We start from the raw sequence: 57,671 nt of genomic DNA, 5'->3' as shown, positions 1-57,671 counted from the left end.
GTTTATCTAAACAAAAGACCCGTTATGTCAGATCGTTAGTAGAGCACAATATAGACTTTGCAATACTAGAAACCATGTCAAATGAGACAGTAATAAAAACCTTAACCGCTGTTACTGGCATCGGACGTTGGACAGCCGAGATGTATTTATTGTTTTCTTTAAAACGCGCTGATGTCCTTGCTGTCGATGATTTGGCGATTAAAGTTGCCGCGATGACACTACTGGATTTACCTGAGCGCCCCACACCAAAACTATTAAACAATCTGACGCAGGACTGGTCACCGCATCGTAGCGCTGCCAGTCTCCTGCTTTGGTCGTACTATGGCTCGCTGCGTAACAAAACCGCTATCCCTTTATAAAAATGACGCCTTGTCTTCATAGCATTAATAGTATCAAATGTTTATAGCACTATAAGTAGTAGCATAAACCTCTACTTTAGGGCTGATTCCATATAGAAAGACTAAAGTTCTTTTTAGCACGCTTGAATTTACGCTTTGCTAAAGCATAGTTCCTGCTTTTATGGGCTTTTTTGGCCTCAGCCTTTTTAGCTTTTCTTTTTTGTTTTGCCGCTGCTTCGGCACTTTTAGTACGGTTGACACTTTTGTCTAAATCAATGCCCTCTTCTTGCTTGTCATTATCAGCACTGGTATCAACTTCACTGGTGTTATCCTTTGTCGTATCTTCTTCAGAGTTATCTGCACGACGCTCACTATCATTTTCTTGACCATCGGTGTCATGGTTGTTTTCTCGATGATGTTCAAGCTCAGCTTGATTGACAATCAGCTGCTGCGTTGGTAGTGCATGCTCGACTTTGTATTTTGCGACTTGGTTAAGCACATCGACGAACACAACGTTTTGTTTGTCGTAAAATTCCATCACATCGTTAGCATTGATATAGGCTTGTAATTGAATAACGTAACAATCTTGGCGCAGCTCTAAAATATTGACCTGATTCCATTCTTGGTTGGTCAAATAATGCTCATTTAAAAACTCGTCTAAGTCTTTGACCATTTTAAAGACCACTTCGATATCAGCAGTACGCTTAAGATACAATTGATGGTAAAAGCGGAACATATCACGAGAGGTAAAGTTCTCAATTTGCATAGACGAAAAATCGCCATTAGGCACGGTCACAATGGTTCGTGATAGTGTACGTACGCGTGATGAGCGAATACCGATATCAACCACTGTGCCTTCATAGGTGCCAAACTTACAATAGTCACCTATCCGCACTGGCGAATCTGCCACGACAACCACACTACCAACCAGATTTTCGATGGTCTTTTGCGCACCAAGTGCTAATGCTAAACCACCAACCCCCAATGCGGCAATACCAGTCGTTAAGTCAAAACCTAAATTACCAAATATGACAATGACTGCAAAGATAAGCAGCAAAGCTTTGACGACTTTTCGCAACAATCCTAAGATAGAGACGCGTTCAGTATAGTTTTTCTTATAGCTTAGGTTAACCGCACGAGTAAAGATCGCATCGATCACTCGTAGCAGCAGCCATGTTATCGCAAGCCAAGAAGCGATTTCAGTAAAACGGTTAACGGGTTCCCGTAGCGTCACCGACACGCCTGCATAGACCATCACCTCTGACAAGATCAATGCCATGATAACAACAGCCAGTGGCAAGATAACTTTGTCCGGTAGAGGTAACGGGGTGTTGCGTACTCGCGGGTAAACAATTTTTAGTAAATGATACAGTAGCCAGACCATGATATAAGTCAGTACAAAGCTACTAACAACCATAGCAAGCGCAGCGACCAGATCCGCCAATTGATAGCCAAAGAGCTTTTTATCTTCTAGTGACTCAAATGTATAACGAGACACCAAAGTGGGCTTGGTGTTTTCTAATACTTCTGGTATAGAGCTTAGCGTCTCAGTAGAAAACTGCCAGTACTGCTCGCCTTGCTTAGACACGACTCTTTCAAGTAATAACGGCACACTTTTTTCGCCAATACTGATATTACCCACGTTTTCTTGGCTTGGTGGTAGCTGATCGGTTAGGTTACCTTCAGGGGTATTATTGATTTGCAAGTCAGGCTGAAAGCGTCCACCAGCATCAAGCGCTTGCTTAAACTCGCGTACCGCCGTCGTCGGATTGTCAGATTTGGTCAGATTCAGGTAATTACTCGCCAGTAGGTAATCATTTTCGCCCAACGCACTGATAAACCCTTGTACTGTATGGCGCGGAGTATCGCGTCCAAACGAGTCAGGCAATGTCTGGCGTACGCTCTCTTCACTACCAGTACTTACACCAAGCGCACCAGGTTCAGCAGCCATGACGCTATGAGGCATTATCGCGCTCAATATCATCAAGGCCAAAAGTACAATCATTGCCAATGGCATTTTAATTGATGACATCAATAGGGGTAATATAGTGTTAAAACTCAGATCACGCTTAATGAACAAAACCAACCTCTTAACTTTAGTAGTAGCACAACTGATGATAATGGATAATATCTGCCGCTATCATAACAATTATTCATAAAATTAGTGGCTTTGATTGCACGTTTTTATAGTAATTTATATTTTTAATTCTTATTTATACTATGTCATTCTCATCTATTAAAGAGTTATACAAATAATGCCGAAGTATTTGCATGAACTTCTTGCAGTGTATGGTGAAAAACATTCAACTTACCGTGAGGAAACATTAGGTTAAAGTAGTTTATAAGTGACGGGTTTTTATAGATAATGACTGCTGTTTTACTCATTTGATACTTTTGGTAATTTTGGCTTGATAACTTTTGGATTATTTATGACTTTTTCGCGTTCATCTTCGACTACCTATCTTCGCTTAAGCGTTTTAAGCGCGCTTGGTTTATTTGCAGTGAATACTACCATGGCGGCCACCTCTGAAAACACTTCCATCAACGAGAGCAATCTACCACAAGTTGAGCTGGATGAGATCGTCGTAACGGCGACGCGTACACCGACCAAAATCAGCAATGTCATTGCGCAAACCCGTGTTGTTGATAGCCAAGAACTTAGACGTTATCAAGGACAAACAGTACTAGAGGTTCTCAAGCGTCAGCCCGGTTTTAGTATTAAGCAAGATGGAGGCATGGGTAGTAGCAGTAATTTCTATTTACGCGGTTATGATAGCAAACGTGTCTTGATATTAATTGATGGCGTACGCTACGGGTCAATGTCAGCGGGACAACCTGCCCTAGCTCTGTTACCAACCGACCAGATCGATCGTATCGAAATATTATATGGCGCATCTGGATCTAGTATCTACGGCTCTGATGCGATGGGCGGTGTCATTCAAGTCTTTACTAAAGGTAGCAATGTCGAACAGACTAACTTTTCCGTCACTGCAGGTGTCGGCTCAAACGACCACTATTTATATGGGGCTGACGCACAATTTGCAAATGCTCAAGGTGCAAAACTTAGCTTATCTGCTAGCCGTAACCAAACTGACGGTATCAGCGCTCTTGCATATCAAATAGGTAACAATAAAGACGACGATGGTTTTAAAAGTAACAATTTTTCTTTAAATGCAAGTATGCCTTTAACTGAAAACATCAGTATCGGAGCAACTGGCCTATTTGCCCAATCGACTACTGAATTCGATAACTACACTAATGAGCCTAACGCAGAAATTGACCAAGAAAATGGAGCAATATCCGCTTTTTCACAATACGAAAAAGATAATTTAACGTTACGCTTATCAGCAGGTGAAAGTTTAGACAATCTTGATAACAAAGTCGGGGATGAGTTCGAGACTAAACAAAGACAAGCAAACTTACTAAGTATTTATCGTCTGCCTGCAGGACAGCTGCAAGCAGGGGCAGAATGGCTCAAACAAAAGGTAGATATTACTGATAACACACCTGATAATGGTAATGACACTTATAAAATAAATGACCGCACGATAAAAAGTGGCTTTGTTGGTTATCAACTCAATGAAGATGCTTATGACTTTCAAGCCAATGTCCGTTACGATGATAATTCGCAGTTTGATAACGAAACCACTTATAGTCTTGGTTATGCTGTAAAGCTAGCCCCTAGCCTACGTCTGGGTACCAGTTTTGCCACTGGTTATAGAGCACCTTCGCTTAACGATCTATATGTTGAAAGCTTTTACTATGCGCCAAATGAAGATTTAGAGGTTGAAGAGAGTAAAAACTTAGAAGTATTCATCGAGTCAAATGATACTTTGCAGACTACGCGCCTGACTGGTTTTCATAGCCGTGTCGACAATCTTATTAATAACACTTATGATCCGTTAATTGGAAAATACCAAGCTGTCAACATTGATGCGGCAGAGTTATCAGGTTATAGCTTTACATCAGACTGGCAGTTGAACAATTTTTTATTTGGTGGGCAATATACTCGTACGAGCGCAGAAGAGCGTTCAGGTGTCAATAAAGGCAAACAATTGGTTTACCGTCCTGAGCATACAGGATTAATATATGTAGGTTACCAAGCTTTAGACTTTGATGTGCGTGCTGAAGCGGAGTATGTTGGCAAGACTTATAATGTTGCAGATAACAGCACATTTATTGATGACTATACCTTATTTAATATCAGTGGTAATTACTATATAAATCCAAACTTAACTCTAACCAGCCGTATTGAAAACCTGACTAATCAAGACTACACAACCAATGAAAGTTTCGGTGATTTTGGTGAGCGATATAATCAGGATGGTACTAACTTTTTTACTTCGCTTACCTATAACTGGTACTAAGTTTGGTTAAGTAATATCAAAAGAACTCAAAATAAAATAGGTCATCTAAAGGTGGCCTTTTTTATGGCTATGGATTGCTGTTTAAAATCTTATCTATCTAAGCCGTCAGCTATTTATATCAGTCAATAGGTGACAAGCGAAGTCTCATCTATTACAATAACGACCTCCGAGAGGTGTTGCGCCATAATCTTCGATTACTGCATTTAGGCTATATAGTCAGGCAAATCAGACATTATGTTAGGCTCGGTGAACTGTGAATGACCATTATTTGGTTATTGACAGCATAAACAACGGCACCTGCGTTTTTATTCTTTTTATCTATTAACTGATAGGAGCATATTATGGACGCAGTGTCTAACATACCCTCTGCCCATACGATCGATCCCTCTTTCACTGACTATAAAGTCGCTGACATCAGCCTTGCTGATTATGGTCGCCGTGAAATCACGCTAGCCGAAGCCGAAATGCCTGCCCTTATGGGTCTGCGTCGTCGCTACCAAGATGAGCAGCCACTCAAAGGCGCTAAAATCGCTGGCTGTATCCACATGACCATTCAGACTGCGGTACTTATCGAGACCCTCGTCGCGCTAGGTGCTGACGTACGCTGGACTTCATGTAATATCTTTTCAACTCAAGACCATGCTGCGGCTGCGATTGCTGCTGCAGGTGTGCCTGTATTTGCTTGGAAAGGCGAAACAGAAAAAGAGTACGAATGGTGCTTGCGTCAACAAATCCACGTTGGCGGCGAAGAATCAGGTCAACTATGGGATGCTAACTTAATCTTGGATGATGGCGGCGATTTAACCGCGTTAATTCATAACGATTATGCCCAAATGCTTGATAACATCCACGGTATCTCAGAAGAGACCACCACTGGCGTGCATCGCTTGGTTGAGATGCTGGGTAAAGGCACGCTAAAAGTCCCTGCAATCAACGTCAACGATGCGGTGACCAAGTCTAAAAATGACAACAAATATGGCTGCCGTCATAGCTTAAATGACGCTATCAAACGTGCTACTGACATGTTCCTTGCTGGTCGCCGCGCATTAGTTATCGGTTATGGCGATGTGGGTAAAGGCTCAACCCAAAGCTTACGCCAAGAAGGCATGATCGTACGAGTATCAGAAGTCGATCCTATCTGTGCTATGCAAGCCTGTATGGATGGCTACGAAGTATTGTCTCCGTATATCAATGGCGACAACACTGGCGGCGCGGATAACATCAACACTCGCCTGTTAGAAGATACTGATCTGATTGTTACCACGACTGGTAATTATCATGTTTGCGATAAACATATGCTAGCGGCGCTAAAGCCTGGTGCCGTCGTCTGTAACATCGGTCACTTTGACACCGAAATCGATACCCAGTTTATGCGTGACAACTGGCGCTGGGTTGAGATCAAACCACAAGTGCATCAAATTTTCCGCTCAGATGATGAAAACGATTATCTGATTTTGCTTGCCGAAGGTCGCCTAGTCAACTTAGGTAACGCTACAGGTCACCCATCACGCGTGATGGACGGCTCATTTGCCAACCAAGTATTGGCCCAAATGTATCTGTTCGAAGAAAAGTTCGCTGAGCTTCCTGTTGATGAGCGCTTCGATAATTTATATGTCAAAGTATTGCCGAAAAAGCTTGACGAAGAAGTCGCTGCTGCGATGGTTGCAGGCTTTAACGGTACATTGACTAAGCTGACTGAGAAACAGGCTGAGTACTTAGGTGTTCCAGCTGAAGGTCCGTTTAAGCCTGACGCTTATAAATACTAAGGAGCGCGATTGTGAGTAAGCCTGCTTTTTCTTTTGAGTTTTTCCCAGCCAAAACTGAGCTGGGACACGAAAAGCTACTTAGTACTTATGATGAGCTCAATAAACTGTCGCCGAGCTACTTTTCGGTGACTTATGGTGCTGGCGGCTCGACTCGTAGCCGCACCTTAAATATTGTCCAAGCATTGTGCGCGCGCGGTGAGACTGATATTGCGCCGCACATGTCTTGTATCGGTGACGACAAGGCCGAGATTGCTGAGCTTCTAACGCATTATAAAAGTCTAGGTATCAAGCGCCTGGTTGCCCTACGCGGCGACTTACCCTCAGGGCAAGTCGGTATGGGTGAGCTACCGTTTGCGCTAGATTTGGTTAAGTTTATTCGTGAGCACTCAGGCGAGCATTTTCACATCGAAGTGGCTGCGTATCCTGAGATGCATCCGCAAGCGCGAAGCTTTGAGTTCGATGTTGATAATTTGGTCAATAAGTACCAAGCTGGTGCAAATGCTTCTATTACGCAGTTTTTTTATAATGCTGATAGCTACTTGTACTTGCGTGATACGTTAGAAAAACGTGGTATCGATACTGCTGTTCAGCCGCTGGTTGCAGGTATTATGCCGATCACTAACTCAAGTAACCTCGTTCGCTTTGCCGATAGTTGTGGCGCTGATATTCCGCGTTATGTGCGTAAACGGTTGGCTGACTTTGGCGATGATCGCAGCGCCATTCGTGAGTTTGGTTTTGAGGTGGTTTATCGTCTGTGCGAGCGTCTTATCAGTGAGGGCGTGCCAGCCATGCATTTTTATAGCATGAATAAAGTTGAGCCAAACAAGCGCTTAGTAGAAGCCTTAGGCCTTGCCTCTTAGTTCTTATAACAGATTATTTATCATAACTGGCGTTCTTCGGAGTGCCAGTTTTTTTATGCTAAATATAAAACATTCAAACCGTTATAACTTTATAAAAAGATTACTTTTATATTAAGCTCTATTTACTATAGAGATACTTTTATCTAAACAATATTTTGCTAAAATATATAAAAAATATTGTCGTTTAAATATAGGATTCAGCCATTTTGAGACGTTTTTTTTATGCTACTAACAATGAATATGTTACCAACAGCGATACTGAGGCTAATTATCCTAAGTTAAATACTCTCTCTATTGGTGCCGATATTGCCTTAACAGAAAGCATCGTACATCATTGGGGCCGCGTACTGCGTGCAAATGTCGGAGATGAAGGTATTTTATTCGATGGCTTTGGCGGCGAGTATCATGTAAAGCTGCAAAACATCGGCAAAAAAAACGCCACGGTGACGTTGTTATCTCATACAGACGAAGATCGTAACGCCCCTATCCATACTAAAATAGGTTTGGTTATGAGTCGTGGAGATCGGATGGATTATGCGATTCAAAAGGCTACTGAGCTGGGTGTGACTGGTATTCAATTGTTAAGCAGTCATCATGGTGAGGTGAATCTAAAGCCTGCACAAGTAGACAAGAAGCTTCTACACTGGCAGCAAGTAGCTATTGCTGCCAGTGAACAGTGCGGACTAAATCGGCCACCCCTTGTTTTCCCCCCTATCTCTATTGACGACTGGTTGCAAGATTTGGACACCAACGATATAGATTTACACATGATTGTTAGCCCTATTGTCTCCACGCTTAGCCAAGACCCTTACTATCAGATATTGCGACAACCAGCCGATCTACGTATGCAGCTTAGCGTACCGGCGCCAGATCAACCTGTCATGCCTGAGTCGTTGCCAACAGTACTGACACAAGCGTCACCTTATATTGAACTGTTGATTGGCCCTGAGGGTGGTCTTAGCGATAATGAACGCCAGCAAGCCGCCGATGTTGGATTTGCACCTTGGCAAATTGGGACCAGAGTCTTACGTACCGAAACCGCCCCTGTTGTCGCTTTAGCCACATTACATGCGCTTCATTATTTGCACCAACAAAAAACCTGAGTCCTCATTAAAAATAACTTTAGTAGACAATTGTTTATATTTTATATACCATCGCTATCTTATGACTTTAATATAATATTAATCTCCTTGCTTGACTATTGAGTCTCAATTATGACTACCTTTGCGCCCCTTTCACCATCAGTTAAGCAGCAACTAATGTCGGAGCTGTGCGAGCGTCTTGAAGACGCTGTATTTATTTTAGACGCCAATTTACGCTACCTGTCCATTAATCCTGCTTATGAGATAATGATTGGTTTTGAAGAGCCCTACATGATTGGACGACCTCTTGGTATCTACGCTGCTGAATTCTTATCAAAAAAAGAGCAGTCTATTTTAAAAGATATCTCCAATCGACTAGATAGTGAGGGTTTTTATGAAAATAATTTTGCTCTACTAAACCGTTATGGACGCACACTCAATTGCCATATATCTTATCGCAGGATTTATGTAGACAAAACTGTCTATTATATTGGAATGGTACGCGACATCTCCTCAGTCGTCGAAGACCAACAACAAGTTGCGCATCTACTCAATCATAATCAGTTAACAGGACTACCAAATCGTAAAGTATTTTTGAGTCAGACCAATGATGTCTTAATGGATAGCTTCCAAGAAGTAGTGATTATTCGAGCAAATATTGATCGTTATCGTATTTTGGTCAATAACCTTGGACAAGACAATGTTGATGAGCTTATAAAAGAGTTCGTTGCTAGAGTAAACGCCCTTGAGCTCAACCAGCTACTATGTTTTTCACACTTAGGCGGTGATGACTTTGGGCTATTGTTCGAATTTAGTGATGCTCATCTAGTACGCCATGAACTCGATAGCTTGATGCATATGTGCGAGCGACCATTTGTATTAAACAATACCAGTATTTATTTACAGATATCGGTTGGGGTCAGTTATTATCCTAAAGACGGTAACCAGTTGAGCAGTTTGCTAAATAAAGCTGAAAAAGCGTTACATTATGCCAAAGAGCATGGCGGAGATGATGTCTGCTGGTATAACGACGAGATAAACCACGAATCAATCGACAGTTTGCAGCTAGAGACTGAGCTACGTGAAGCCATATCGGCCAAGCAGTTCGTGCCCTATTATCAGCCTAAAGTTACTTTAGAATCGGGCGCTATCGCTGGTTTTGAAGCACTCGTACGTTGGCAGCATCCTACGCGTGGATTGCTACAACCAAAAGATTTTATTGAAGCTATTATTAAGCACAAACTGTCATTTGATTTATTTTGTCAGATGGCTGTTCAAATCGCTGAGCAGCTTCGTATTTGGGAGTCGATGAATTTTACGCAACATGTCTGCATCAATGCCGATGCTGCAGAATTTAGCCATATTGAATTTTTTGACTTTGTAACCAATCTATTCACGCACCATTCTATTCAACCTCATCAGTTACATATTGAAGTTACTGAGTCATCTTTAATGCTGCGGCATGCAAGTGTCAAGCAACAGCTTATCGCGCTAAAAGAGCTGGGAGTCTGCTTGTCATTAGATGATTTTGGTACGGGTTACGCCTCTCTTAGTTACTTACAAGAATACCCTTTTGACTTCATTAAAATTGACAAAAGCTTTATCGATAAAATAGTGAATAATCGTACTCAGTCTGCCATTGTTAAAGCTATTTTAGACTTGGCTACTGCTTTGGATATGAGCGCCGTCGCCGAAGGAATCGAGACTGAGCAGCAACGTGATTTGTTATTACAAATGGGCTGCGAGTATGGACAAGGTTACTGGTTTGGTCGCCCTGTCTCAGCTGACATAGCAACTAAAATGTTGAGTCATGCGTCTCTTCCAGACGCACGTTTCAATTAATTTAATCTATCACCACTACTATAGTGATTGGCTTATATAGCTTTTCTGTGTACCGTATTTAGCACTATTTTTTGTCCTTCAACGCTGATTATATAAAGGATGCAAGTTGGGTTGATGACTTATCAGTATTATAACCAAACTTGTATAATTTCTAGTGAACGCCTATCTTTTGAGGTGAATTTACTAATACAGTCATAATTCTTTTAGCATTTTTCAACGTTATATTATATGACCGATATCGCAGCCCTAAGTCTTTTGTGTAGGCAAATCTGATATCAGTAACATACTAACAGTCAAAATAACCACAAGCTAAGTTGTTTGTTCGCTGTCGGTCATACCAAAAAAAGGACAGGAAGTTATGCAGTACAAAGCCCCATTACGTGATATTCAATTCGTCATGCATGAGCTACTTGATAGCGAAAGCCACTATAAACGCTTACCAAAATTTCAAGAAGCTGATCGCGAGTTAATGGACAGTCTGTTTGAGATGGCTGCAAGCTTTGCTGAAAATGAGTTGTCACCACTGAATCAAAGCGGCGATGCTGAAGGCTGTCATTTTGATAATGGCAAGGTCACCACCCCTAAAGGCTTCAAAGAAGCTTATCAACAGTACTGTGAGCTTGGCTTTCCTGCGCTTTCTGCTGAAGAAGAGTTTGGTGGTCAAAATATGCCATTTTCATTATCTACGGTCATCAATGAGATGGTAGGTACGGCTAACTGGTCATTCTCCATGTATCCTGGCTTATCTCATGGCGCTATCCAAACTATCGAACATCATGGTACTGATAGCCAAAAAGACACGTATTTAGAAAAGATGGTCACTGGCGAATGGTCAGGCACCATGTGTTTGACTGAAGCACATGCAGGTTCTGACTTGGGTATTATTCGTACCAAAGCGCAGCCGAATGACGACGGCAGTTATAGCATCACTGGTCAAAAGATTTTTATCTCAGCCGGCGAGCATGATTTGGCTGAAAACATCATTCATATCGTCTTAGCGCGTCTACCAGGTGCCCCTGCTGGTACTAAAGGCATCTCTTTATTTATCGTTCCCAAAGTAATGGTCAATGACGATAATAGCCTGGGCGAAAACAATAACGTTGTCTGCGGCTCTATCGAGCACAAAATGGGTATCAAAGCTTCTGCTACTTGCGTGATGAATTTTGATGGCGCAACAGGTTATTTGATTGGTCCTGAAAACCGCGGCCTACAATGCATGTTTACTTTTATGAATGTGGCGCGTATCGGTACGGCTGTGCAAGGCTTAACTGCAGCAGAATATGCTTTCCAAGGTTCATTGACTTATGCCAAAGACCGCTTAGCGATGCGCGCTCTATCAGGTGCCAAAGCGCCAGATAAAGTCGCTGACCCTATCATTGTACACCCAGCTGTTCGCAACATGCTATTGACTGAAAAAGCCTTTGCTGAAGGTGGCCGTGCGCTAGTATATTATCTCTCTCATTTTGCCGATACGGTGGCAAAAGGCGAAGGTGATGAGCTTAAGTTTGCCGATCAAATGCTGTCGTTATTGACACCGATTGCTAAAGCCTTCTTGACTGAAACGGGTCTAGAAGCTGCGAATCATGGGGTACAAGTTTATGGTGGTCATGGCTTTATCAGCGAATGGGGTATGGAGCAAAACGTCCGTGACACCCGTATTGCTTGCCTGTATGAAGGTACCACTGAAATTCAAGCGCTCGATCTACTTGGTCGTAAAGTCTTAGGCTCACAAGGTAAATTGCTGGCAAACTTTGTCGATATTATTCAACAGTTCTGTGAAGAAAATAAAGACAATGATGAGATGGGACAATTCATCCGTCCACTTGCCAAACATTTAAAAGAATGGGGCGACTTAACCGCACGTATTGGTATGCAAGCCACTGAAAACCCAGACGCCGTTGGCGGTGCTGCCGTTGATTACATGTATTTTAGTGGTTATGTCACTCTTGCCTACTTATGGGCACGTATGGCATTGATTGCTCAAACCGAGATCAAAAACGGTAACAGTGAACATGCCTTCTATGATGCCAAGATTAAAACCGCTCAGTTCTATTTTGCTAAGTTGTTACCGCGTACTACAACGCACGTACAGCGCATCAGCACAGGTATTGAGCCATACATGAGCATGAACGTTGATCAATTTGCTTTTTAGAATCGAACTGTACTAGATTCTATTATGATTAAATGCTAATACTTTTGATTGATTAAGAATTTAGACGCGGTACCACTATCGGCAACATACTTCGGTGTGTTGCCGATTTTTTTGGTATTGGCTTGTTAATTTTTATTAAAATATCTAATATATACTCCCTATGGATTCCATTTGGAGTATAATAATGAAATTAAGAGAGTTCATTGTAAGGATCATATGATGGCAAGCAAAAATACAACGCCTATTCGCGCTCGTGCAGGCGAGACAGAAAAGGTCACAATTAATCTCGGCTACGTAGATCTTGGGCAAGTAGATTTGATGGTACAGGAAGGTTTTTATTCTAATCGCACTGATTTTATTCGCACGGCAATACGTAATCAGCTAACCATACATGCTGATGTGGTACAGCAAACCGTTGCTCGTAAAACCTTAGAGTTAGGACTACGGCATTACACACGCGCCGATCTTGAAGCCGTTCAAGAGCGTAATGAAAAATTACATATTCAAGTATTGGGTCTGGCGACTATTGCCGCCGATGTAACTCCAGAACTGGTGGAAGCCACTATTGAAAGCATTACCGTATTGGGCGTACTTCAGGCAAGCCCAGAGATAAAAGCCATATTGGCTAATAAAATGGTTTAACCACTTACTCTTAAGACGCTCTTTTAAATTTATACCACTATATAACGGAAAGCATCGAATGAATTTTTCAAAATTTAACATGATACCGCCGCATCTCGAAGAGGCAATGCAACTAATGAAATCAGGCCAACTAAAAGAGGCCACCAACGTGATCCAAAAAAACTTGAGCGGCACAGCACCAGCCAGCCATACCGACAAAAACCCTATTAAAGATGTAACACCTGATATGTCAACGCTAGAAGATAGCTCGAGCTCAAAAGACAAAAATACAGGTACAGATGATGTGTCTAGTAAGCTGCAAGATTTTACAGATAAAATGAAGCATTTTAAGCTGGACTTGCCATCAGTTATGGATATAAGTACCTTACGTACTGGGGTCAATACACATAGTGAGCCGTTCATTCCTGACAATGCGCAGTTTCTCAAAGGCAACCTGAAGTCATCTCAAGGCAGTCACGACTACCGGCTATATATTCCCTCAAACTACGCGCAAGCGGTGGAAGACGGCCTACGCTTACCTTTAATAGTCATGCTCCACGGCTGTACGCAATCACCAGAAGATTTTGCAGTAGGTACACGTATGAATGAATTGGCAGAAAAGCATCATTGCCTGATCGTCTACCCTTCTCAGCCAGCTTCTGCTAACCCCAATCGCTGTTGGAACTGGTTCAAACCTACTGATCAACAGCAAGGTAAAGGTGAGCCTGCATGGCTTGCAGCCTTGACTACATCCATTATTGAGGATTATGCCGTGGACTCATCACGGGTGTATATTGCAGGGCTATCTGCAGGCGCTGCGATGGCTGTGATTATGGCAGAAAACTATCCTAAGATGTATGCTGGAGTTGGCGTGCATTCAGGGTTGGCTTATCGTAGTGCCACTGATTTGCCGTCTGCAATGATGACGATGCGACAAGGCGGTTCTGCTCCTTTAAAACCTGCAAGTAATAATAAATTCGTCCCAATGATTGTGTTTCATGGTGATCAGGATCACACCGTAAGTATTCGTAATGGCGAGCAGGTCTTTGAGCAAGCAAAGCAGCGCTTACAAGCGCAAGAAACTGGTTTAACCACTCACCAACATAAGCAATGTTCTGAGCAAAACTGTCGTAGTACTCAGCTAGAGATTCGTGATAGTAAAGGAGTTAGCCAGTTAGAATATTGGAAAATCCACGGTGCTGGGCATAGCTGGGCGGGCGGCAATAGCGCCGGGTCTTACACTGACCCTAAAGGACCAGATGCATCAAAAGAGATGCTGCGGTTTTTCTTCAATCAATAATTATAATTGGTTTAATATACAAACATTGCACCAGACTGGTATGAACTTTTTGTAGCCTTTGTCAGTGTAGACACAGCAAGCAAGAAAATTAATACCAGTCGAGAAGCCTCACACAACGTAGCAACTTCTTAGTTGAGCACTACAATAGCAGTAGCCAACTTTTGGTGTACGCACTATTCACTAAGAGATACACAAGCTTAGCCACTAATTTGCTAAACTTTACTGACTATCTCAGACTCTAACTTAATAATAATTATTGCATCATTTGCTATGACGGTTAAAGAACATCATGACAAATATAAGCAAATATGTATATAACTTTATTAATCTTAAATCAAAGGAATGTTTATGGCTGTTTATAACGCCCCTCTAACTGACATGCGTTTCATCTTAACCGATGTCTTTAAGGCGCCTGAATTTTGGCAAAATAATGACAATTTATCTCATGTCGACATGGAAACAGTCGATATGATTTTAGAAGAAATGGCCAAATTAAGTAAAAACGTTCTGTTGCCTATCAATCGTACTGGCGACGAAGAAGGCGCGACTTATCATGGCGACGGTGTCGTCACTACTCCTAAAGGCTTTAAAGAAGCTTATCAGCAATATGCCGAATCAGGTTGGGTCGGACTTGGCGGTAATCCTGAGTACGGTGGCCAAGGTTTTCCAAAAATGGTCACTATGCTCACCGAAGAGATGCTTTTCACCACCAACCAATCATTTACCCTCTACCCCAACTTAACAGTTGGCGCAACCTTGTGTCTTAACGCGGCAGGCTCAGAAGAGCAAAAGCAGACATATTTAGAAAAAATGTACTCAGGTGAATGGTCAGGTACTATGTGCTTAACCGAACCGCACGCCGGTACTGATTTAGGTATTATCAAAACCAAAGCCATACCAAATGACGACGGTAGCTATAATATCTCTGGTACCAAAATCTTTATCACTGGCGGTGAACACGACTTAACTGAGAATATTGTTCATCTGGTATTGGCTAAAACCCCAAATGCGCCAGAAGGCTCAAAAGGTATCTCTTTATTCGTTGTACCAAAATTTTTGGTCAATGATGATGGCAGCTTAGGCGAACGTAATACCTTATCAGCTGGCTCAATCGAGCATAAAATGGGTATCAAAGCTTCAGCCACTTGTGTCATGAACTTTGACGATGCCAAGGGCTGGATGGTTGGTGCTGAAAATACAGGCTTGTCGTCAATGTTTATTATGATGAACTATGAGCGCGTAACGATGGGTCTGCAAGGGCTTGGCGGTACTGAGCTTGCTTATCAAAATGCAGCGCTTTATGCGTTTGAACGTGGTCAAGGTCGTAGTGATACTCAACTACAAAGTCCAGAAAAACCAGCCGATGCTATCGTGCATCATGCTGATGTGCGCCGTATGCTATTGAATGCTAAAGCCAATAGTGAGGCATCACGCTGTTTTGCGATGTATGTTGCAAAACAACTCGATACTGAAAAGTTCAGCACGGATCCTGAAGCTGCTCAAGCCGCTGCTGCACGTGTGGCCTTACTAACGCCGATCGCAAAAGCCTTCTTGACGGATAAAGCATTAGAAGCCACTATCGATTGCCAGCAAGTCTTTGGTGGTCATGGTTATGTCCGCGAATGGGGTATGGAGCAAATCGTACGTGATACGCGTATCGCCCAGATTTATGAGGGTGCAAACGGTATTCAAGCACTTGACTTATTGGGCCGTAAGGTTGCCCGTAATGATGGTAAATATATTACTCACTTCTTAGGCGAAATTCGTGATTTCGTTAGCACAATGCAAGCTGATCATGGTATTAAACAAGCGACATTAGATGCCGCTGATACTGTCGAAGAGCTGACTAAGACAGTTTTGACCAATATCGGCTCTCGTAAAAATGAGATTAATGGCTGCGCAGTTGATTATATGCATGCGGTAGGATATCTGTGCTACTCATATATGTTTGCGCTAATGGTTGAAGCGGCAAATGGTAAAGATGACGAGTTTTATATCAATAAAGCCAAGCTTGCCGATTATTTTGTTGGTCGCGTTTTACCGCGTATTGATGCGCACGCCCAAATGGTCAAATCTGGTAGTGATCCGATGATGAACTTTGATTTAGACTATTTTAACGTACCTGCCAGCTAAACAAAGTTTATAGGATTGATAGTTATTTAATTATCGATATATTCATTAATGAAAAAGGACAGTATAATTACTGTCCTTTTTTTTGCCAAAACTATATTCAAAACAACTGCTAACAAAATAACTAAACATGACCTTACACTTCCGATTAAAATAACCTGCATTAGCTATCAACTTAACACCGATATTTGTATCTAACACTCAACAAATATATCAATACAAACTCTCTGTATAACCACTAAAAATAGTACCTCATAATCCCTATCACAACTGTCAAAACAGTAGCACATCAACCAACAGAACAATAACGATAAAGAGTACGCTGTGTCAGAGATAAAACGCATTTTACAACAAATTACCGCCTTAAGTGACGTGCCAGAGCCATCTGTACTTCGGCGTTTAATTGATGAGCTACGGGTCACTGAAAACGAGCCTGCACTTGCCAATCAAAACATCCAAACCCTTATCGATGTCTTGCGTCAGCATCCAGAATATAGTGATGGTCTTGCAAGCTTTGTACTAAAACTCATTATCCAGTATCGTCAAATCTCCTTATATACTGATACTGGTATCATGTCAGATGAGGGGTTTTTTAGTAGCTTACGTCGCTTGCTTGGTCATCGGTTCTTACCGCTCCTGCCTCAAGATGATTCTGTCGTTGAGTTGGTCGGTTATCTGTTCTATAAACGTCAAGATGAACGCTGGCTTGCTAACATTGAAAAAGACAAATGGGAAGCGTTGGTTGATCTACTTAATGTTAAAGAAGAGCATTTATACTTAGTAGCGACCGCCAAAAACAGTATTTTAAATGCGATAGTCATTCTGTCTTATCGCATTAGCGGCATTGGTCTGCATCCTGACTTAATGGAAGCTTATCCGCAGATTTTGAACTATTCTGCATCTTTTGTTGCTCAAAACCAAGAAGCCGTATTGTTTGTCAATCAGTATCGACAAGCGCATGAGCTTGACACTTTAACGGACATTACGCCTGAACATGCGGTTAATCCTGCCCCACTACTGGTCATGCTTGAGCAGTGTGAAGATATCGTTGCAACAGTACGTAAACGCATCTACAAAACGGGTATCTCTATTCGCTTAACCAATATGATGTTACGACTTGATCAAAGCTTACAACGCATGCGTATTTTGACCGAGCTGGTCGCTGATAGCGGTCAAAATCGCGACAAAGCGGTGATTAATCTGATCCAAACCCTTATTATTACTGCCAATCGTCGTTATAGCATCGGCTATCTAATTGATAACAATACCAAGCTATTGTCACGTAAAGTCACTGAAAACGCTAGCCGTGTCGGCGAGCATTATATTAGCACAGATAGAGCTGGCTATCGAAAAATGTTCAAAAAAGCATCTATCGGTGGCTTTATCATTGCCTTTATGGCTACTACCAAAATCTTGGCCTATCATTTGGCCCTTGCACCAATGGGCCGAGCCTTTATAAACAGCATGATTTATGGTTTGGGTTTTGTCTTTATTCATATTGTTCATGGTACTGTTGCCACTAAGCAGCCAGCGATGACTGCTGCTGCTATTGCTTCAACCATATCAGAGGGTTCAGGAAAAAAGTCACACCAATTGACTAAACTATCAGAGCTAGTAGTCGATATCTTGCGCACCCAGTTTATCGCTATCATGGGTAATATCATGCTAGCTATCCCTGTTGCACTGATTATCTCTTTTGCATGGTTGCAATATACAGGTGCACCAATGATTGATACTGAAAAAGCTGGGCACCTACTTCATGACCTAGATCCTTTTCGATCATTAGCACTACCTCACGCGGCTATCGCTGGGGTATATCTGTTTTTGTCTGGTCTTATTGCAGGTTACTACGACAATTTAGCGGTTTACAATAAAATTGGCGCTCGTATTAATAGACACTGGTTACTTCAGCGTTTATTACCCAAAAGATGGCTTCGACGCTTGAGTGGCTTTATAGAGGCCAATCTTGGCGCTATCATGGGCAATTTTCTATTTGGCGTATTCTTGGGTAGCACGGCGACTATTGGTTATTTATTTGGTTTACCGATTGATATTCGTCATATTGCATTTGCGTCTGCCAATTTGGCTCATGGACTGTTCAATATGTCAGCGGCTCAGATAAGTTGGGATGTGGTTTTGATCTCTATTCTTGGCGTCGCACTTATCGGTATCGTCAACTTAATGGTCAGTTTTTCCTTGGCACTTCTGGTCGCCTTACGCTCAAAAGAAGTCCGATTTTTTGAGTGGCGTAGACTATCCAAGCTTGTTTTTGGTCATATCGTCAGTCATCCATCTGACTTTTTTTGGCCACGTGACAAACCGATGAAATATGCCCGTATCGATAGCCAAGGTCATATGATATTTGATGATACTGCTGGACAAAAAGGCGGTAAGCCATTACCCAGTAATTATGTGATACGGCGCTTATCTGATGTCAAAATCATACCTAACTCAGTCTCTGTTGACGCAAAAGGTGAACGAACAACCATAGACATATATTATGAAAATCAGTCTCAAGATCATGGACAGGAGGGTGCTGTAGATAAGAACGTGACTAAAAAGGTTGTCGACCTTGATGATGGATTAGTAGACGAAGAGCTAAATAGCGTGCCTTACTATAGTGATATTCAATATGATAAGACCACTAAAACACTAGGAGACGTTAATAGTAACAAAACCAGCAATCATGATAAAAACGCTGATAACAAGGCTACAGGGGATGCAAAAACGCCCTTGCCGAAACCTAAAAAACCGCCCAAACTGCCTAATTAATAGGGCAGTTTTGGGAGCTTTATACTTGGTCATCTGCTGATATTACCGCTGATAGGAGGTCTAACAATGTTTTCTTGATACTTCATCGATATTTGCCACCTAAACCTTCAAAGTCACGCTGGCTCATTCTACTTTCTGCCTGTCTGAATGAGCAGTACACCGCTAAGTATCAATAGTAAGGCGATAATTTCTACATAAGTGATAGCCTCTCCTATAATCGCGCCGATGATCACAGCAACGATAGGCGCAATATACGTCGCACCAGCGGCACGTACAGAGCCTAGCGTCTCGATAATAAAGTAGTAAATTAAGAAAGCAGCACCCGTACCTAATACCCCCAATCCTAGTACCGTTCCCCACAGTGCTTGGGCATCTGTCACTATATGAGTGATACCATCAAAATCAATGAGCACGGCAAGCGTCATCACTGCAAGTCCAATCTGCCATGTGGCTAATGCCAATGGTGATAGTTTTAGATGCGATAAAAAGCGGCGCGCATAAACGAATGACGCCCCAACGCTTAAAGAACCAGCGAGCATCCATAAAACACCTATAAGAGATATATTCATGCCGCCTTGCCATGGACGTGCACTCAAGGCAATACCTGCAAACCCTAACGCAACCCCTAGCGCCATCTGTTTAGTAGGTCTCTCCTCTGGTAAGAAAAGCGCCGCCCCTAAAAAAGTAAATATCGGTATCGAACCACTCAATAACCCTGCAATACTACTGGGTAACAACGCCGTACCAGCAATAAACCCATAATAATAAAAGGAGGTTGCAAGCACAGACATGACGATAAAATGCGGTAAATAGGCAGATTGCTCCCGAGTAATGACTTTATGACGCCATGCTATTAACGCTAAGGGTATAAACCCAAACAGCACTCGTAGAAATACAGTTTGAGAAGGCGTTATCACAGCGGTGGCCCACTTCATAAAAATAAAGTTAGACCCCCAAATAACACCAAGTAATACTAGCGCTGTATAGGCTCTAAACATAGTATTGGCCTTTATCAGACAGAGTGCGTCACACCGCCATCAACGCGTATGCTCTGACCCGTAATATATCCAGCTGCCTCTGATAATAAAAAGGCAATCGTTGCAGCAACTTCCTCAGCTTTACCATAACGTTCCATCGGAACATTTTCACGGCGCTCATCAACCTCCGGTAAGCTATCGATCCAACCAGGTAAGACATTATTAATGCGAACACCTTGTGACGCATAATCATCAGAGAAAATCTTAGTAAACGCACCAAGACTGGCTCGAAACGCTGTCGATGTTGGGAAGGTTGCTGTCGGCTCTGATACCCAAGTCGTGGAAATATTGACAATAGCGCCGCCGCCTTGTGCCACCATAATTGGGGTCACTAGGCGAATCGGACGCACCGCACTAAGAAAATAAACCTCCATCCCTTGATGCCAGTCTTCATCGGTAATCTCTAAAATAGGCGCACGTGGACCGTGACCAGCAGAGTTTACCAGCGCATCAATACGGCCCCATTTTTCCATTGCTAAGTCAACTAAGCGCTGTACATCGGCATCTATCAAGTTAGAGCCCGTGACACCAACGCCGCCCAGCTCTTTTGCTAAGGCTTCCCCTTTACCTGAGGACGATAAGATAGCCACTTGATAACCGTCCTGAGAAAGCTTACGCGCTGCCGCTGCACCCATACCTGAGCCACCTGCCATAATAAGCGCTACTTTTTCTATAGTCATGATTTTCTCCATTAGTGATTGATTTATCTATCATAACTAATGGCTGCAAATATCTCGCATGATATTAAAAGGTGCTAGACTGTAGAAAATCTATCGTCAAATATATTGTCTAAGGAATGACTATGACAAACGCTTACCGTGCTCTACCCTCTTTGAATGCCCTACGTGCATTTGAAGCAGCAGGGCGTCATTCGAATTTTCGTGCAGCAGCCGATGAGCTTTTTGTGACCCAAGGAGCCGTCGCTCAGCAGGTACGTGCATTAGAAGAACACATGGGGTTTGCTCTGTTTCAAAGGCTGCCAAAGGGTGTAGCTCTGACTGCTCAAGGCGCAATCTACTTTGCAGAAGTCACACGGGCGTTTGAGATTTTAAAAAAGGCCACCACTCAAATACTCAAAGAGCCTAAGACGGTCACCATTAGTGTGACACCGACATTTGCCACTAAGCTGTTACTGCCCAATCTTTCGACACTAGCAACTGCGGTTCCTGATGTTGACTTACGTACTGTGGCTACTGAATCTATTGCAGATTTTGATCGTGATCAGGTAGATATCGCGGTACGGCTCACCCGTCCACCATTTTCTTCCTCTTTTGATACGCAGTTATTGTTCAAACAAAAACTGGTAGCTGTTGCTAACCCTTATTTTGTCGCTGACATCACGCTTCCTATGTCACTCAAGCAACTAAAAGAGATGCCACTGCTGCATGACTCACACAACCATTGGCCACGTTTTCTTAATACGGCAGATAAGCTGGCAGGAGCAATATTTAACCAAACCGCGCTGGCTTTAGATGCGGCTTTAGCAGGGCAAGGGATTGCGATTGCTTGTCAGGCGTTTGTAAAAGCGGATTTATCTGCGGGGCGTTTGCTACAAGTCAGTGAATTAGATTTAACCGTTGAGCCTGATTACTACCTTATTCGTAAACGCACATCAGTATCACGACCTGCTGTAGACGCGGTATGGGAATGGTTTGTTGAAAACTTAGTTGTTGGTTGATTAGCTTGTAATAGCTATAATATAAAAAAACCAGCTATACCTCCCTTTAAATCTATTAATAATAGTCCACCTAAAGTAAACTGCCATCCTAAAACGACTTAAAACAGACCCCCTACTTAGCTTTGCATTTAAAAATTAGCTATAGTCCTCGTTACGGGCTCGGACAGTGGGCGCTTGAGGTAATGACCTTACCATCGCTCAAGCGATAAGCTAGTAGATAATTTCCCCACACACAGCCGCCATCGAGCGCGCGAGCATGCGGTAAATCAACCTCCCCCTTTAGCGCAGCCCAATGCCCAAATAGTATCTTACGCGTCCGCGGTACTTGCCATTCAAACCAAGGCATAAAATCATCGGGCATGTGCTGATCTAAGCTGGACGTAAAGCTAAACTCTAGTGTTCCGTCTTGTTTGCACAGCCGCATCCGGGTAAAGTAATTGGCTATCGCACGCATCTTAGTAAAGCCATTAATACCATCATGCCACTCATCGGCGCTCTTACTATACAAATGCGGTAGCAAACGATCAAGTTGATCTAAGCTACCCTTTAATTGCGCTTCTAATTGCTGCGCATATTGTGCAGCAGACTCGATGCTCCAATGCGGTGGTATCCCAGCATGTACCAATACGGTATGCTTATCAGGATACGCCAAAATTGGCTGGCACCGTAACCATTGCAATAATTCCTCACCATCCTCTGCAGCAAAAATAGGCGCCGTTTTATCTTTCTTCTTCATTTTGGCTGCCCCGCGCCATACTGCCAGCAAGTTTAAATCATGATTTCCTAGGACGGTTGCAGCCGCTCCTTGCTCGCATAGCATCTTTACGTGACGCAAAGTACTTAGCGAATCCTCTCCGCGTGCAACCAAGTCACCTGCAAACCATAATTTGTCTTGTGCAGGGTCAAAATTAAGTGTCTGCAGTAGTTTTTGATACGCAGCATAGCAACCTTGCAAGTCACCGATAACATATTGATGGCGAAAACTCATAATTCCTCGATGGTTGTCTTATTCTTCTGTACTTTTGCCTGATTACTCAAAGCTACAAAGTCACTGACACTCAGTGTTTCTGGACGGGATTGTGGGTCGATACCACAAGCAGCAAAGTCGTCTTCACTCAATGTTGGCAGTAGGGTGGATTTTTTGAAAATAGCACGCAGCGTTTTACGGCGATGGTTAAAGGTCTCACGTACTACGATAGCGAAGTATTGCTCATCTTCTGCAACAATGGGCTTTTCGATATGAGGCGTCAAACGAAAGACAGCACTGGTCACTTTTGGCGGCGGATTAAATGCGCCTTTAGGAACGGTCAGTAAATAGTCCGTCTCACAATGATACTGCATGATAACGGACAGACGACCATAAGTTTTGCTACCCACATCGGCGGTAATGCGCTCGACCACTTCTTTTTGCAGCATAAAATGCATGTCCTGAATGACATCAGAGTAACTGAGCAGATGAAACAGTATTGGCGTTGAGATATTATAAGGCAGGTTCCCCACCACACGTAACTTGCCACGCTCGGTGCTATAAAATTCACGATAATCCACGTGCATCGCGTTTTCTTTTACAATAGTAAAATTGGGATGACTGTTTGCGCCAATACGGATACGTAAACTATCGGCCAAATCACGGTCAAGCTCGACCACAGTCATCGCATCCACTTCTGCCAATAACGGCTCAGTTAACGCGCCCATACCAGGGCCAATTTCTATTAGGTTGTCATCGCGGTCTAAACGAATACTATCGACAATTTGACGAATAATACTGCTGTCATGCAAAAAGTTCTGACCAAAGCGTTTTCGCGGTTGGTGTTTGGCAGTTCGCAAGCTAGCTGCTAGTGTCTTGGCATCAAACGAGTTTGTAGACATAAAAGATTCTTAATTAGTAAAATAAAAATGAGAATGTAGAGCAATACAATAGCTTGGTCTTGGACATCGACAATATAATACGATGAACAAGGTGACTTTTATAGCTTTGTTATTGGTGCAAAATTATACCATAGCTTATAATCTGGCTGCATTTTAGCCCTGAGCTAAATTACGCATTTATGATGTAGTTAATGATTTATCAGCCATTTCATTCGCCATGATTAATGCTTGATACAAGCTTGTGGCACTTGCCTCGCCGCGACCTGCCAAGTCCAGCGCTGTACCATGATCGACTGAGGTGCGAATATAAGGCAATCCTAGTGTTAAGTTAACCGTATCGCCAAAACCATGCGACTTTAACACAGGCAGTCCTTGGTCATGATACATAGCAATCACCGCATCACAATTACTTAGATGCCTAGTGGTAAACAACGTGTCGGCGGGCATGGCCTCAGAGATATCTACGCCAGCGGCAATAAATTCTTGTAATACTGGATTAATAATTTCAATCTCTTCCATGCCTAGATGTCCACCTTCACCCGCATGTGGATTGAGTCCGCAAACTAATATACGTGGACTCGCCATACCAAATTTCGATTGCATATCATCAAGTACAATTTGCACTGTTTGGCGGACATTGTCTGCGGTGATAGCGGCAGGGACATCTCTTAGCGCTAAGTGAGTGGTCACCAGCGCAACTTTCATTGCCTGATTGGCCAGCATCATGACTACTTTTTTGCAACCACTTTGCTGCATAAAAAACTCGGTATGCCCACTAAACATCGTGCCATCTAAAAGTTTAATGTCGGCGTCAATTAACGCAGATTTTTGTAACGGTCCAGTGACGATGGCGGCTACCGTTTCATTTGTTGCAAGTTGATGAGCGATTTCTAATTGCTTGGCAACCATTGCTGCATTCTTAGTGTCAATATAACCTGCCTGCACGGGCGCAGGGCAAGGTACATCCAACAATAAGAATGCATTATTCGCTATATCAAAATCCGCATTATTTACATCAGTCATTGACGATGGAGTCACTGTAATACTCTGCCAAGTTGGACAGCTTTTAAGTGCGCCAGTGGCTAGCAGTTGCTCTGCACGTGCCTGCATAGCATTGGCATCGGCTATGACCCAGATTGGTCGATTAAGATTTTGTAGCTTACCCTCCTGCGCAAGTAACAAAACCACGTCCATCCCGATACCAGCAGGCTCACCTGTGGTGATTAATAAGGGTTGTTTTTGACTCATACATTCACCTCTTATTTTTATTTAACTATTTGATTTTACCGTATTTTATATAGCTCTGTTAGTCATTTGGATAATGGTAATACCTACCAAATATACCCGTTATATGCCTGACAAAGATAGAGAAAAGTATCTATAAACAGCCTTATGGTAATCATAATGTGCTAGAATTTCGCTTTTGATTGTAGCATTATTTGAAGCGTATTTTATGGTACTTACTCTTACTCTCGCTCTTGGTGCTGGATGCGCCATTTTATAATATAGCGTCTAATGCGACGTCCATAGCAAGCACAATATCTGTGTCTTTTTTAGCGGCATAAACTTATCAATACATCAACTCATACATATACTTAGGTACACATGGCAGACACCAGTAAAACCGATGACTTACTCAATCAACAGCCTCCGCACAATATAGATATTGAAAAAGCATTGCTGGCTTCTTTGATGAGTATTGAAGAGGCCTATGACAAGATTGCTGATATCGTCACCAAAGATGACTTTTATGCAGGGCGTCATCAACACATATTCGATGCCATTGCTCACTTAGCAGCGGTAAATGAGCCTTATGATACGGTCATGGTGCATGACTGGCTAGAGGCTCAAAAGCTGCTCAAAACTGCTGGTGGTGACAGTTATTTGGCTGACATTTTAAGCCAAAGTCCAGCGACCTTATTTAATCTGACCGCCTACGCTCAGCGTGTACGAGAGTTATCAACCCTACGCCAACTTATTACCACTGGCAACGACATGTTGACTCTAGCATATAACCCAAAAGATCAAAGCGTTAGTGATATTTTAGATAGTGTTGAAGGTAAAATTTTTAGTATCAACGAGCAGCATAACAAACGTGCTGAGCAGCGCGGACCTGTCGGTATCACCTCAGTATTGACCAATGTAATCGATAAAATCCAAGAGCTCAAATCCAATCCCGACGGTATGATTGGACTGCAAACCCCATTCGCTGAGCTAAATAACAAAACTCAAGGCCTGCAAGCGGGCGATTTGGTCATTGTCGCCGCACGCCCGTCTATGGGTAAGACCACTTTTGCGATGAACTTGGCAGAAGGCGTGTTGTTTAACGAGAACCTGCCTGTTGTGGTATTTTCTATGGAGATGCCCGCAGAGTCTATCGTCATGCGTCTGTTGTCTTCGTGGGGCGCGATTAATCAAACCAATCTACGCTCAGGACAAATGAACGAAGATGAATGGGCAAAGATGATGAATGCCATTCAGCATCTGCAATCCAAACATTTATATATCGATGACAGTACTGCCCTGCCACCCTCAGAGCTACGCTCACGTTGCCGCCGTATTGCAAAAAACCATGATGGTAAGATTGGCGCTATCATTGTCGATTATCTACAATTGATGAAAGTCCCCAGTCTTGATGGTAACCGTGTTGGAGAAATATCGGAAATCTCTCGTAGCCTAAAAGCGCTAGCACGTGAGCTTGAATGCCCAGTCATTGCCTTATCGCAGCTGAACCGAAGCCTAGAGAATCGGCCCAATAAGCGTCCAATCATGTCTGATCTGCGTGAGTCTGGCGCGATTGAGCAGGATGCCGATTTGATTATGTTCATTTATCGTGATGAAGTTTACAATGAAAACTCAGACCATAAAGGTGTGGCTGAAGTCATCATCGGTAAGCAGCGTAACGGCCCTATCGGTACCATACGACTAGGTTTTGAAGGACAATTTACCCGCTTTATCAACCTGACCCCTGAGTACTATCAAGGGGTGACTTTTGACGATGAATAATACCCAATTAATAACTATCAATTTATTATAAAATCATTACGTTGTAACGTGATACGCAACTGGTATAAATTTTTCTTGCTTACTGTGTCTACGTTGACAGAGGCTGCGAAACACTTATACCAGTCTCGCTATATCGTTTTTATAGCGAATTGACTACAACTGCTATTTATAACTACTATCTAACGTCCAAACACTAATAAAGAAACGAACTATGCGCACCGCTAACATTACTATTGACCCTGCTGCTCTTACTCACAATTTAACTCAAGTCAAAAAACGTGCGCCTGGTGCTAAAGTACTGGCGATGGTAAAAGCCAACGCTTATGGTCACGGCGTGGCCGCTGTATTGCCAGCACTAAAGCAAGCAGATGGTATCGGTGTGGCAACGTTTGCTGAGGCGATGGAGGCACGGCAATTGGGCTGGGATAAAGCAATTGGCCTAGTCGAAGGGGTATTTAGCGCTGATGAATGGCAGCAAGCCATCGATAATGCTTGCAGCTGCGTGATTCACCACACACCGCAGTTAAACTGGGCACTAGAGAACATCCCAGCCGAGGATAGCCCAGCGCGGCAGGTCTGGCTAAAATATAATACTGGTATGAATCGCTTAGGTTTTGATGAAAAAACAGTCATAGAAGCGGCACAGCGTTTACACGATGCAGGTTATCAACTTATTCTTACAACACATTTTGCCAATGCTGATGATCGTGACCATCCGCTAAACGCCACTCAAATACAGCGCTTTTCTGACATGTTGGAGTATTTGCAACAGCACATAACCCCAAGTATCGAAGGCTCGTTATGTAACTCAGCAGGCATAGTAAACTTCTCTGAACACCATCATGATTGGGTACGTCCAGGTATCATGCTCTATGGCAGCTCCCCTGTCATTGATCAGTCGGCTATCGACCTAAACCTAAAGCCTGCAATGGAATTTAGTGCTCGTATTATGGCGATGCATATAGTCAATACTGGTGAGGCCATTGGCTATGGCAGCCGCTGGACTGCAGAGCAAGATACTAGGACTGCTCTCGTCAGTATCGGCTATGGGGACGGCTATCCACGCGTCATTAGCGACGATGCTTATGTTTGTATTGTCGATGCCAATAGTAATATAAGCTACCGCTGCCCTATCCGTGGACGAGTTGCTATGGATATGATTGTGGTTGATTTGAGTGCAGCTCCTGTAGATATCGCGCTTGATAGTAAAGTTGTATTATGGGGCGCCATGCCACATGTTGATGAAGTGGCCAGTCATGCAGGCACGATCGGCTACGAGCTACTATGTAGATTGAGTGCTCGTCCTAAGCGAGCATAGGGCAGCTGTATTCTTGCTCAACCTACTACTACAGGCTCACTACCTGACTGCCAACGGTTATATAAATTTGGCGTTTACATTGAAAGTAATTACGCTATACTAAAAGTTTGTTGTCACTACAGCTTAAAGCTGACTGTCGCCATTGACGGCTGATAACGTTTCATTGACTGTGATCGACTGCTAGGATTGCTATGAGTTTGCGCCATTTTTTGACCTTATCTGATTTAACCAAACAAGAGCTAGAAAACCTAATCAAACGTGCAAGCGAGCTGCGTAAAATGCAGCATGCAGGCGAGATATATCAGCCCTTTGTTGGACGTACGCTTGGTATGATATTTGAGAAGTCATCAACTCGCACGCGTATCTCCTTTGAGACGGGTATGGGGCAGTTTGGCGGTAGCGCCATTTTTTTGTCGCCAAACGATACGCAGCTTGGTCGCGGCGAACCGTTAGAAGACTCAGCTCGCGTGATCTCAAGTATGGTCGATATTATAATGATTCGCACCTTTGGTCATGAAAAGGTTGAAACCTTTGCCAAGTACTCAGGCGTCCCCATTATCAACGCTCTAACCGATGAGTTTCATCCCTGTCAACTGCTCGCTGATATGCAAACTTACTATGAGCATCGCGGCAGTATTGAAAATAAAATCGTCACCTGGGTCGGTGACGGTAACAACATGTGCTCATCATTTATGCAAGCCGCTAATCAATTTGGTTTTGAGCTACGTGTCGCAGCGCCGTACGGTTTTGAGCCAGATCCCAAGTTAATGAAGCGCTTTTCACACTGCGTCAGCTTGGTTGAAAACGTACAAGATGCCGCAAAAGATTCGAACCTGATCGTCACTGATGTTTGGGCAAGTATGGGACAAGAGTCCGAGCAAAATACTCGCGCGCGTCGTTTTGCCCCTTATCAAGTGACACCGTCGCTATTGGATAAGGCTGACCCTGAAGTGGTGTTTATGCATTGCTTGCCTGCACATCGCGGTGAGGAGATTTCTCATGATATGCTCGATGATCCACGCTCAGTAGTATGGGATGAAGCAGAAAATCGCCTACATGCACAAAAAGCTTTGATGGAATTTTTATTAAAAGATAAAATCAAGTTGCCTTCATAGACGACTAACATAGATAACTAAGCAAACTATTAATAGAATATTATCCATAAAAAAAGGCAGAACACATTTATAGTGTTCTGCCTTTTTAATTTTTGATCTACCATTAGCAACTCGTTGAGTATTCAACGAGCCTTTTTTAGCGAGTCAATGTCGTCACGCCATCACTACCCGCTTTTAGCAATACATCTGCTTGGTTGGCCGCAAAAATACCATTACACACCACGCCTACGATATTATTCAACTCTTTTTCAAGAGCGATTGGATTGCTGACATCCAAATCATAAGTATCCAAAATCACATTACCATAATCTGTGACAAAGTCCTCACGATAAACAGGCTCACCGCCCAAAGCTGCTAGTTGACGCGCAACATACGAACGTGCTTGCGGCAGCACTTCGATCGGCACTGGAAAATCTCGGCCCAATATATCTACACGTTTGCTTTCATCGACCATACAGATAAACTTATTAGACGCTGCGGCGACGATTTTTTCACGTGTGAGCGCTCCACCACCACCCTTGATCAACTGTAGATGTTCATTAACTTCATCAGCACCATCGATATAGACATCAAGCGTTCCGGCAAAGTTTAGATCGACAATCTCGATACCCAAAGCGCGAAGTTTATCTTCGGTCATTTGTGAGCTAGCAACAGCACCAGCAAGTTTTAAGGCGGGCAACAATTCAATCAAACAGTTGACCGTACTGCCCGTTCCTACCCCAAGTATCATATCATCTTCAATATAACCTAGAGCAGCTTTGGCTGCGGCTTGCTTTTGTGCTTGCTGATCACTCATCATAAATCCTTGGCAAAATAAACTTAACACTATAAAAAGGTAAAATGCGCGGCTATTATAACCGATGATTTTAATCGATGTTAGCGTAATACCAATTCTCATTGAGTCCTTGCTTCATTACACTATTTGGAATGATTCAATATTTAACATGAATATAGCGTCAAATTCTAAGTAAAACTTGCAATTGAGTCTTGCAAGATAGTCAAAATCAGCATAGGCTAATCTATTTCGTTTTTATCTTCATTCATCACTTGTTTAGGGAATATTATGCTATCTCATTGGGTACGAGCCATCTTGCAAGCCACGGTTTATGACGTTGCTATTCAAACACCACTTGAGGCTGCACCCAAGCTGACCCAGCGTTTTACCAATGATATTCGACTTAAACGTGAAGACTTACAACCAGTCAAATCCTTTAAATTGCGCGGGGCTTATAACCGCATTAGTCAATTAAGCGATGAGCAAAAAGCGCGCGGCGTCATTTGCGCTTCAGCAGGCAACCATGCGCAAGGCGTTGCTTACTCTGCACGCAAATTAGCGTTGAACAACATCATTGTTATGCCAACGACCACACCGGATATCAAAGTCGATGCGGTAAAAGCACTTGGCGGTAATGTCGACTTGCACGGCGACAGCTTCGATCAAGCCAACCGTTATGCAATTGATCGTGCTGAGCGTGAAGGCTTAACTTTTATCCCACCTTACGACGATGAATTGGTCATTGCCGGCCAAGGTACTATCGGACTTGAGCTGACGCAGCAGTGGCGCAACATGGATTATGTTTTCGTTGCGGTAGGCGGTGGTGGTTTGATTTCTGGCGTTGCAGCATTTTTGGGTGAAGTGGCTCCCCATGTCAAAGTCATCGCCGTAGAAGCGGAACAATCAGCATCGCTCAAAGCGGCGCTTGCAGCAGACGAGCGAGTCAGACTTGAGCAAGTCGGTTTGTTCGTCGATGGGGTGGCAGTTGCTCAAATTGGTGAGTTGCCTTTTGACGTCGTACGTACGCAAAAAATCGATCGTTCAGGACCGATTGTCGAGCCTGAAGTTGTGACCTGTACCAACGATGAAGTCTGCGCTGCCATTAAGGATATTTTTGAAGAAAACCGTAGTATCGTTGAGCCTGCTGGCGCATTATCAGTCGCTGGTATGAAAAAGTATATTGAAGCCAATGATTTACAAGGTAAAAACTGCGTTGGTATCATTTGCGGTGCCAATATGAATTTTGATCGCCTACGTTATATCGCTGAACGTACTGAGATCGGGGAGAAAAAAGAAGCCATCTTTGGCGTGACTATTCCTGAGCAAACTGGCGCATTTTTAAATTTCTGCCGCAGCTTACATGGCCGTAATATTACTGAGTTTAACTACCGCGCTGATAGCAAAAAATCACCAGACTCAATGGAGCCTGCGTCAATCTTTGTCGGTATTGCCTTAAAAGATGGTGAGAGAGAACGTCAAACGATCAATAATCAATTGACGGCTGACGGCTATACAGCACATGATTTGACTGATGACGATATCGCCAAATCGCACATTCGTCATCTGATTGGCGGTCATGCTCATGTTGAAAACGAGCAGTTGCTAAAAATCACCTTTCCTGAACGTCCGGGGGCTTTATTGACATTTTTAGAAAAGCTGGGCGACGACTTTAATATCACGCTTTTCCATTACCGCAATCATGGCGCCGCCGAAGGTCGCGTGTTGGTCGGCTTACAAGCTTCTGAGAGCAACTCTCGTCAATTACAAGACGCCCTACTCGATATCGGTTATGACTGTACGATGCTAAATGACAATATCGGCTATCAGTTGTTTTTAAAGTAGTAAAATAGACATAAGTTATCAGTATCAATGGCGGTTTTATAATCGATTAAAAAACCACCATTGATAAACTCATAGCGTTCATTTATGGTAAATATTATTAATAGGTATTGAGCAGTGATAAAGAACATATTGATGATCGCTATATTGCTGACATTAGCAATGGTAGGCTACAGAGTCCTTCAACCCAAAAATGTCACGAGTGATCCTATATCTAATGCGGCGACTCATACATCAACTGGCGTGGCTTTCACATCTGATGACCTTGATAATATACCACCAACGTACGTTGATTCAGATTCAACTTCATCGTCAATCTTGGCAGCAAGTCCAGTATTAACGTCACAAACAGTAGCGCCAAGTTTTTCATGCGATGGTAGAAGACACTGCTCTCAGATGACCTCATGCGCAGAAGCTACATACTTTATAAATAACTGCCCAAATACAAAAATGGACGGTAACCACGATGGTATACCATGTGAAAAACAATGGTGTAACTGATGTTAACTTAGGCTATTACTCTTTTAATTTGTAAAAAAAACACCATTATTATCTTACTTAGTTGATATCTATGAGGTTTTGATGAGTAAACATAATAAAAACCATAATCAGCCCAGTCACAGCAAACCTGATACTGTGCGTATGCGGCTCGATAAATGGTTGTGGGCAGCGCGGTTTTATCGCACTCGTACGCTTGCCAAAGAAGCGATCGAAAGTGGGCGTGTGCATTATGCAGGTAGCCGTGTCAAAACGAGCAAAGAGATTGCGGTTGGAGATGAGCTGAGTATCAGGCAAGGCTCGGCCACTGCTATGACTGAAAAGACCGTCATCGTCGAGGCATTAACCGCGCAACGTGGCAACGCAACTGCCGCCCAAGTGTTGTATTCAGAGACTGAAGAGAGCGAAGAGCGCCGTGCCTACTACGCTGAACAGCGCAAACTTGCCAACCTTGCACGTCCTGACAATAAACCCAACAAAAAGCAGCGCCGTGATTTACAACGTTTTAAACATCAACAAGATTAACAAAGCTTATTGTTGAGCCTGTGTGCTTGTTATTTGTGACGTTAATCGTTACGCTTATCAAGCCACGCTAAATAATAATAGTCTTCAAGTAAAATCGTTAAAATGTGCAAGAGTAACCGCCGGTTATTGTTATAAATTAGCCCTCACTTATTTATTGACATGCTAATAAGCCATACATCTCATATGGGTCTTATAGAGCATTTTTGTCATAAAAGGTCATGTTATGCTGGTAAAAGCTTCCGCTCCATCTTCTGTTCTATTGGTTTGCCTAGGTAATATTTGTCGTTCACCAACTGCTGAGGAAATTTTTCGTCAACAGATTGCCATTGCAGGACTCTCTATCAAGGTAGACTCAGCAGGTACAGGTGATTGGAACATTGGTAATGCTCCTGATGTCCGATCTCAGCGTCACGCTAAAGGTCACGGTTATAATATTAGTAAACTGGTTGCACGGCAGATAAATGCTGATGATTTTCGCGAATTTGATTTGATTCTAGCAATGGATGCTCAGAACTTGGCTGACCTGCAAGCATTAAAAGATAGTATTAATAATACATCGCAAGCGCCTCTAGCTAAATTGGCATTATTTAGCGAAGAAGACCCTACTTATGGCGGCGACGACGTTCCAGATCCTTATAAGGGTGATGGAGATGATTTTGAAGACGTCATTGAACGTGTTGAATCGAGCGCCAAAGCATGGATTGAAAGCTGGAAAGCCATGTAAGGGAGATTTAGATTGCTCAGCATCACGATACCAAGCACCAAAACCTAAGCATTTTATCTGCTTTTATACCGTATATCCCTTATAATAGCCAGCGTATTAAAGTCTAGCTTATACTTGGCTGCTGCTTTGATGGTTTTTATTTATTTGTCTAATAGGTCGTGTTATGACTACAGATTTGCACCATGCTCCTAATGCTCAGTACGATTGCTTGCATGATCTGTCTTACGCCAACACAATGGCGCTCGCTTGCATCGCTGACACTGTAGTGACTTTGACAAGCGAGGCACAGCTAGACCATTTTATGGCAAGTTATACAGACGATAGTGAACTTAATTCCTCATTGTTTGTGCTATCTGGTGGTAGCAACGTCTTACTGCCCACGCAACTGCAAGCGACCGTATTACGACCAGACATGCGTGGTATCACCCTTATCAATCAGACCCAAGATCATGTCGATATTGAAGTGATGGCAGGTGAAAACTGGCATGATCTGGTTATTCATACCGTCAATCAAGGCTGGTACGGGCTAGAAAATTTAGCGTTGATACCAGGCCTCACTGGGGCAGCTCCTGTGCAAAATATCGGTGCTTATGGTGTGCAGCTAGAGGATCGTTTGCAGTATGTTCGCGCTTATCATTTACCAACCAAAACTTGGCACCACCTTACTGCTGCTGATTGTAAGTTTGGTTATCGCGATAGTATTTTTAAGCGCACACCAAATACTTGGCTGATTAGCCGGGTGGGCTTTCGTTTGCATACTGATGCGACAAAGGTTTTGGCAAGCTATGGTGATGTACAGACAGTGGCTCAACGCTATGCCAAGCTGCAAGGGCGCGGTCAATTGACGCCTATCGATGTAATGCATGCTATCATCAATATTCGTCAACAAAAACTTCCTAACCCGGCGCAGCTTCCCAATTGTGGTAGTTTTTTTCAAAACCCTATTATCAATCTAAGCCTGTTTACATCATTACAAAGCATCTACCCTAATATCGTCGGCTACCCAATGCCAGATGCGACAGTTAAAGTTGCAGCAGGCTGGTTAATAGAGCAAGCAGGCTTAAAAGGTGGTGGTATTAAACCCATCATTACTCATAAAAAACAAGCGTTAGTCCTTACCAATCATAGTCCCTATCAAGCCACTCAAGCTGATGTGTTAGCTGCCCAAAACCATATCATAAACTGTATCTATGAAAAGTTTGCTATCACTTTAGCTCGTGAGCCGGTTTGGGTTAATGCTGATGGTACAGTTGGATATGGTGAGCATGAGGTCTAAGCGTTCATGGTCTCATAGGCTATCTCGCCACTACTTACGTTCCGCTGAACGCATGATTAAGTTGTTCCGTATCATCAATATAACTTTCTTATTGGGTTCGACGGCCATCACATTAATACTCGTTAGTCTGTTCACGCCGCTATTTTCTCGCGCAGTCATTTATGTGTTCGATCATCTAACGCTACCTGCCATACCAGCTGATGCTATGAGCTCACCACCTTCTGCCTACGTTGTCCTTGGCGGCGGTCTCACTAACGACAATAGCAACCAAATCATTCTCAATGGTTATAGTCTCAACCGTATCCGTACTGCTGCCATTGCCTATCATGACTTGCCCCTACCTATTATCATCAGTGGCGCTGAGGCACCTTGGATGAGTCAATGGCTTATAGAGCATGGCATCGATGAACCCATTAGCGAAAATGCCAGTATGAACACCTGTGAAAACGCTCGGTTTACTGCCAAGCGTGTGCCTTTATACCATGTGTACCTTATCACCGATAATTACCATATGGCGCGAGCTCGCAGACAATTTGCTTTAAATGGGGTCAATAGTACGCCTATAAACGCGCCATTACCTGTGTCACTTGATTGGATGGAGCCTGCACAAAACTTGAGCCATTCAAGACGTGCTGTTTATGAAATAGCTGCCTACCTACGTGATATCTTGCGCCCGCAATTAGACTGCCGGCTTGCAGAAGACGTTAGTATTCAACAATTATTAACCCCTCGAGGTAATGCGGTTAAAACCTTTAACTAATGATTTAGGTATCTCAAAGCTATGCAGATTTCATTGCATAAATTTCAATCATAAAGTTAAATTTATTACACTTGCGATAAGTGTATAATAATAGAATAAGCGGCTATTCAAGAGGTTTGCCATGCTCAGTATATTTTTATTGATTCCACTAAGCTTGATGCTGTTCGTGGTAGCTATTTGGGCTGTTCGTTACGCCGTAAAATCCAATCAATTTGAGGACTTAGATAATGCCTCACAGCGCATTATCTTGGATGATCGTCAAGAGCGTCGTCAAGTTATCCAGTCGCATAAATCAGCTAATTCTGCTGAGAAAACGGATACTATAATCACTACCGCTGATGATGAAAGCTTTAATCTGGACGCTCATCAGCCACTAAATACTGATGTCGATACTAAAGAATAGCATTAGATTTTTATAAGTGCGTTATTATTTTGACTTTTAATAAAATACTATCTTCGTTTACTACATATTTTAAGAGGTGCTGCTTATGACCACAGCATTATTAGTTGCAGCATTATTGATGGGGTTTTTTGGTTCACCGCACTGCTTAGGCATGTGTGGCGGACTGGTTACTGCCTTTGGATTGTCGATGAAGGACGTAAGCCCGGCCAAGCGCCGAGGTTTGGTCGCCACTTATCATCTTGGACGTCTACTTAGCTACTCGTTTTTGGGTTTGCTGGCAGGATTGATCGGTACAACCGTACTTGAGCCTCTGATGATGGGCAATAGTATGCCGCGCATTCTTTTAGGCTTGGTGCTCGTACTTGTTGGCATTACTATGTTGGGCGCGCCTTTTTTAACCAAGCTTGAGCGTTTTGGTATGCGCTTTTGGCAATTTCTTGGGCCGCTACGCCAAAAGGTATTTCCACTCACTACTTTTCCACGCGCATTGACCGCTGGTCTGTTATGGGGATTTTTACCCTGCGGACTCGTGTATGGTGCCCTACTCATCGCAGTCGTCGCTCATAACCCTTTAGGAGGCGCAGCGCTGATGTTTGTTTTTGGTCTCGGTACAGTACCGATGCTAGTTGCCACTCATGAAACGGTTGGTTGGATGCGTGATAAAATTGGTCGCTTTCGCTTACGCCAACTAAACGGTGTAGTGATGGTACTATCGGGAATGGCTGTTATGTTTGTGCCCATTATCATGGCTAATATGCACGGCGGACATGGTGGCGATACACACATGAGTCATGGCAACCCTGCTGCTATAACATCTGAAGCAGGCGGCTCTAATCATCATGATATGAGTCAGATGGACCATAGTATGCATAATATGGATACTGACGCAGACACTATGAACCACTCTCAATAGTTACGCTCATAAAAAACCAATCTCCTATGAGCTTGTAAGAAAATATAAGCATGTCGAAAAAAGCCCGCAACGTTAATATCGCTGCAGGCTTTTTTCTGTCAGTACTAACTTTTTAATATTGATACAATTACTGCTGCCATTGCTCAAGGCTAAACTTGGTATCCAAATGCTTCTCTAACGCTGGCAAATTAAAAGCATCGTCTTCACTTACAAAGCTGATGCTAATACCTGTTTGGCCAGCGCGCCCAGTACGACCAATACGATGTACATAATCATCGGGCTGATCTGGTAAAGTATAGTTAATCACATGGCTAATATCATCAACATGAATGCCGCGCCCTGCCACATCGGTTGCAACTAAGATTGAGGCATTACCATCTTTAAAACGCTGCAAATATTTTTCACGCTTTTGCTGAATCACATCACCTGATAACATAACGATTTTATGAGACTGACGCAGTTTATGATACAAACGTTTTACTTGATCCTTTCGATTGGCGAAGACAATGACTTTTTCTACTGACTTATCGGTGATAATACGCTGCAACGCTTCTAGCTTTTGATCTTCTGTTAATAAGTAAAAGTGTTGGTCTACTAGCTCACTGGTCTTGTGCTCAGGCTCGATTTCGACAAACTCTGGCTCATGCAACCAGCGATAAGCAAGATTCATAACATCTTGGTTAAATGTCGCTGAGAATAGTAAGCTTTGACGATCCGTATTGGCTGGCATCCGACCTACTAAGCGCTTGATATCAGGGATAAAACCCATATCAAGCATACGATCCGCTTCGTCTAATACCAGCACCTCTACTCGATCCAAATAAAGCATGCCTTTATGCATAAGATCTATCAAACGCCCCGGTGTCGCAACCAAGATATCGACATATTGACGTTCGAGCTCGTGCTGCTGAGTCTCATAATTGGTGCCACCCATAATACATACGCTGTGTAATTCTGTATATTTGGTCAAAGCAATACAATCGTCAAAAATCTGCTGGGCAAGCTCACGTGTCGGTGCCATTATTACTGCGCGCGGCTCTCCCAAATGACGCTCTTCTTCTTCCTGAAAAGGACGCTTAAGCAAGGCCTCCATGATAGTAATCAAAAAAGTTGCCGTCTTTCCTGTTCCCGTTTGCGCTTGTCCAATTGCATCTTGATGTGCCAAAGTATGGGGTAATATTTGAGCTTGGATAGGCGTTAATTCAGTAAAGCCCAAATCACTGATTGCCCGCAATGTTGGCGTCAAAAGTGGTAGATCAGTAAATGTTGTAAAGTGACTCAAAAAATCATCCTTATATAGTAGTAATAACAGACTCGCATGATAACAAGCCTACCATAAACCTTGGTAAAGCTTTAACGTAAAAAAGCCAAGCCCAAGGTCTATATATCAATATTGCAATATCGATAATCTAGACAGGCTTGACTCAGTAGTATATCAGTAGTCAATAAAACTATTAAACCTAAACTGATATAATAGACGGATCAGTCTTCCACTTTCCTAACTTCTTCAGCTTGTAGGCCTTTTTGGCCTTCAACCACATTGAATTCGACTTTTTCGCCATCTTTTAAAGAGCGATAACCATCACCTTGAATCGCTCGAAAATGAACAAAAATATCTTCACCACTATTGCGTTGAATAAAACCAAAGCCTTTTGAATCATTAAACCACTTAACGACACCTTGCTCACGATCTGACATAATATTGCTTCCTAAAATTACACCTAGCCCCAACTTCCTTTGCAGCATTGCATGTAAACGGGGTCTAAGATTATGAAATCACTTATTTAACTAACAACAATTTAAATAAGGTTATTTAAAAATTACACTTAAAATATATCAGGACACTTATTTTTATTAAATAATAAAAACGTTTTCTTAAATGAAATTGTTATATCCTAATATGCCTAGTAACGATACTGCATCATCGTCTATAGATAATTAATCTTTAGCACTGCTTTAAAGACGAGAGCAACAAAGTTGTAAGACTTACTACTTAAAAATATCATAGCATGGGTTTTTAGCAACACAAAGTCATTTAACATGGTTTTTGCTATTTAGGTAAGTTTTCTATGTAATTTTTTATAAACTTATGATTGAGCTATTGTGATAAAGTCCCATATCTGACATAGCAGTTTTTTTATTTGTACTACAAGTGCCCAACACTACATTCATTTTAATCCATAGAGAAACTTATGAGTGCCCCCTCTTTATCAGCTACGAGCGCAAAAACAGACAGTTTACAAACACGTAGAATACTACTTCTCAATGGGGTGAACCTAAATCTACTGGGTAAACGCGAACCTGAAATTTATGGCCATACCACACTTATCGATATTGAAACATGTCTGGCGACGCGAGCAGCATGTCATGACATTGAACTTATTTGTGTTCAGTCCAATCATGAGGGTCAGCTCGTTGATGCTATTCAACAGCACGGATTATTGACAGATATAAGCTTACAAGTAGATGCTATTATTATTAATCCAGCTGCATTCACTCATACATCAGTTGCCATCCGCGACGCCTTACTGGCTACCCAAAAGCCGTTCATAGAAGTGCATCTTTCAAACGTTCATACTCGTGAACCTTTTCGGCATCATTCTTACTTGAGCGATGTGGCAATGGGAGTAATATGTGGTTTAGGTCACTTAGGGTATCAGATGGCACTCGATTACTGGTTGATAAATTTATACGGTATTGATCTGAATAATACTGCACTATTACCTACTGCAAATAAGACTTCGTGAGACACATTGTCAAAAAATGCCAATTTGGTTTTGGTATGAAATGTTTTATTGGTAGGAAAATTGCATCAAACATAGCTTGTTCTTAGAACAACTCTTAATTTTTGGACAAAAACCAAAAAAATAATATACGGTGATATGAATGGCAAAATCGTCCGGAAAACGCTTTATGAAACTTGCTGGTATGACTGCAAGTATTGCAGGAAAGGCCGCTAAAAACTCACTAAAGCACCTCTCTAGTGACGAAGAAAAACGTTTGGAGGCACGCTCAGCACTGATGCAAGATGTGGGTGTTCAAATCGCTGAGACCCTTGGCGAGATGAAAGGCGCTGTCATGAAAGTGGGACAAATCGCTTCGCAATACAAAGATGTATTTCCACCAGAAGTGGCAACTGCGCTTGAAAAACTGCAAAAAGATGCGCCGCCCATGCAGTATGCACAGATACGCGCACAAGTAGAGCGCGAGCTTAAAGCGCCCATCGATGAGCTGTTTGATGAATTTGAAGAAACCCCTTTTGCAGCTGCTTCTATTGGTCAAGTACATAAAGCCACTCTCCCCTCTGGCCAAAAGGTGGTGGTGAAAGTTCAATATCCCGATGTGGATGAAAATTGTGACAGTGACCTAAAACAAGTACGTGTGGCGCTAAAAATTGCTGGTGTGCTTAATATGAGCCGCGAGCTACAAGATAAGCTATTTAATGAGATACGGCAAAGCCTCTATGATGAGCTTGACTATACTAAAGAGGCGCATAACTTACGGGTATTTGGTGCATTTCACGCCGAAGATAAAGGTCTTATAATACCCAAAGTCATAGGCAGCCATTCTTCCAAACGAATTTTGACCTTGACAGAAGAGATGGGAGAAAATTTGACGGTAGCTGCGACCTGGGACAATGATATCAAGCAAAAAATAGCAGAAAGATTGTTTCATTTTACCGCCGGTCAGCTATTTGGTTTATACCGAATGCACTGTGATCCTCATCCAGGTAATTTTGCTTTTCGGACTGATGGTAGCGTAGTCGCTTATGATTTTGGTGGTATTCGCAGCTATAGCGATAACGAAGTACAGTTATTTCGACGGTTTGCCAAGCATGCTATAAAAGCCGATGTGACTGCTCTTGAACAGGACTTGGTTGCGCTAGGCATACGCCGGACTGATGATACGGACATTCCTGGCGAATTCTACCAAGAGTGGCTTGCTATTGGTCTTAAACCTTTATCTATTTTGCCTTATCAACAAGACGCTTTTGATTTTTCTAGTAGTCAGGTGCATCATGAAGCCATCACTCAAATGCGCACGTCCCTAAAATACTTTGGTCAGTTTCAGCCTTCTGCAACGACAATGATGCTTGATCGTACTGTGTCAGGACAATATTGGAATTTGGTGAACCTTGGTGTTGAAATCGATCTCTCACCTTTGGTTGATGAATACATTGAATTATAAAAAGTACAATAGTAGCACTAAAGGCGTTTAGACATGCAGCGCATGCCCACAACGATCGCAAAATGTGGCGCCAACGGCATGACCAAACTTTCCACAATTAGGGCAAGTAATAGGATTAAGCTGTGGTCGCATGTTACGTGCCAGCTCTGATGTAAAGATACCCGTTGGTACTGCGATGATCGAATAACCTGTAATCATGACCATGGTCGCAATTGCTTGACCCAGCGGTGTCTTTGGCGAGATGTCCCCGTAACCTACTGTGGTCATGGTAACAACTGCCCAATAGATAGATAATGGAATGCTTGTAAAGCCATTCTCCGGTCCTTCTACCACATAAATAACCGAACCAAAGATGGTCACTAGTAGGACAAGTGACAAGAAAAACACGGTGATTTTTTGCTGGCTGGTTTTGAGTGCAGAGGCCAAAAAACCTGCCTGCTGCATGTAGGCTTTGAGCTTGAGCACACGAAAAATACGCAAAATACGTAAGATACGTATTACCAGCAGGTACTGTACCCCTACAAAAATTAAACTTAGATAGCTTGGCAATACAGACAATAAATCTACTATACCAAAAAAACTAAAAACATACCGAAGTCGATTGGGGGCCGAAAATAGCCTGAGACTATACTCAATCGTAAATAAAATGGTAAAAAACCATTCTGCATAAAAAAACAGTGTGCCATACTGCAAGCGCATATATAACACACTATCAAGCATTACTACGGCGACACTGGCTAAAATTGCAATCAACAATACAATATCAAAGAGCTTACCCAAACGAGTATCTGTGCCTTCAATAATGATGTGAATGCGGTTACGCAAATGAGTAATAGCTTCAGCGGTTGGTTGCTTCATAGAGTCAGTGGCTTCATAAAATCAATGGCTGGGTAGCACTTCATGATTTAAAGTGTGATGAATAAGCGCAAATTAGTCAAAATACGCAAAATTGGTCTATAATATTGATCGCTTATAACCATTGTTGCAACGTGTAAGATGCCACAGTGTAGCAAAAAATAGCGCTCAACAACATACAAATTGCTAATGTCGGTGTAAGCTTATAACATTACAACAGTAAATACAGCGCTTAGTTATGCTGAGATTGGTATGTACTAAAACATGTAAACTTGGTTATAACGCAGTATATATAATAGGTATGACTCACATTGATATCATACTAAAAAGCATATAGCACTTAAGGACATACTATGGCAGGTCATTCAAAATGGGCAAACATCAAACATCGCAAGGCCCGTCAGGATGCAGTAAGAGGTAAAATATTTACCAAAGTTATTCGTGAAATCGTTTCCGCCGCTAAGCAAGGAGATCCTGATCCTGACAAAAACCCACGTCTTCGCGCCGCTATAGAAAAAGGCTTATCGGTTAATATGACCCGCGATACCATTAATCGCGCGGTTGATCGCGGCACAGGTGGCGGCGATACTGAAAACATGGATGAAATTAGCTATGAAGGCTATGGTGTGGGCGGTGTCGCTGTTCTGGTCGAGACGATGACTGACAACGTCAATCGTACCGTCAGTGAAGTACGTCATGCCTTTACCAAATTCGATGGTAATTTGGGTACTTCAGGTTCAGTTGCTTATTTATTTACTAAGCGCGGTGAAATCACTTTTAATGATGTTAGTTTAGAAGATGATGTAATGTTAGTGGCCTTAGACGCTGGCGCACTCGATATCGAAAATGACGGAACATCGCTACTTGTGGTCACTGATGTAGACAATTTCGGCCAAGTTAAAGATGCCCTTAATGCGGCAGAATTGGTCTCCGATAATGCTGAAGTGACAATGTCGCCATCAACCATTGCTGAAATAGACAATGTCGATGATGCCGAAAAAGTCATGAAAATGATTGATATGTTAGAAGATATAGATGATGTGCAAGAGGTTTATAGCAATGTAAACTTCTCTGCTGATGTCATGGCACAACTTGAACAATAGATATCGTTGCTCATTTAATAATTGATAATTTAATACAAGAAAGCCAAACGTTTTTAGCGTTTGGCTTTCTTGCTTCTCATACCCTTTTATTATAATTATTGACATTAGAACTTGCTCATCGACCCCTCAAGCTCAAGTAGATAACGCTTCTTATCTAATCCACCAGTATAACCACCCAGCTTGCCATCACTAGCAATCACTCGGTGACAAGGCACAATAATACTAAAAGGGTTTTTGCCATTAGCGTTGGCCACCGCACGAAAGCCCTTAGGATTACCAACGCGCTTTGCCAGTGTCGCATAGCTGATGGTTTCGCCATGATTGATACCTTGTAGAGCTTGCCATACCTGCTGCTGAAATTCGGTACCCAAAGAGATGTCTAACGGCAAATCAAAAGCGTTACGTCTGCCATCAGCATACTCATTAAGCTGTTCGATAGCCGTCAGTAGTAAAGATTGAGTAGCATCACTACTGCTCAAGTCATTTTTGTCTATAAACTTAAAGTCATCATCATTAAGCACATAGTGCTTTTTAATCTTATCAAATGATTTAGAATCACGCCATGATTTGTCATTTAATAACCAATTGACTTCAACAAGCTGAGGCGTACTATTCTCATTAGTATTTGCTATTAAAATTAGGTGGTGTTGACCAAATTTCGTTGTAGTTACTATCATAGTTATCTCCAACTTGGTTTTACTGGAATGATAATAAAACTGTTAAAAAATCTTAGCTTTCATTTGTATCAAAAAGTGCTGCGACAAACTGCTTTGGACTAAAGGCACGCAAATCATCGATTGACTCACCAACCCCAATATAACGAATCGGTACATCCGTGGTTTCGGCAATATTAAACACGACGCCGCCTTTCGCTGTACCATCTAACTTGGTAATAGTGATGCCTGTCAGCGGCACAACCTTGTTAAACAGCTCCACTTGGTTGATAGCATTTTGACCTGTGCCCGCATCAAGAACGATCATGCCCTCATGGGGCGCGCTTGGATCTGCCTTACGCATGACACGTACTACTTTTTCAAGCTCCGCCATCAGATGCGTTTTGTTTTGCAAACGTCCGGCAGTGTCAGCTATCAATACATCGATATTCTTTGCTTTGGCTGACTGCATCGCATCAAAAATGACAGAAGCGCTGTCAGAACCATGGCCTTGAGCCACAACCGGAATGCTGTTACGCTCACCCCAGATTTGTAACTGTTCAGTAGCGGCAGCGCGGAAAGTGTCACCAGCTGCCAACATAACTGACTTACCCTCGCCTTGTAAGCGCTTGGCAAGCTTACCAATAGTGGTGGTTTTCCCCACCCCATTAACACCCACAACCAAAATAACAAATGGTTTTTTGCTCGTATCGACAACCAATGGCGCAACTTTTGGCGTTAAGATATCAACGAGCTCACTTTGCAGTGCTTTATATAATGAATGCGCATAAATCAAATCGCCACGCGTTGTTTGCTCAGTTAAACTTTTGATAATACGGTTGGTTGCATTGACACCAATATCGGCGACTAATAGCTGGTCCTCTACCTCTTCTAACAGCTCATCATCGATCTCTTTGCCACCGATAAGTATGCTCACCATACCTTCTGCAAGGTTTTTACGTGATTTACTAAGTCCCGACTTCATGCGGTTAAACCAGCTGCCTTTTTGGCGACCTTGCGTCTCGTCTTCTTGTAGCTGATCCATTTGGCTTGCATCATCATCAGCCAATGCCTGGGACGTACTTGGTACAGCTTGTCTCACAGCATCGTCAGTGTTGGTTTGTTTAGTGTCAGCTGGTAGATGCTGGCTAGCAGTATTATCAGTCCACTGCTCTTGTAGCGGCATCTTTGGTATAGCAGTAGGATCAATCTTGTTTTCGATTTGGTCATTGCTAACTAATGCATCATTACCCGTATGCTGTGCCTCAGGCATTATAATCGGTGCACCTAACGCTATTTGTTCTGCTTCCTCTACACCTGCTGTGTCTGCACTTGACGTCTGACTGCCTTTTTGGTTCTGACTAGCAGCTTCAATAACGCCGTCAGGCTCATCAATAATGGGGACTGATTGCGTCGGCAGACTTGGTAAGGTAATATCATCGTCATCTAAATCATCAAGACTACCATCAAGGTTGATGACCACGCGATTGGCATTATTTGGATTATTCATAAGCTTGCCCTAAAGGTTAATAATGTCAGTAATATATTTATTTTGTAATGAATAATGGTGTAATTGACGTCAGTATATCTAATATCATCAAAACGAAAGCTTCATTCTTGTGCTAGTTTAGCATAATTCAAGTAGCGCTTAGCGCGGAGCAGGATAGTGAATGATACAGTAATAGTAGAGTTACTATAAAATTCGGTTAAGGTTTAGACACATAAATCTGACTTTACCAAACGTAGGTTTCGCTACAGTCAAGCTTATACTTATCTGCTTTGAGCTATTTGTTATTCATCCAATCTTTTTATTTATTGAATAGGAGCTGCTATGTCCCCTTTAAAGCAAACTGGCATCTCAAAATATGCATCTTTGCCGCAGCGCAAATATTTATTAGAGTCTGACTCTACACATGCTCTCGACAATAAAAAAGCCAATTGGCCAGCGCTATCTTTGGTCGCAATACTGTCTTTCTCAACAGTCGGCTGCGCATCTTTGCAAGCATTAGAGCCAACGGCTGACTTGATTAATGATCTAAAGAAGATTTTGTAAATTTGTAACGCTATACTAAGATTAAAGATAAGTTTACAAGAGCATTCTTTATACAAACTGGGTTTTAGAATATTAGGAATACTTATGTCATCAACAGTAACGTTTATACCAATTCATAAAGCCAAAAATAATTCTGCTAAAAAACCTTTTCATTTGGCACTTATTGTCAACATAGGATATGCATCAATTATCTCTATACTGCTGTTATCAGTCGTAGGTTGTAGTACGACGCAAGCATTTAAACCAACCGCCAGTGTCATTGTTGGTGGACACAAAACACTATAGTACATAGCACCTAATGCTTGGCCTTTGATCGTTTATCCTTTTTCTTCATTTTTATTCCAAATTTATCATTCACTGTTTTATAAGTAGAAAACCCTATGTCCTTGTCTTCACCATTATCTGCTATCTCGTTACGTATTGCCTGTTCCTTAGCGCTTGCTACTACCTTGGCTGCCTGTCAAACCAGTAACTTCCAGCAAACGGCTACGCCTGACACAGTAATCGCTAAGCCAGCCGCGAGCTCGGATTTGGCTATCGATATGTCAGGTCGGCATGAATATCAGTTAGAAAATGGGCTAAAAATCATTATCAAAGAAGATCATCGTGCGCCAGTCGCGATGACGCAGATTTGGTATCGGGTTGGCTCAGCAGATGAACCGTTAAACAAAGGCGGCATCTCGCATTTGCTCGAACACATGATGTTCAAGGGCACAGCTGACGTATCAAGTGATGATTATGAACGCTTGATTGCTAAATTTGGTGGCGTTAACAATGCGTTTACCAGCTACGATTATACGGGCTACTATGAGCTATTCCCAGCCAATAGAATGCCTTTAGCCTTAGAATTAGAGGCAGATCGGATGACCAACTTAGTCTTTGATGACCAAGCTTTTGTTAAAGAGCATCAAGTGGTCATGGAAGAGCGCCGCCAGCGTACTGATGACAATCCACTTGCCAAAGCTTACGAATCGTTTCGACTATTGGCCTTACCGGATAGTCCTAAAGGCGAATCTGTCATCGGACCCATGAGCGAGCTTGAATCGATTGAGCTGTCAGAGTTAAAAGATTGGTATAAAACTTGGTATGCCCCTAATAATGCAACCTTAGTTATCGTGGGTGACGTTAAGCCAAAAGAAGTCTTGGCGCAAGTTCAACGCTACTTCGGTGATCTGCCTGCCAGCAAACTACCAACACGTCCTACCGTAAAGCAGCAAGGCTTTCGTGGTTATCAAAAAGTTGATTCTGAGCAGGCCGTACAAGTGCCCGTATTATTAATGGGTTACAACGTTCCTAGCCTAACAACCGTTGGCGCGGATAATGAAAAGCAGGCTTACGCGCTATCACTTGCCCAAGATGTCTTAGATGGCGGGTTATCGGCGCGCCTAGAAAGCCGACTCATACGTGAGCAAGGTTTACTCACCAGCGTCGGCACTTCTTATGATTTGCTTGATCGCGGTGATGGACTGTTCTTAATTCAAGCAACCCCGCGTGAGAGCATAAGCTTAACGCAAGCACAGGATGCTATTACGGCTGAAATCAATAAACTGGCCACCGATCCTATCAATGCTGATGAAATCAGTCGTGCCAAAACCAATACTGTGACAGGTTTAGTCTATGCGCAAGACAGTATGCAAGGCCAAGCACGCATGATAGGTTCGCTGCAATCTATTGGACTTGATGACAGACTGCTTGCAAGCTTACCTACCAAGCTTGATGGCGTGAGCGTCGCTGATATTCAGGCTGCTAGCAAAAAATATCTTGTAAAAGATAATTTAACTGTCATGCATATCGTGCCACCTGAAGAAAAAATGGATAAAGCTAAGATAAGTAAGGCTCAAGCAAATAATTGATCATCAATAATTAAAACTCAGTGCGGAGAACAAGATTGTACTCCACTCCATTTTTAAGAAACTCGTTATTTAAGAACATTATAAGAAGACAAATATGACTCAGAAAACCTCGATACCCATTATAAAAAAAACGCCTCACCATAAAGATATAAAACAGTCTAAACCTACTCGTAAGTCTTATCTTAGTGCCAGCATCGTAGTAGGATTAACTACGTTTATCACTCCAGCTTATGCAGATTCAGTCGGTGCTGAAGAATATCGTGAGCCCGCGGCTGCGGTCGATGCGAACGCGCCCATTGCTGCTCTGTCTAAGCTGACTAGTCTTAACAACGTCAAACCGTTACAAGTAACTGTACCAACTATCGAACATTTTAAAACGACAGCTGGCGTACCCGTATCATTTGTACGCGCAACCACGCTACCTATCGTCGATATTGATTTGCGTTTTAACGCAGGTAGCGCACGCGATGCTAATATACGCTCGAACGGTTTTGGCATTGCCAATATGACCGCTACCATGCTCACACAAGGCACTGAGAGCTTGAGCGAAGATGACTTTACGCGAGCGGTTGAGACATTAGGGGTTCAGTTAAATAGTAGTGCTTATAAAGATATGTTTATCGTCTCATTACGTAGCCTCTCTGATGACGAGCATCTTTTACCAGCCGTTGATCTGATGACGCAAATACTAACTAAGCCAAATTTTGATCAGTCAATTTTAGCGCGTAATAAAGCCCGTTTATTGGTTGGCTTGCAGCAGCAAAAACAAGACCCTAATAGCCTTGCCAGCCTTGCTTTTGATGAAGCTTTATATGGTAGCCATCCTTATGCCCACCCTTCATCGGGTACGCTTGACACTGTACCCAGTATCGAGAGAGAAGATCTGACTGATTTTCAAGATCGCTACCTTGTCGCTGCCAATGCATCCTTAGCAATGACTGGTAACTTGACGCTCGCTCAAGCCAAAAAACTCGCTGAAGACATTACTGCTAATTTACCTAAAGGTGTGGCAGCGGACGCTTTACCTGAGCCAAGACCCCTCACCCAAGCACAGCATATCCATATCCCCTTTCCTAGCACCCAAACCACAGTATTGATGGGCCAATTAGGTAATAAGCGCGCCACCGATCCACAAGCGCAGCAGCAACAAACCAACTTTGCAGTAGGCAACGAAGTATTAGCAGGTGGTAATTTTAATGCGCGCTTAATGACAGAGATTCGTCAAAACCTAGGCTATACCTATGGAATATCTGGCTCTATGAATCCAATGCTGGCTCGTGGTCCTTATCAGATAGGTTTTTCAACGCGCAATGACAAGGCTCGTGACGCTATTGATGCAAGCCTAGCAGTCATCGATGATACGTTAGATAGCGGGATTACTAGTAATGAGATGCGTCTGACCACGGACAATATGAAGAATAGCTTCCCAATGGGCTTTGCAAGTAATGCAGGTATTAATGGCTTGCTAGGAATGATGAATTTTTATCAACTGCCAGATAACTATCTGACGGATTATATAACGCGTATTGACAATGTGAAGTTATCAGGGGTTAACCAGACTTTGCGCAATACTCTTGAACCAGACAAATTCTTAATCGTGACAGTTGGGCAGGATGATCCTTGGAAGAACAAAGAAATGCATGCTGAGTAGCGTTTTTAGCAAAAATTATTAATATAAGATCAGAAACCGTGTTGCGGATATTTAGTCCGTAACCGTTATCGCCACATCATAGCTCAAGTGTTTAGGCTTATAGGTAGCGCCATTATAGGCTAACCGAATCACATGCTTATCATAAGACGTTACTTTATACTCCCCATTAGCAAAATTATGTAAAGTAGGTACAATCAGTAGTGCCTCTATTTGTCTATTGTCGACATTGACATCGAGACGCTGCCCCGTATTTAGATATAAAAAATAGTCGCAGTAATCATTGACCATCACTTCAGCTACGCGCTCGATATCATTACTATTCATGTCTTTTTGTAGCAGTTTGGGGCAGACATCTGCACGCTGAGCCGCCAGCCTTGCATAAGAGTTGGTAATGTTATCTTCGATGTTTGCTGCTTCAAGCTGTTTTTGCGTGTTTGTCGCAGTATTAGCTTGACTATCGACAGATAGTTTTGGACTACAAGAATAACTAAAGAGTACAATTGATACTATAACAACAATCAGGGCTAGATATGACATATTTGATTGAGTACGGTAGGCATTCGATATTATAGACCGGAAACACTTCATAAAACCTGCTTGTGTCAAACCTGAGTTTTCTGTCTTTTAACAAGAAACTGTATAAAATATGGACAATTATTTATCGATATTAAAGCATTATTTGAGACTAAGTTACCAGCTTTTAGTGATTAAAGGTTCAATCTCACGATAATATGACACTTATCTCGCGCTCGAGTCTTGTTTGACAGGGTCATTATACTTAAAACATTTAAGATTGTAATTTTTACCGTATTTTATCTTTTGAGTCACAGTATTGTTTGTGTTTAATAGCGACATGATGAGCTACTACTAGTATGATTAAAGCCCCACTTTCGATAACCTTGCGTATCTAAATGAATTGCACCAGTTGAATATAACCCCAGTCCAAAGTTGTGTGATTGACCTTGATATTGCCAATACTGGCATAAATTGTCTTGCAAATTACTCAACTGCCAAAGATCATTCTCATATTCAGGCACCCAAATATCTATAGCACCTGCGGTCATATGTTTACTACTGTTTGCACCACCTGCACAACCATTAAGTCCTGGACTACGATATACCGAGCGTATTTTACTACTTGCAGGTAAGATACCCTGATTCTTTAGATTGGCATAAAGTCTCAAAGTAGGAACGATATTTGACCACAGCTCTTGCGGCGGTAGCTGATAAGGTTCATAGCCACATTTGTCCCAACTACGAGCAGTAGTGAGCAGCTCTTTAAGTGGCGGTACGTTTTGAGCACCAATCTGTGCGCTCAGGTAACGATGATAATTGGCAACCTCTTGCGCGCGAAAACTACTGCTATTTAACCAGCTATCAAAGTCCATATTGATCATACTGTTATAAGTATTACTGGCTGTATTGTATTTAGGACTATAAGTCACTTTTTTAATGTTTGATGTATTATAATTTGGACGAGTATTAACATTTACCCGTTTGTTCTCTTCGATCGATAGCTTGGTATCAAGCTCATATTCGCGTTGTTTTTGTTCGATTAAACCCTGCATACTATCGCCACCCAGTACAGTTGCTCGACTACTGGTACTGGCAGAAGGTGCAATATAAGCATTACTGCTGCTATGACGTACTTGAATACGGCGCTCGCTATCATTCAAAATCGCAGCATGCCCAACAACACTGCTGCTACAAGCGATAAATATAACTAAGAGTTTTATAATTGATGTCATATAGGGTTTTAGTATTGTAGGAGAGATGGCTTTTTGAGAAATACAAATTCCGGTCTGCTTACATACAGATTTATGGATAAACTTATCAAGCCTATTATTTACGTGAGTCATGTGGGTCGTTATCATTAACAAATATTTTATCGATACTATCAAATTTTACGCAAGCAAGCTAAACTATTGCTCCTAATAATAGTGAATAATTTGGCTATTTACTGCTGGCATTGTCATGTTTGGTGATTAGATTACTCTTTTACTGCTATACAATAAGCACTTACAAACCAGTCCTTTCCATATACTTTCCATGATTACAGTCATTTTTGCCTATGTCCTTTAACCCACAGTACCGCTTTTCTCGCCAAAGCCATCATTTCGGTCAACGTCATGAACGAACGCTGTGGCAACATATTCATATAGACCCATGGCTCACGATACTGTTACTACTTATCTGCTGTATTGGGTTAACTATCCTATATAGTGCTTCAACTCAAGACGTTGGTATGGTTCTGAGGCAGGCGGTCAGCTATGGCGTGGCTTTTACAGTCATGTTCATTATGGCTCAAGTACCGCCTAGCCTCTATCGTACATTGACGCCTGTATTTTATGTCATGGGACTGATACTACTGGTATTGGTTGAGATTATTGGTGAAGTACGAATGGGGGCACAGCGCTGGATCAATTTACCAGGATTTGGTAGCGTTCAGCCATCGGAGTTTATGAAGCTTGGTATGCCAATGATGTGTGCATGGTTTTTGTCCAAACGAGATTTGCCACCATCATTTTCCAGTATTTTAATTACCTTGGGCATTATTATTGTGCCAGTCATACTCATTGCAAAAGAGCCGGACCTTGGTACCTCTTTGCTGGTCGCCGCGAGCGGACTCTTTGTTTTATTTTTGGCAGGTCTATCTTGGCGACTGATTTCAGCTGCAGCCATCCTAGCCGTACCTCTCATCGCTATTGCTTGGAATTTTTTATTACATGACTATCAGCGTACACGCGTATTAACATTGCTAAACCCTGAGGCCGATGTTCAAGGAGCCGGCTGGAATATCATTCAGTCAAAGACGGCCATAGGTTCTGGCGGATTATCAGGTAAAGGCTACTTAGAAGGTACACAATCACAACTTCATTTCTTGCCGGAAGGCCATACTGATTTTATTATTGCAGCTTTTTCAGAAGAGTTTGGTCTATTTGGCGTCATATTACTGATGCTGATATATGCGTGCTTATTGATACGTGCACTCTATATTGCTCTTACGCAACCTGATATCTATAGTCGCCTATTGGCTGGCGCTATCGCCATGTCATTTTTCGTGTATGTATTCGTCAACGTCGGTATGGTAGGAGGTATTCTACCAGTAGTGGGTGTCCCTCTACCCTTTGTCAGTTATGGTGGCACTGCAATCGTAACATTGATGGGAGGGTTTGGGCTTTTGATGTCCATCCATACCCACAAATCCGAATAAACACTCAAACAAAGTCCACTATCCTATAACACGATACAAAATCTGCTCATAAAACCATGTAGCAGATTTTTATTGCTTAAGCCAACTGTCACATACAGCTTACCCTAAATATTATAGACAAAAAGATGCGTTGTTGGCTGTAATTTCAAATAACTGTCAGAAAGATATAACTCAAAATCAAAAAAAGTCTATAAAAAATAATAAGCACGCGCATACATAATAAAAATTTTATAAATGATTAATTATATATTCAATATATAGCATATAGAAAATACATTATAAATAATGAAAATTCGTATAAATGAATACAAACGAATTTTATAAAGGTTCTAAAGTATTTTTGTGTAACATAAAAACGATTAAAGTAAAAGATAGACAAAAATCTATCGTTTATAAAACATAAGACATTGTTATTATTGCTTAAATATTTATTCTATTATTCAAGTTCACTATAGTATTTACTGAAAAACTAACATTTGTCAGTCTATATTAACGCTTGCCATTTACAAAAAATTGCGTTACTCTCTTTTTTATACTATTTGATACATAACCAATACAGTTCTAATAAGAAAGATTGCAATTAATTATATTCTAGTCGTAGCTATTACGTATAGTCAGCAATTATCTTTCAAAGCTACTACCTAAGTTAACGTACTCATAACAAATCCAAGTAATTGCATTTTTATATGATTAATAGTTGGTTTTATATTAAAAACTTTCAACATAAAAATTATTCCTATCCTAAAGCCTGTTTAATTACTGTTCCTACGTACTAGCTTTTACATTGTAGGAAAGGATAAACAAGTTGACGCATTTATAGATTTGCTGAATTTTTTGCGCTCAATACAAGGTTTTAGATATCAGGTCTTAACATATAAGTTATAGAGGTACCTATGAATAAGCGTCTATCTGGTTTACTTACAATATCGGTATGTCTGTTTGCTGGCTCTGCTGTAGCCTCTAATACTAATGCGATTGAAGCAAAAACGTCTCTCTCTACTTTATCTCAAGACAACACCTCTCATATTGATCGTGTCCTTGGTGAGCTTACTCGTCAACATGATAACGCTTCAAGCTTAGTTAAATCTGCGCGTCAACCAGTGTCATTGGCTATTAACAGCTCTTTGCTCGCCGATGATACGAGCCAAGTTACTGATGATGAGGATGTATTAGAGCGATTGACTGCTGTCGCTTCTAATTCTGTCAGTAAATTCAAACAGACTGGTCTTGCTTCTTGGTATGGACGTAAGTTTCATGGTCGCAAAACAGCCAGCGGTGATACTTTTGATATGAACGGTTTGACTGCCGCTCACCGCTCCCTACCTTTGAATTGCTATGTAAAAGTGACCAACAAAACCAATGGCAAAAGTGTGGTTGTAAAAGTAAATGATCGCGGCCCATTCCACGGTAATCGCGTTTTAGATTTGTCTTATGGTGCAGCCAAACGTTTGGGTATTACCAATAAAGGTGTTGGTAATGTATCAATTGAACGTGTTTCAGGTCCATAGTTTTAAGATCGATGACTATCAGATTGCATTAGGTCTGTAAACGATTTTAGAATTTAGATGTATGGAAGTTAGCAGTGTGAAAAGTGATTAAAATATAAAAAAAGTGTCAAGCTTGTATAAGTTTGACACTTTTTTTATGGCTGCTTTTTTAGCAGTTATGTTATTGATATATTGTCCTATTGACGTAGTTAATAAATTTCAAACGCCTTTTCTATTGCATCATCTAGGCGCTCTACAGCATGTACAACAATACCTTTAAACTGCGGTGAATCACTAGCAGGTGCGTTTGATTTTGGAATAATGGCATGAGTAAAACCATGCTTCATAGCTTCTTTTAAGCGCTCTTGTCCGTTTGGTACAGGACGAATCTCACCTGACAAACCGACCTCACCAAACACCGCCAATGATGAGGGTAATGGTTTTTCTCTAATACTAGATGCACAAGCCAATAGTACTGCCAAATCAGAACCTGTCTCTATCACTTTGACGCCGCCAACTACGTTGACATAAACGTCTTGTCCACTGGTATGAATACCGCCATGACGGTGCATCACGGCAAGCAGCATCGATAGACGCTGAAAATCAAGCCCTAAAGCCATACGTCTTGGCTGCCCTTGTGAGTCATCGACCAACGCCTGTACCTCAACCAATAGCGGGCGCGTACCTTCGCGGCTGACCATTACCACTGATCCTGCAACTGGTTTATCATAGCGGCTAAGAAATATAGCAGATGGGTTGGCAACCTCTTTAAGACCCATATCTGTCATCCCAAAAATGCCCAGCTCATTGACCGCGCCAAAGCGGTTTTTGACCGCACGGATCATTCTAAATCGTGAATCAGACTGGCCTTCAAAGTACAAAACCGTATCAACCATATGCTCAAGTACACGTGGTCCTGCAAGCGTACCTTCTTTGGTCACATGGCCAACCAAAAATAAAGCCGTACCCGTTTGCTTAGCATAGCGCGTTAAGATAGCCGCAGATTCCCTAATTTGACTGACGCCGCCGGGGGCTGAATTGATCGCATCGGTATAAATGGTCTGAATCGAATCAATGATAGCAATCGCAGGCTGCTCTTGGGTCAAGGCAGCACAAATGGTTTCTACATTAGTCTCGGCCAACACTCGCAAGCGATCGGCTGGTAGGTCTAGGCGTTTGGCTCGCATTGCAACCTGCGCCAGTGACTCCTCCCCTGTGACATACAGCGCACTGCCTGCCAATGAATCGGCACGTGCCATATTGGTCGCTGTTTGAAGCAAAATAGTAGATTTACCAATGCCTGGATCACCGCCTATTAATACCACAGAACCCGCTACCAAACCGCCGCCTAATACTCGATCAAACTCACTAATACCTGTTGGTAATCGTGTATCTAAAGTCACGCTAACGGCATTAAGCGGCATCACCGCACTTTGCGTTCCTGAATAGTTTCCTGCTGGAGTACCACCGTTTGTACCGCGCGGTGCTCCTCGATTGGCAGCGGGTTTGGCTGTATTTTTATTGTGATGTGGCATGCTGACATTTGGTGCTTCAACCAAACTGTTCCATTCGCCACAATCAGAGCACTGTCCTGACCATTTACCAAAATGCGCACCGCAGTGCTGACAGACGTAGCTACTCTTATTTTTTGCCATCGTATATGCACCCTGTTTAAGTTGCGAGATAAAAAAAGGTCAAAATACTGTTCTTTATAGAAAAAGAGACATTATAATTTATAATAAATTAATAATAGTTTTGAGAAAAAAGAATGAGGTTGGGTATGTTGAATATTTACCAATGAGCATTGACCAAGATCATTAGTAAATAGTTGAATTACTTTGATTAAATGGTACTAATAGGCAAAAAATCAAGGTGGATAAGACCTTTATAGATGTACGCTTAATCATATGTTCTAGAGTTTTTTAGGCAATAAAAGGTAATACAAACCGTTATCTATACTTGAAAATCCTTACCTAAGTAAACTGATTTTACCAGTTCGTTATCTAAGACTTCAGTTGCCGTACCTTCGGCAATGATGGCCCCCTCTGAGACAATATAAGCTTTTTCACAGATAGCGAGTGTTTCACGTACATTGTGATCGGTGATTAGCACACCGATACCTCGATTTTTTAACGTTAAAATAACTTCCTTGATGTCACCAACTGAAATAGGATCAACCCCAGCAAAAGGCTCATCTAATAAGATAAACTTGGGATCAGCGGCCAAAGCGCGCGCAATCTCACAGCGGCGACGCTCACCGCCTGAGACGCTCATGCCTAGTGATTGACGCACGTGCTCTAAATGAAATTCTCCGATGAGCTTTTCAAGCTCTTGCCTCTGCTGAGCAGATGATAGCTCTTTACGAGTTTGTAAAATAGCTAAAATATTTTCTTCGATAGACAGCTTACGAAAGATAGAAGCTTCTTGGGGCAGATAACCAATGCCAGCTCGAGCACGCTCATGCATGGCATATTTAGACAAATCCATTTTACCTAAGGTCACACGGCCTTTATCCATATTGACCAAACCGACTACCATATAAAAACTGGTTGTCTTACCTGCGCCGTTGGGCCCTAACAACCCAACAACTTGCCCTTGCTCGACTGAAAAAGAGACATCCTTGACTACCCAGCGCTTACCGTAACGTTTACCTAGATTTTGCATGGTTAGACGTTCAACACTGGGCGTAGGCGTACTGTTTATCACAGATATGTTTTGACTATCAAAGTTGCTATTCAAACTACTATTATCACTCATATGTTACTCGTACTAAGGCAAATTTAAGCGCTTATTTGGTATATTATTTTAGCGTATACTATTTTGGTTGGTACTATTATTTGGCGGCAATACCAACTCAACACGCTGGCTACCACCAGCTGTCGCTTCAACATCGCCAGCCTTGAGACTATAACGGATGACATTACCAGCAAAACTAGCACCGTTTTGCACCAGTTTTGCATTACCCGTTAAAGTAATAATACCGCTCACTGCATTGTAATCAATCTTGTTTGCTTGACCTTTTGCTAGGCCTTTTTCTTGAGTGATAACTTGTTGCATGGTCGCTGGCCGTCCGGTTGCCACTGCTGAATTAATACTGCGCTGCTGCGAGAGATTTACCGTAATATCATTAGCGGTAAGCTTTAATGTGCCTTGGGTAATAATGACATTACCGGAGTAACTGGTGATACCTGTACGCTCGCTATAGGTCGCTTTATCTGCTAATAACTTAATAGGCTGGTTGGCATCTGATGGCAATGCATGACTATATAGTGGTAATGCTATTAGCATAGCCATTGGCAATACGCGTAAAATTTGCGACATATAATTTTGACTAGTAGCAGGCAAGAAGTTAGATTTCATAAGCAGTTACTCTTTTATGATAAGAAGGTAATAAGTAGTAGAAAAGCAAAAGCTATTGGGTAGTACGAGCAACCTAGATTGATTTAATGGATAAGTAGCAATAAGCGAGCCAACTGCTGCTATTACCTTTACCAACTATTTTAAACTATCTAAGACAATAATACGTAATATACAAGACATTAAAATAAAGCCTGATCCTGACGCTCAGCAGGTGTGAAAGTCACAGCCACTTGTCCAAACTCATACTCGCCAGTTTCAAGATTGGCCTGCATACTAGAAGCCTTAAAG

At 42.2% G+C, this 57,671-nt stretch carries 49 protein-coding genes and 1 pseudogene (2 of these 50 cut by a window edge); 32 read left to right on the top strand and 18 right to left on the bottom strand.

Going from position 1 to position 57,671, the window contains the following annotated elements:
* Positions 1-359, top strand: partial view of a DNA-3-methyladenine glycosylase 2 family protein gene (locus Q0890_RS10005; protein WP_299220266.1) — the 3' portion only. Its footprint begins 274 nt before the window's first position; 359 of the gene's 633 nt are visible here — the last part of the coding sequence; the start codon falls outside the window, past its left edge; the stop codon is at positions 357-359.
* Between the two features lie 76 nt (positions 360-435).
* Here the strand turns inward: Q0890_RS10005 and Q0890_RS10000 are convergent, their stop codons facing one another.
* A complete protein-coding gene (locus tag Q0890_RS10000) occupies positions 436-2,343 on the bottom strand; it encodes a mechanosensitive ion channel family protein (RefSeq protein WP_299220263.1) in 1,908 nt (635 codons plus the stop codon).
* A gap of 424 nt (positions 2,344-2,767) precedes the next feature.
* Between Q0890_RS10000 and Q0890_RS09995 the strand changes: the two genes are divergently transcribed.
* The 10 genes from Q0890_RS09995 to Q0890_RS09950 all read left to right on the top strand — a co-directional run bounded on the left by Q0890_RS09995 (position 2,768) and on the right by Q0890_RS09950 (position 19,230).
* Positions 2,768-4,705: a TonB-dependent siderophore receptor gene (locus tag Q0890_RS09995; RefSeq protein WP_299220261.1), complete on the top strand. Its 1,938-nt coding sequence runs from the start codon at positions 2,768-2,770 to the stop codon at positions 4,703-4,705.
* Positions 4,706-5,046: 341 nt separating this feature from the next.
* On the top strand, positions 5,047-6,471 hold the full coding sequence (ahcY, locus tag Q0890_RS09990) for an adenosylhomocysteinase (protein WP_299220258.1): 1,425 nt from the start codon (positions 5,047-5,049) through the stop codon (positions 6,469-6,471).
* Between the two features lie 11 nt (positions 6,472-6,482).
* On the top strand, positions 6,483-7,331 hold the full coding sequence (locus Q0890_RS09985) for a methylenetetrahydrofolate reductase (protein WP_299220256.1): 849 nt from the start codon (positions 6,483-6,485) through the stop codon (positions 7,329-7,331).
* Between the two features lie 206 nt (positions 7,332-7,537).
* Complete coding sequence (locus Q0890_RS09980) at positions 7,538-8,434, top strand: 16S rRNA (uracil(1498)-N(3))-methyltransferase (protein WP_299220253.1); 897 nt, start codon at positions 7,538-7,540, stop codon at positions 8,432-8,434.
* A 111-nt stretch (positions 8,435-8,545) separates the two neighbouring features.
* The gene (locus Q0890_RS09975; RefSeq protein WP_299220251.1) at positions 8,546-10,255 is read left to right on the top strand and encodes a bifunctional diguanylate cyclase/phosphodiesterase; all 1,710 of its coding nucleotides are present in this window, start codon (positions 8,546-8,548) and stop codon (positions 10,253-10,255) included.
* A 358-nt stretch (positions 10,256-10,613) separates the two neighbouring features.
* Positions 10,614-12,407, top strand: a complete 1,794-nt coding sequence (locus Q0890_RS09970) for an acyl-CoA dehydrogenase C-terminal domain-containing protein (RefSeq protein WP_299220248.1) — start codon at positions 10,614-10,616, stop codon at positions 12,405-12,407.
* A 219-nt stretch (positions 12,408-12,626) separates the two neighbouring features.
* Entirely contained in the window at positions 12,627-13,049 is a 423-nt protein-coding gene (locus Q0890_RS09965) for a hypothetical protein (RefSeq protein ID WP_299220245.1), read from the top strand.
* A gap of 58 nt (positions 13,050-13,107) precedes the next feature.
* Positions 13,108-14,328 carry a PHB depolymerase family esterase gene (locus Q0890_RS09960; protein WP_299220243.1) on the top strand — a complete coding sequence of 407 codons (1,221 nt, stop codon included), beginning with the start codon at positions 13,108-13,110 and terminating at the stop codon, positions 14,326-14,328.
* A 348-nt stretch (positions 14,329-14,676) separates the two neighbouring features.
* Positions 14,677-16,461: an acyl-CoA dehydrogenase C-terminal domain-containing protein gene (locus Q0890_RS09955; RefSeq protein WP_299220240.1), complete on the top strand. Its 1,785-nt coding sequence runs from the start codon at positions 14,677-14,679 to the stop codon at positions 16,459-16,461.
* Between the two features lie 321 nt (positions 16,462-16,782).
* The gene (locus Q0890_RS09950) at positions 16,783-19,230 is read left to right on the top strand and encodes a site-specific recombinase (RefSeq protein WP_299220237.1); all 2,448 of its coding nucleotides are present in this window, start codon (positions 16,783-16,785) and stop codon (positions 19,228-19,230) included.
* Between the two features lie 128 nt (positions 19,231-19,358).
* On the opposite strand, the gene Q0890_RS09945 is transcribed toward Q0890_RS09950, so the two are convergent.
* Positions 19,359-20,228, bottom strand: a complete 870-nt coding sequence (locus tag Q0890_RS09945; protein ID WP_299220234.1) for a DMT family transporter — start codon at positions 20,226-20,228, stop codon at positions 19,359-19,361.
* A 14-nt stretch (positions 20,229-20,242) separates the two neighbouring features.
* On the bottom strand, positions 20,243-20,947 hold the full coding sequence (locus Q0890_RS09940) for an SDR family oxidoreductase (RefSeq protein ID WP_299220232.1): 705 nt from the start codon (positions 20,945-20,947) through the stop codon (positions 20,243-20,245).
* Between the two features lie 122 nt (positions 20,948-21,069).
* Here Q0890_RS09940 and Q0890_RS09935 point away from each other — a divergent pair, with 122 nt between their 5' ends.
* On the top strand, positions 21,070-21,945 hold the full coding sequence (locus Q0890_RS09935) for a LysR substrate-binding domain-containing protein (protein WP_299220229.1): 876 nt from the start codon (positions 21,070-21,072) through the stop codon (positions 21,943-21,945).
* A gap of 151 nt (positions 21,946-22,096) precedes the next feature.
* Here the strand turns inward: Q0890_RS09935 and Q0890_RS09930 are convergent, their stop codons facing one another.
* The 3 genes from Q0890_RS09930 to pdxA form a co-directional block, all read right to left on the bottom strand.
* Complete coding sequence (locus Q0890_RS09930; RefSeq protein WP_299220227.1) at positions 22,097-22,933, bottom strand: symmetrical bis(5'-nucleosyl)-tetraphosphatase; 837 nt, start codon at positions 22,931-22,933, stop codon at positions 22,097-22,099.
* Entirely contained in the window at positions 22,930-23,814 is an 885-nt protein-coding gene (gene rsmA / locus Q0890_RS09925; RefSeq protein WP_299220223.1) for a 16S rRNA (adenine(1518)-N(6)/adenine(1519)-N(6))-dimethyltransferase RsmA, read from the bottom strand. The genes Q0890_RS09930 and rsmA overlap by 4 nt, the downstream gene beginning before the upstream one ends.
* A 177-nt stretch (positions 23,815-23,991) precedes the next feature.
* The gene (gene pdxA / locus Q0890_RS09920; protein ID WP_299220220.1) at positions 23,992-25,062 is read right to left on the bottom strand and encodes a 4-hydroxythreonine-4-phosphate dehydrogenase PdxA; all 1,071 of its coding nucleotides are present in this window, start codon (positions 25,060-25,062) and stop codon (positions 23,992-23,994) included.
* Positions 25,063-25,419: 357 nt separating this feature from the next.
* On the opposite strand from pdxA, the gene dnaB reads away from it, so the two are divergent.
* The 3 genes from dnaB (at position 25,420) to argF (ending at position 29,253) form a co-directional block, all read left to right on the top strand.
* Positions 25,420-26,820: a replicative DNA helicase gene (gene dnaB, locus Q0890_RS09915; RefSeq protein WP_299220218.1), complete on the top strand. Its 1,401-nt coding sequence runs from the start codon at positions 25,420-25,422 to the stop codon at positions 26,818-26,820.
* 211 nt (positions 26,821-27,031) lie between these two features.
* On the top strand, positions 27,032-28,138 hold the full coding sequence (gene alr / locus Q0890_RS09910; protein ID WP_299220215.1) for an alanine racemase: 1,107 nt from the start codon (positions 27,032-27,034) through the stop codon (positions 28,136-28,138).
* Positions 28,139-28,329: 191 nt separating this feature from the next.
* The gene (argF, locus tag Q0890_RS09905; RefSeq protein WP_299220213.1) at positions 28,330-29,253 is read left to right on the top strand and encodes an ornithine carbamoyltransferase; all 924 of its coding nucleotides are present in this window, start codon (positions 28,330-28,332) and stop codon (positions 29,251-29,253) included.
* A gap of 136 nt (positions 29,254-29,389) precedes the next feature.
* Here the strand turns inward: argF and rpiA are convergent, their stop codons facing one another.
* Complete coding sequence (gene rpiA / locus Q0890_RS09900) at positions 29,390-30,049, bottom strand: ribose-5-phosphate isomerase RpiA (protein WP_299220210.1); 660 nt, start codon at positions 30,047-30,049, stop codon at positions 29,390-29,392.
* Positions 30,050-30,316: 267 nt separating this feature from the next.
* Here rpiA and ilvA point away from each other — a divergent pair, with 267 nt between their 5' ends.
* From ilvA to Q0890_RS09860, 8 genes and pseudogenes are all read left to right on the top strand, one after another.
* Positions 30,317-31,870: a threonine ammonia-lyase, biosynthetic gene (gene ilvA / locus Q0890_RS09895; protein WP_299220209.1), complete on the top strand. Its 1,554-nt coding sequence runs from the start codon at positions 30,317-30,319 to the stop codon at positions 31,868-31,870.
* Positions 31,871-32,194: 324 nt separating this feature from the next.
* Positions 32,195-32,368: pseudogene (locus Q0890_RS09890) on the top strand (excalibur calcium-binding domain-containing protein); the annotation flags it as partial.
* A gap of 81 nt (positions 32,369-32,449) precedes the next feature.
* A complete protein-coding gene (locus Q0890_RS09885; RefSeq protein ID WP_299220207.1) occupies positions 32,450-32,890 on the top strand; it encodes a S4 domain-containing protein in 441 nt (146 codons plus the stop codon).
* A gap of 223 nt (positions 32,891-33,113) precedes the next feature.
* Complete coding sequence (locus Q0890_RS09880) at positions 33,114-33,614, top strand: low molecular weight protein-tyrosine-phosphatase (RefSeq protein WP_299220204.1); 501 nt, start codon at positions 33,114-33,116, stop codon at positions 33,612-33,614.
* A 163-nt stretch (positions 33,615-33,777) separates the two neighbouring features.
* Positions 33,778-34,890, top strand: coding sequence for a UDP-N-acetylmuramate dehydrogenase (murB, locus tag Q0890_RS09875; protein WP_299220202.1), 1,113 nt, complete (start codon positions 33,778-33,780; stop codon positions 34,888-34,890).
* Positions 34,880-35,650, top strand: a complete 771-nt coding sequence (locus Q0890_RS09870) for a YdcF family protein (protein ID WP_299220198.1) — start codon at positions 34,880-34,882, stop codon at positions 35,648-35,650. Before murB ends, Q0890_RS09870 begins: the two co-directional genes overlap by 11 nt.
* Before the next feature lie 121 nt (positions 35,651-35,771).
* The gene (ccoS, locus tag Q0890_RS09865) at positions 35,772-36,053 is read left to right on the top strand and encodes a cbb3-type cytochrome oxidase assembly protein CcoS (RefSeq protein ID WP_299220197.1); all 282 of its coding nucleotides are present in this window, start codon (positions 35,772-35,774) and stop codon (positions 36,051-36,053) included.
* Positions 36,054-36,138: 85 nt separating this feature from the next.
* A complete protein-coding gene (locus tag Q0890_RS09860; protein ID WP_299220194.1) occupies positions 36,139-36,966 on the top strand; it encodes a sulfite exporter TauE/SafE family protein in 828 nt (275 codons plus the stop codon).
* A gap of 127 nt (positions 36,967-37,093) precedes the next feature.
* On the opposite strand, the gene Q0890_RS09855 is transcribed toward Q0890_RS09860, so the two are convergent.
* Both Q0890_RS09855 and Q0890_RS09850 read right to left on the bottom strand, forming a co-directional pair.
* Complete coding sequence (locus Q0890_RS09855) at positions 37,094-38,248, bottom strand: DEAD/DEAH box helicase (protein WP_299220192.1); 1,155 nt, start codon at positions 38,246-38,248, stop codon at positions 37,094-37,096.
* Between the two features lie 200 nt (positions 38,249-38,448).
* On the bottom strand, positions 38,449-38,664 hold the full coding sequence (locus Q0890_RS09850; RefSeq protein ID WP_058368907.1) for a cold-shock protein: 216 nt from the start codon (positions 38,662-38,664) through the stop codon (positions 38,449-38,451).
* 494 nt (positions 38,665-39,158) lie between these two features.
* Here Q0890_RS09850 and aroQ point away from each other — a divergent pair, with 494 nt between their 5' ends.
* Together aroQ and Q0890_RS09840 are read left to right on the top strand one after the other, a co-directional pair.
* Positions 39,159-39,713: a type II 3-dehydroquinate dehydratase gene (gene aroQ / locus Q0890_RS09845; protein WP_299220189.1), complete on the top strand. Its 555-nt coding sequence runs from the start codon at positions 39,159-39,161 to the stop codon at positions 39,711-39,713.
* Positions 39,714-39,852: 139 nt separating this feature from the next.
* Positions 39,853-41,154: an AarF/ABC1/UbiB kinase family protein gene (locus tag Q0890_RS09840; RefSeq protein ID WP_299220187.1), complete on the top strand. Its 1,302-nt coding sequence runs from the start codon at positions 39,853-39,855 to the stop codon at positions 41,152-41,154.
* A gap of 27 nt (positions 41,155-41,181) precedes the next feature.
* Here the strand turns inward: Q0890_RS09840 and Q0890_RS09835 are convergent, their stop codons facing one another.
* Entirely contained in the window at positions 41,182-42,012 is an 831-nt protein-coding gene (locus tag Q0890_RS09835) for an ion transporter (RefSeq protein ID WP_299220185.1), read from the bottom strand.
* 350 nt (positions 42,013-42,362) lie between these two features.
* On the opposite strand from Q0890_RS09835, the gene Q0890_RS09830 reads away from it, so the two are divergent.
* Positions 42,363-43,112 (top strand): YebC/PmpR family DNA-binding transcriptional regulator, encoded by a 750-nt coding sequence (locus Q0890_RS09830; RefSeq protein ID WP_299220183.1) that lies wholly within the window; start codon positions 42,363-42,365, stop codon positions 43,110-43,112.
* A gap of 104 nt (positions 43,113-43,216) precedes the next feature.
* On the opposite strand, the gene Q0890_RS09825 is transcribed toward Q0890_RS09830, so the two are convergent.
* Both Q0890_RS09825 and ftsY read right to left on the bottom strand, forming a co-directional pair.
* The gene (locus tag Q0890_RS09825; RefSeq protein ID WP_299220182.1) at positions 43,217-43,789 is read right to left on the bottom strand and encodes a methylated-DNA--[protein]-cysteine S-methyltransferase; all 573 of its coding nucleotides are present in this window, start codon (positions 43,787-43,789) and stop codon (positions 43,217-43,219) included.
* Positions 43,790-43,841: 52 nt separating this feature from the next.
* Complete coding sequence (gene ftsY, locus Q0890_RS09820) at positions 43,842-44,810, bottom strand: signal recognition particle-docking protein FtsY (protein ID WP_299220854.1); 969 nt, start codon at positions 44,808-44,810, stop codon at positions 43,842-43,844.
* A gap of 786 nt (positions 44,811-45,596) precedes the next feature.
* Between ftsY and Q0890_RS09815 the strand changes: the two genes are divergently transcribed.
* From Q0890_RS09815 to Q0890_RS09800, 4 genes are all read left to right on the top strand, one after another.
* Positions 45,597-45,818, top strand: coding sequence for a hypothetical protein (locus Q0890_RS09815; protein ID WP_299220179.1), 222 nt, complete (start codon positions 45,597-45,599; stop codon positions 45,816-45,818).
* Positions 45,819-45,902: 84 nt separating this feature from the next.
* Entirely contained in the window at positions 45,903-46,103 is a 201-nt protein-coding gene (locus Q0890_RS09810; RefSeq protein ID WP_299220178.1) for a hypothetical protein, read from the top strand.
* A 101-nt stretch (positions 46,104-46,204) separates the two neighbouring features.
* Entirely contained in the window at positions 46,205-47,671 is a 1,467-nt protein-coding gene (locus Q0890_RS09805) for a pitrilysin family protein (protein WP_299220852.1), read from the top strand.
* Between the two features lie 94 nt (positions 47,672-47,765).
* Positions 47,766-49,322, top strand: a complete 1,557-nt coding sequence (locus tag Q0890_RS09800) for a pitrilysin family protein (RefSeq protein WP_299220176.1) — start codon at positions 47,766-47,768, stop codon at positions 49,320-49,322.
* Between the two features lie 51 nt (positions 49,323-49,373).
* Here the strand turns inward: Q0890_RS09800 and Q0890_RS09795 are convergent, their stop codons facing one another.
* A complete protein-coding gene (locus tag Q0890_RS09795) occupies positions 49,374-49,910 on the bottom strand; it encodes a hypothetical protein (protein WP_299220173.1) in 537 nt (178 codons plus the stop codon).
* 254 nt (positions 49,911-50,164) lie between these two features.
* Complete coding sequence (locus tag Q0890_RS09790) at positions 50,165-51,181, bottom strand: D-Ala-D-Ala carboxypeptidase family metallohydrolase (RefSeq protein ID WP_299220170.1); 1,017 nt, start codon at positions 51,179-51,181, stop codon at positions 50,165-50,167.
* A gap of 212 nt (positions 51,182-51,393) precedes the next feature.
* Between Q0890_RS09790 and rodA the strand changes: the two genes are divergently transcribed.
* Together rodA and Q0890_RS09780 are read left to right on the top strand one after the other, a co-directional pair.
* Positions 51,394-52,536 (top strand): rod shape-determining protein RodA, encoded by a 1,143-nt coding sequence (gene rodA / locus Q0890_RS09785; protein WP_299220168.1) that lies wholly within the window; start codon positions 51,394-51,396, stop codon positions 52,534-52,536.
* 893 nt (positions 52,537-53,429) lie between these two features.
* The gene (locus Q0890_RS09780; protein ID WP_299220165.1) at positions 53,430-54,044 is read left to right on the top strand and encodes a septal ring lytic transglycosylase RlpA family protein; all 615 of its coding nucleotides are present in this window, start codon (positions 53,430-53,432) and stop codon (positions 54,042-54,044) included.
* Positions 54,045-54,232: 188 nt separating this feature from the next.
* Here the strand turns inward: Q0890_RS09780 and radA are convergent, their stop codons facing one another.
* The 4 genes from radA to lptC all read right to left on the bottom strand — a co-directional run.
* The gene (gene radA / locus Q0890_RS09775) at positions 54,233-55,678 is read right to left on the bottom strand and encodes a DNA repair protein RadA (RefSeq protein WP_299220162.1); all 1,446 of its coding nucleotides are present in this window, start codon (positions 55,676-55,678) and stop codon (positions 54,233-54,235) included.
* A 298-nt stretch (positions 55,679-55,976) separates the two neighbouring features.
* Positions 55,977-56,687: an LPS export ABC transporter ATP-binding protein gene (gene lptB / locus Q0890_RS09770; protein ID WP_299220849.1), complete on the bottom strand. Its 711-nt coding sequence runs from the start codon at positions 56,685-56,687 to the stop codon at positions 55,977-55,979.
* 141 nt (positions 56,688-56,828) lie between these two features.
* Positions 56,829-57,383, bottom strand: a complete 555-nt coding sequence (lptA, locus tag Q0890_RS09765) for a lipopolysaccharide transport periplasmic protein LptA (protein ID WP_299220159.1) — start codon at positions 57,381-57,383, stop codon at positions 56,829-56,831.
* Between the two features lie 179 nt (positions 57,384-57,562).
* Positions 57,563-57,671 carry the 3' portion of an LPS export ABC transporter periplasmic protein LptC gene (gene lptC / locus Q0890_RS09760; protein ID WP_299220157.1) on the bottom strand. 479 nt of this gene lie beyond the right edge of the window, so only the last 109 of its 588 coding nucleotides appear in the window; its start codon lies beyond the right edge, outside the window — the gene reads right to left on this strand; its stop codon occupies positions 57,563-57,565.

This window comes from uncultured Psychrobacter sp. (assembly GCF_947488565.1).
In the GTDB taxonomy this organism is placed as follows: domain Bacteria; phylum Pseudomonadota; class Gammaproteobacteria; order Pseudomonadales; family Moraxellaceae; genus Psychrobacter; species Psychrobacter saeujeotis.
The sequence above is the reverse complement of the archived record's forward strand: the minus strand, read 5'-3'. Positions and strand labels throughout refer to the sequence as shown.

Excerpts from the sequence above, each read along its gene's own strand:
- Q0890_RS10000 (WP_299220263.1), bottom strand. The coding sequence starts at position 2,343 with ATGATTGTACTTTTGGCCTTGATGATATTGAGCGCGATAATGCCTCAT.
- Q0890_RS09995 (WP_299220261.1), top strand. The coding sequence starts at position 2,768 with ATGACTTTTTCGCGTTCATCTTCGACTACCTATCTTCGCTTAAGCGTT.
- ahcY (WP_299220258.1), top strand. The coding sequence starts at position 5,047 with ATGGACGCAGTGTCTAACATACCCTCTGCCCATACGATCGATCCCTCT.
- Q0890_RS09975 (WP_299220251.1), top strand. The coding sequence starts at position 8,546 with ATGACTACCTTTGCGCCCCTTTCACCATCAGTTAAGCAGCAACTAATG.
- Q0890_RS09970 (WP_299220248.1), top strand. The coding sequence starts at position 10,614 with ATGCAGTACAAAGCCCCATTACGTGATATTCAATTCGTCATGCATGAG.
- Q0890_RS09965 (WP_299220245.1), top strand. The coding sequence starts at position 12,627 with ATGGCAAGCAAAAATACAACGCCTATTCGCGCTCGTGCAGGCGAGACA.
- Q0890_RS09960 (WP_299220243.1), top strand. The coding sequence starts at position 13,108 with ATGAATTTTTCAAAATTTAACATGATACCGCCGCATCTCGAAGAGGCA.
- Q0890_RS09955 (WP_299220240.1), top strand. The coding sequence starts at position 14,677 with ATGGCTGTTTATAACGCCCCTCTAACTGACATGCGTTTCATCTTAACC.
- Q0890_RS09945 (WP_299220234.1), bottom strand. The coding sequence starts at position 20,228 with ATGTTTAGAGCCTATACAGCGCTAGTATTACTTGGTGTTATTTGGGGG.
- Q0890_RS09940 (WP_299220232.1), bottom strand. The coding sequence starts at position 20,947 with ATGACTATAGAAAAAGTAGCGCTTATTATGGCAGGTGGCTCAGGTATG.
- Q0890_RS09935 (WP_299220229.1), top strand. The coding sequence starts at position 21,070 with ATGACAAACGCTTACCGTGCTCTACCCTCTTTGAATGCCCTACGTGCA.
- Q0890_RS09930 (WP_299220227.1), bottom strand. The coding sequence starts at position 22,933 with ATGAGTTTTCGCCATCAATATGTTATCGGTGACTTGCAAGGTTGCTAT.
- rsmA (WP_299220223.1), bottom strand. The coding sequence starts at position 23,814 with ATGTCTACAAACTCGTTTGATGCCAAGACACTAGCAGCTAGCTTGCGA.
- pdxA (WP_299220220.1), bottom strand. The coding sequence starts at position 25,062 with ATGAGTCAAAAACAACCCTTATTAATCACCACAGGTGAGCCTGCTGGT.
- dnaB (WP_299220218.1), top strand. The coding sequence starts at position 25,420 with ATGGCAGACACCAGTAAAACCGATGACTTACTCAATCAACAGCCTCCG.
- alr (WP_299220215.1), top strand. The coding sequence starts at position 27,032 with ATGCGCACCGCTAACATTACTATTGACCCTGCTGCTCTTACTCACAAT.
- argF (WP_299220213.1), top strand. The coding sequence starts at position 28,330 with ATGAGTTTGCGCCATTTTTTGACCTTATCTGATTTAACCAAACAAGAG.
- rpiA (WP_299220210.1), bottom strand. The coding sequence starts at position 30,049 with ATGAGTGATCAGCAAGCACAAAAGCAAGCCGCAGCCAAAGCTGCTCTA.
- ilvA (WP_299220209.1), top strand. The coding sequence starts at position 30,317 with ATGCTATCTCATTGGGTACGAGCCATCTTGCAAGCCACGGTTTATGAC.
- Q0890_RS09885 (WP_299220207.1), top strand. The coding sequence starts at position 32,450 with ATGAGTAAACATAATAAAAACCATAATCAGCCCAGTCACAGCAAACCT.
- Q0890_RS09880 (WP_299220204.1), top strand. The coding sequence starts at position 33,114 with ATGCTGGTAAAAGCTTCCGCTCCATCTTCTGTTCTATTGGTTTGCCTA.
- murB (WP_299220202.1), top strand. The coding sequence starts at position 33,778 with ATGACTACAGATTTGCACCATGCTCCTAATGCTCAGTACGATTGCTTG.
- Q0890_RS09870 (WP_299220198.1), top strand. The coding sequence starts at position 34,880 with ATGAGGTCTAAGCGTTCATGGTCTCATAGGCTATCTCGCCACTACTTA.
- ccoS (WP_299220197.1), top strand. The coding sequence starts at position 35,772 with ATGCTCAGTATATTTTTATTGATTCCACTAAGCTTGATGCTGTTCGTG.
- Q0890_RS09860 (WP_299220194.1), top strand. The coding sequence starts at position 36,139 with ATGACCACAGCATTATTAGTTGCAGCATTATTGATGGGGTTTTTTGGT.
- Q0890_RS09850 (WP_058368907.1), bottom strand. The coding sequence starts at position 38,664 with ATGTCAGATCGTGAGCAAGGTGTCGTTAAGTGGTTTAATGATTCAAAA.
- aroQ (WP_299220189.1), top strand. The coding sequence starts at position 39,159 with ATGAGTGCCCCCTCTTTATCAGCTACGAGCGCAAAAACAGACAGTTTA.
- Q0890_RS09840 (WP_299220187.1), top strand. The coding sequence starts at position 39,853 with ATGGCAAAATCGTCCGGAAAACGCTTTATGAAACTTGCTGGTATGACT.
- Q0890_RS09835 (WP_299220185.1), bottom strand. The coding sequence starts at position 42,012 with ATGAAGCAACCAACCGCTGAAGCTATTACTCATTTGCGTAACCGCATT.
- Q0890_RS09830 (WP_299220183.1), top strand. The coding sequence starts at position 42,363 with ATGGCAGGTCATTCAAAATGGGCAAACATCAAACATCGCAAGGCCCGT.
- Q0890_RS09825 (WP_299220182.1), bottom strand. The coding sequence starts at position 43,789 with ATGATAGTAACTACAACGAAATTTGGTCAACACCACCTAATTTTAATA.
- ftsY (WP_299220854.1), bottom strand. The coding sequence starts at position 44,810 with ATGGATCAGCTACAAGAAGACGAGACGCAAGGTCGCCAAAAAGGCAGC.
- Q0890_RS09815 (WP_299220179.1), top strand. The coding sequence starts at position 45,597 with ATGTCCCCTTTAAAGCAAACTGGCATCTCAAAATATGCATCTTTGCCG.
- Q0890_RS09810 (WP_299220178.1), top strand. The coding sequence starts at position 45,903 with ATGTCATCAACAGTAACGTTTATACCAATTCATAAAGCCAAAAATAAT.
- Q0890_RS09800 (WP_299220176.1), top strand. The coding sequence starts at position 47,766 with ATGACTCAGAAAACCTCGATACCCATTATAAAAAAAACGCCTCACCAT.
- Q0890_RS09795 (WP_299220173.1), bottom strand. The coding sequence starts at position 49,910 with ATGAAGTGTTTCCGGTCTATAATATCGAATGCCTACCGTACTCAATCA.
- Q0890_RS09790 (WP_299220170.1), bottom strand. The coding sequence starts at position 51,181 with ATGACTCACGTAAATAATAGGCTTGATAAGTTTATCCATAAATCTGTA.
- rodA (WP_299220168.1), top strand. The coding sequence starts at position 51,394 with ATGTCCTTTAACCCACAGTACCGCTTTTCTCGCCAAAGCCATCATTTC.
- Q0890_RS09780 (WP_299220165.1), top strand. The coding sequence starts at position 53,430 with ATGAATAAGCGTCTATCTGGTTTACTTACAATATCGGTATGTCTGTTT.
- radA (WP_299220162.1), bottom strand. The coding sequence starts at position 55,678 with ATGGCAAAAAATAAGAGTAGCTACGTCTGTCAGCACTGCGGTGCGCAT.
- lptB (WP_299220849.1), bottom strand. The coding sequence starts at position 56,687 with ATGCAAAATCTAGGTAAACGTTACGGTAAGCGCTGGGTAGTCAAGGAT.
- lptA (WP_299220159.1), bottom strand. The coding sequence starts at position 57,383 with ATGAAATCTAACTTCTTGCCTGCTACTAGTCAAAATTATATGTCGCAA.